Origin of the sequence: Streptomyces sp. NBC_00433 (assembly GCA_036015235.1) — a bacterium.
Classification (GTDB): domain Bacteria; phylum Actinomycetota; class Actinomycetes; order Streptomycetales; family Streptomycetaceae; genus Actinacidiphila.
On sequence record CP107926.1, the window covers coordinates 4171207 to 4228045 of the forward strand.

General features: G+C 70.1%; 52 protein-coding genes, 1 tRNA gene and 3 pseudogenes (2 of these 56 running past the window's edge). 22 read left to right on the top strand and 34 right to left on the bottom strand.

From position 1 onward, the window contains the following. Together OG900_17565 and OG900_17570 are read right to left on the bottom strand one after the other, a co-directional pair. On the bottom strand, positions 1–159 hold the 5' end (the start) of the coding sequence (locus OG900_17565) for a metallophosphoesterase family protein (GenBank protein ID WUH91740.1). 1818 nt of this gene lie to the left of the window's left edge; the window shows 159 of its 1977 coding nt (coding positions 1–159); it begins with the start codon at positions 157–159; its stop codon lies beyond the left edge, outside the window. 136 nt (positions 160–295) lie between these two features. Continuing rightward, a complete protein-coding gene (locus tag OG900_17570; protein WUH91741.1) occupies positions 296–1501 on the bottom strand; it encodes a HupE/UreJ family protein in 1206 nt (401 codons plus the stop codon). Positions 1502–1684: 183 nt separating this feature from the next. Between OG900_17570 and OG900_17575 the strand changes: the two genes are divergently transcribed. Then, positions 1685–2359 carry a hypothetical protein gene (locus OG900_17575; GenBank protein ID WUH91742.1) on the top strand — a complete coding sequence of 225 codons (675 nt, stop codon included), beginning with the start codon at positions 1685–1687 and terminating at the stop codon, positions 2357–2359. 115 nt (positions 2360–2474) lie between these two features. On the opposite strand, the gene OG900_17580 is transcribed toward OG900_17575, so the two are convergent. Further along, the gene (locus tag OG900_17580; protein WUH91743.1) at positions 2475–2828 is read right to left on the bottom strand and encodes a PRC-barrel domain-containing protein; all 354 of its coding nucleotides are present in this window, start codon (positions 2826–2828) and stop codon (positions 2475–2477) included. Between the two features lie 261 nt (positions 2829–3089). Here OG900_17580 and OG900_17585 point away from each other — a divergent pair, with 261 nt between their 5' ends. Beyond that, positions 3090–3995, top strand: coding sequence for a neutral zinc metallopeptidase (locus OG900_17585; protein ID WUH91744.1), 906 nt, complete (start codon positions 3090–3092; stop codon positions 3993–3995). A gap of 16 nt (positions 3996–4011) precedes the next feature. On the opposite strand, the gene OG900_17590 is transcribed toward OG900_17585, so the two are convergent. Next, positions 4012–4413 carry a type II toxin-antitoxin system PemK/MazF family toxin gene (locus tag OG900_17590; GenBank protein ID WUH91745.1) on the bottom strand — a complete coding sequence of 134 codons (402 nt, stop codon included), beginning with the start codon at positions 4411–4413 and terminating at the stop codon, positions 4012–4014. Positions 4414–4648: 235 nt separating this feature from the next. Here OG900_17590 and OG900_17595 point away from each other — a divergent pair, with 235 nt between their 5' ends. After that, positions 4649–5275 carry an RNA polymerase sigma factor gene (locus OG900_17595; protein WUH91746.1) on the top strand — a complete coding sequence of 209 codons (627 nt, stop codon included), beginning with the start codon at positions 4649–4651 and terminating at the stop codon, positions 5273–5275. After that, positions 5268–6344: a CU044_5270 family protein gene (locus tag OG900_17600; protein WUH91747.1), complete on the top strand. Its 1077-nt coding sequence runs from the start codon at positions 5268–5270 to the stop codon at positions 6342–6344. The genes OG900_17595 and OG900_17600 overlap by 8 nt, the downstream gene beginning before the upstream one ends. Before the next feature lie 177 nt (positions 6345–6521). Here OG900_17600 and OG900_17605 read toward each other — a convergent pair whose 3' ends face one another. After that, positions 6522–6974: an SRPBCC domain-containing protein gene (locus OG900_17605; GenBank protein ID WUH91748.1), complete on the bottom strand. Its 453-nt coding sequence runs from the start codon at positions 6972–6974 to the stop codon at positions 6522–6524. A 349-nt stretch (positions 6975–7323) separates the two neighbouring features. After that, positions 7324–8040 (bottom strand): M15 family metallopeptidase, encoded by a 717-nt coding sequence (locus tag OG900_17610; GenBank protein ID WUH91749.1) that lies wholly within the window; start codon positions 8038–8040, stop codon positions 7324–7326. Between the two features lie 249 nt (positions 8041–8289). On the opposite strand from OG900_17610, the gene OG900_17615 reads away from it, so the two are divergent. From OG900_17615 to OG900_17625, 3 genes are all read left to right on the top strand, one after another. Further along, positions 8290–8964: a response regulator transcription factor gene (locus tag OG900_17615; GenBank protein WUH91750.1), complete on the top strand. Its 675-nt coding sequence runs from the start codon at positions 8290–8292 to the stop codon at positions 8962–8964. Between the two features lie 80 nt (positions 8965–9044). Beyond that, positions 9045–10154 (top strand): HAMP domain-containing histidine kinase, encoded by a 1110-nt coding sequence (locus OG900_17620; GenBank protein WUH91751.1) that lies wholly within the window; start codon positions 9045–9047, stop codon positions 10152–10154. Positions 10155–10381: 227 nt separating this feature from the next. Beyond that, the gene (locus OG900_17625) at positions 10382–11926 is read left to right on the top strand and encodes a M1 family metallopeptidase (GenBank protein WUH91752.1); all 1545 of its coding nucleotides are present in this window, start codon (positions 10382–10384) and stop codon (positions 11924–11926) included. A gap of 182 nt (positions 11927–12108) precedes the next feature. On the opposite strand, the gene OG900_17630 is transcribed toward OG900_17625, so the two are convergent. The 6 genes from OG900_17630 to OG900_17655 all read right to left on the bottom strand — a co-directional run bounded on the left by OG900_17630 (position 12109) and on the right by OG900_17655 (position 22602). After that, positions 12109–12687 (bottom strand): Uma2 family endonuclease, encoded by a 579-nt coding sequence (locus OG900_17630; protein WUH91753.1) that lies wholly within the window; start codon positions 12685–12687, stop codon positions 12109–12111. Between the two features lie 1073 nt (positions 12688–13760). Further along, positions 13761–14885, bottom strand: a complete 1125-nt coding sequence (locus OG900_17635; protein ID WUH91754.1) for a hypothetical protein — start codon at positions 14883–14885, stop codon at positions 13761–13763. 31 nt (positions 14886–14916) lie between these two features. After that, positions 14917–15891: a hypothetical protein gene (locus OG900_17640; protein WUH91755.1), complete on the bottom strand. Its 975-nt coding sequence runs from the start codon at positions 15889–15891 to the stop codon at positions 14917–14919. 64 nt (positions 15892–15955) lie between these two features. Further along, the gene (gene fxsT / locus OG900_17645) at positions 15956–19873 is read right to left on the bottom strand and encodes an FxSxx-COOH system tetratricopeptide repeat protein (protein WUH91756.1); all 3918 of its coding nucleotides are present in this window, start codon (positions 19871–19873) and stop codon (positions 15956–15958) included. After that, positions 19870–21336 carry an FxsC protein gene (gene fsxC / locus OG900_17650; GenBank protein WUH91757.1) on the bottom strand — a complete coding sequence of 489 codons (1467 nt, stop codon included), beginning with the start codon at positions 21334–21336 and terminating at the stop codon, positions 19870–19872. Before fsxC ends, fxsT begins: the two co-directional genes overlap by 4 nt. Before the next feature lie 126 nt (positions 21337–21462). Then, positions 21463–22602: an FxsB family radical SAM/SPASM domain protein gene (locus tag OG900_17655; GenBank protein WUH91758.1), complete on the bottom strand. Its 1140-nt coding sequence runs from the start codon at positions 22600–22602 to the stop codon at positions 21463–21465. 327 nt (positions 22603–22929) lie between these two features. Here OG900_17655 and OG900_17660 point away from each other — a divergent pair, with 327 nt between their 5' ends. Both OG900_17660 and OG900_17665 read left to right on the top strand, forming a co-directional pair. Continuing rightward, positions 22930–24015, top strand: a complete 1086-nt coding sequence (locus OG900_17660; protein WUH91759.1) for a toll/interleukin-1 receptor domain-containing protein — start codon at positions 22930–22932, stop codon at positions 24013–24015. 5 nt (positions 24016–24020) lie between these two features. Then, the gene (locus OG900_17665) at positions 24021–24755 is read left to right on the top strand and encodes a hypothetical protein (GenBank protein ID WUH91760.1); all 735 of its coding nucleotides are present in this window, start codon (positions 24021–24023) and stop codon (positions 24753–24755) included. A gap of 325 nt (positions 24756–25080) precedes the next feature. On the opposite strand, the gene OG900_17670 is transcribed toward OG900_17665, so the two are convergent. Together OG900_17670 and OG900_17675 are read right to left on the bottom strand one after the other, a co-directional pair. Beyond that, positions 25081–25629: a Uma2 family endonuclease gene (locus tag OG900_17670; protein WUH91761.1), complete on the bottom strand. Its 549-nt coding sequence runs from the start codon at positions 25627–25629 to the stop codon at positions 25081–25083. A gap of 192 nt (positions 25630–25821) precedes the next feature. Then, positions 25822–25898: transfer RNA gene (locus OG900_17675), tRNA-Thr, on the bottom strand. Between the two features lie 206 nt (positions 25899–26104). Here OG900_17675 and ugpC point away from each other — a divergent pair. From ugpC to OG900_17690, 3 genes are all read left to right on the top strand, one after another. Next, positions 26105–27229, top strand: coding sequence for a sn-glycerol-3-phosphate ABC transporter ATP-binding protein UgpC (gene ugpC, locus OG900_17680; GenBank protein ID WUH91762.1), 1125 nt, complete (start codon positions 26105–26107; stop codon positions 27227–27229). 275 nt (positions 27230–27504) lie between these two features. After that, complete coding sequence (locus tag OG900_17685) at positions 27505–27933, top strand: hypothetical protein (GenBank protein ID WUH91763.1); 429 nt, start codon at positions 27505–27507, stop codon at positions 27931–27933. A 76-nt stretch (positions 27934–28009) separates the two neighbouring features. Further along, positions 28010–28750 carry a nucleotidyltransferase family protein gene (locus OG900_17690; protein WUH91764.1) on the top strand — a complete coding sequence of 247 codons (741 nt, stop codon included), beginning with the start codon at positions 28010–28012 and terminating at the stop codon, positions 28748–28750. Between the two features lie 249 nt (positions 28751–28999). Here OG900_17690 and OG900_17695 read toward each other — a convergent pair whose 3' ends face one another. The 6 genes from OG900_17695 to OG900_17720 form a co-directional block, all read right to left on the bottom strand. Continuing rightward, a complete protein-coding gene (locus OG900_17695; protein WUH91765.1) occupies positions 29000–30694 on the bottom strand; it encodes a DoxX family membrane protein in 1695 nt (564 codons plus the stop codon). Positions 30695–30826: 132 nt separating this feature from the next. After that, positions 30827–31783, bottom strand: a complete 957-nt coding sequence (gene rlmB, locus OG900_17700) for a 23S rRNA (guanosine(2251)-2'-O)-methyltransferase RlmB (protein WUH91766.1) — start codon at positions 31781–31783, stop codon at positions 30827–30829. A 101-nt stretch (positions 31784–31884) separates the two neighbouring features. Continuing rightward, positions 31885–33276, bottom strand: coding sequence for a cysteine--tRNA ligase (gene cysS / locus OG900_17705; GenBank protein ID WUH91767.1), 1392 nt, complete (start codon positions 33274–33276; stop codon positions 31885–31887). Between the two features lie 132 nt (positions 33277–33408). Continuing rightward, positions 33409–33909, bottom strand: coding sequence for a 2-C-methyl-D-erythritol 2,4-cyclodiphosphate synthase (gene ispF, locus OG900_17710; GenBank protein ID WUH91768.1), 501 nt, complete (start codon positions 33907–33909; stop codon positions 33409–33411). Next, positions 33899–34627, bottom strand: a complete 729-nt coding sequence (gene ispD / locus OG900_17715; GenBank protein WUH95809.1) for a 2-C-methyl-D-erythritol 4-phosphate cytidylyltransferase — start codon at positions 34625–34627, stop codon at positions 33899–33901. Before ispD ends, ispF begins: the two co-directional genes overlap by 11 nt. Positions 34628–35093: 466 nt before the next feature. Next, positions 35094–35576 carry a CarD family transcriptional regulator gene (locus tag OG900_17720; GenBank protein ID WUH91769.1) on the bottom strand — a complete coding sequence of 161 codons (483 nt, stop codon included), beginning with the start codon at positions 35574–35576 and terminating at the stop codon, positions 35094–35096. A gap of 632 nt (positions 35577–36208) precedes the next feature. Here OG900_17720 and OG900_17725 point away from each other — a divergent pair. After that, on the top strand, positions 36209–36820 hold the full coding sequence (locus OG900_17725; protein WUH91770.1) for a copper chaperone PCu(A)C: 612 nt from the start codon (positions 36209–36211) through the stop codon (positions 36818–36820). Between the two features lie 133 nt (positions 36821–36953). Here the strand turns inward: OG900_17725 and OG900_17730 are convergent, their stop codons facing one another. After that, positions 36954–37634: a response regulator transcription factor gene (locus OG900_17730; GenBank protein ID WUH91771.1), complete on the bottom strand. Its 681-nt coding sequence runs from the start codon at positions 37632–37634 to the stop codon at positions 36954–36956. Beyond that, positions 37631–38914, bottom strand: coding sequence for an ATP-binding protein (locus tag OG900_17735; protein WUH91772.1), 1284 nt, complete (start codon positions 38912–38914; stop codon positions 37631–37633). The genes OG900_17730 and OG900_17735 overlap by 4 nt, the downstream gene beginning before the upstream one ends. A gap of 225 nt (positions 38915–39139) precedes the next feature. Between OG900_17735 and phoU the strand changes: the two genes are divergently transcribed. After that, positions 39140–39820, top strand: a complete 681-nt coding sequence (gene phoU, locus OG900_17740) for a phosphate signaling complex protein PhoU (GenBank protein ID WUH91773.1) — start codon at positions 39140–39142, stop codon at positions 39818–39820. A gap of 118 nt (positions 39821–39938) precedes the next feature. Further along, positions 39939–40124, top strand: a complete 186-nt coding sequence (locus OG900_17745; protein ID WUH91774.1) for a hypothetical protein — start codon at positions 39939–39941, stop codon at positions 40122–40124. Positions 40125–40307: 183 nt separating this feature from the next. Here OG900_17745 and OG900_17750 read toward each other — a convergent pair whose 3' ends face one another. After that, positions 40308–40694: a nuclear transport factor 2 family protein gene (locus OG900_17750; GenBank protein ID WUH91775.1), complete on the bottom strand. Its 387-nt coding sequence runs from the start codon at positions 40692–40694 to the stop codon at positions 40308–40310. Positions 40695–40849: 155 nt separating this feature from the next. Between OG900_17750 and OG900_17755 the strand changes: the two genes are divergently transcribed. Next, the gene (locus tag OG900_17755; GenBank protein ID WUH91776.1) at positions 40850–41449 is read left to right on the top strand and encodes a hypothetical protein; all 600 of its coding nucleotides are present in this window, start codon (positions 40850–40852) and stop codon (positions 41447–41449) included. A 352-nt stretch (positions 41450–41801) separates the two neighbouring features. Here the strand turns inward: OG900_17755 and OG900_17760 are convergent, their stop codons facing one another. The 3 genes and pseudogenes from OG900_17760 to OG900_17770 form a co-directional block, all read right to left on the bottom strand. After that, positions 41802–42161 carry a hypothetical protein gene (locus OG900_17760; GenBank protein ID WUH91777.1) on the bottom strand — a complete coding sequence of 120 codons (360 nt, stop codon included), beginning with the start codon at positions 42159–42161 and terminating at the stop codon, positions 41802–41804. 577 nt (positions 42162–42738) lie between these two features. Continuing rightward, positions 42739–43068, bottom strand: a complete 330-nt coding sequence (locus tag OG900_17765; GenBank protein WUH91778.1) for a helix-turn-helix domain-containing protein — start codon at positions 43066–43068, stop codon at positions 42739–42741. Positions 43069–43088: 20 nt separating this feature from the next. After that, a pseudogene (locus OG900_17770) lies at positions 43089–43453 on the bottom strand (type II toxin-antitoxin system RelE/ParE family toxin). Between the two features lie 1239 nt (positions 43454–44692). On the opposite strand from OG900_17770, the pseudogene OG900_17775 reads away from it, so the two are divergent. Together OG900_17775 and OG900_17780 are read left to right on the top strand one after the other, a co-directional pair. Then, a pseudogene (locus OG900_17775) lies at positions 44693–44848 on the top strand (SpdD protein). Positions 44849–44883: 35 nt separating this feature from the next. Continuing rightward, positions 44884–45161, top strand: a pseudogene (locus OG900_17780) (site-specific integrase). 393 nt (positions 45162–45554) lie between these two features. Here the strand turns inward: OG900_17780 and OG900_17785 are convergent. Next, entirely contained in the window at positions 45555–46313 is a 759-nt protein-coding gene (locus OG900_17785; GenBank protein ID WUH91779.1) for a phosphoglyceromutase, read from the bottom strand. 95 nt (positions 46314–46408) lie between these two features. On the opposite strand from OG900_17785, the gene OG900_17790 reads away from it, so the two are divergent. Beyond that, on the top strand, positions 46409–47656 hold the full coding sequence (locus OG900_17790; GenBank protein ID WUH91780.1) for an MFS transporter: 1248 nt from the start codon (positions 46409–46411) through the stop codon (positions 47654–47656). 79 nt (positions 47657–47735) lie between these two features. Here OG900_17790 and OG900_17795 read toward each other — a convergent pair whose 3' ends face one another. Both OG900_17795 and mshA read right to left on the bottom strand, forming a co-directional pair. Beyond that, positions 47736–48224 (bottom strand): YbjN domain-containing protein, encoded by a 489-nt coding sequence (locus OG900_17795; GenBank protein ID WUH95810.1) that lies wholly within the window; start codon positions 48222–48224, stop codon positions 47736–47738. 85 nt (positions 48225–48309) lie between these two features. Next, positions 48310–49671 carry a D-inositol-3-phosphate glycosyltransferase gene (gene mshA / locus OG900_17800; GenBank protein WUH91781.1) on the bottom strand — a complete coding sequence of 454 codons (1362 nt, stop codon included), beginning with the start codon at positions 49669–49671 and terminating at the stop codon, positions 48310–48312. A gap of 162 nt (positions 49672–49833) precedes the next feature. Between mshA and OG900_17805 the strand changes: the two genes are divergently transcribed. Together OG900_17805 and OG900_17810 are read left to right on the top strand one after the other, a co-directional pair. Further along, positions 49834–50625 carry a class I SAM-dependent methyltransferase gene (locus OG900_17805; GenBank protein ID WUH91782.1) on the top strand — a complete coding sequence of 264 codons (792 nt, stop codon included), beginning with the start codon at positions 49834–49836 and terminating at the stop codon, positions 50623–50625. A 375-nt stretch (positions 50626–51000) separates the two neighbouring features. Next, positions 51001–52299, top strand: a complete 1299-nt coding sequence (locus OG900_17810; protein WUH91783.1) for a SpoIIE family protein phosphatase — start codon at positions 51001–51003, stop codon at positions 52297–52299. 26 nt (positions 52300–52325) lie between these two features. Here OG900_17810 and OG900_17815 read toward each other — a convergent pair whose 3' ends face one another. The 4 genes from OG900_17815 to OG900_17830 all read right to left on the bottom strand — a co-directional run bounded on the left by OG900_17815 (position 52326) and on the right by OG900_17830 (position 54716). Next, complete coding sequence (locus OG900_17815) at positions 52326–52694, bottom strand: DUF2516 family protein (protein ID WUH91784.1); 369 nt, start codon at positions 52692–52694, stop codon at positions 52326–52328. Between the two features lie 132 nt (positions 52695–52826). Beyond that, complete coding sequence (locus OG900_17820; GenBank protein WUH91785.1) at positions 52827–53366, bottom strand: hypothetical protein; 540 nt, start codon at positions 53364–53366, stop codon at positions 52827–52829. Then, complete coding sequence (locus OG900_17825) at positions 53363–53809, bottom strand: helix-turn-helix domain-containing protein (protein ID WUH91786.1); 447 nt, start codon at positions 53807–53809, stop codon at positions 53363–53365. Before OG900_17825 ends, OG900_17820 begins: the two co-directional genes overlap by 4 nt. 379 nt (positions 53810–54188) lie before the next feature. Next, complete coding sequence (locus OG900_17830; protein ID WUH91787.1) at positions 54189–54716, bottom strand: tetratricopeptide repeat protein; 528 nt, start codon at positions 54714–54716, stop codon at positions 54189–54191. A gap of 230 nt (positions 54717–54946) precedes the next feature. Here OG900_17830 and OG900_17835 point away from each other — a divergent pair, with 230 nt between their 5' ends. Beyond that, a complete protein-coding gene (locus tag OG900_17835; GenBank protein ID WUH91788.1) occupies positions 54947–55936 on the top strand; it encodes a winged helix-turn-helix domain-containing protein in 990 nt (329 codons plus the stop codon). A gap of 153 nt (positions 55937–56089) precedes the next feature. Here the strand turns inward: OG900_17835 and OG900_17840 are convergent, their stop codons facing one another. Further along, positions 56090–56839 carry the 3' portion of an aminoglycoside phosphotransferase family protein gene (locus OG900_17840; protein WUH91789.1) on the bottom strand. 165 nt of this gene lie beyond the right edge of the window, so only the last 750 of its 915 coding nucleotides appear in the window; its start codon lies beyond the right edge, outside the window — the gene reads right to left on this strand; its stop codon occupies positions 56090–56092.

The window sequence follows — 56839 nt, forward strand, 5'->3', positions numbered from 1 at the left end:
GAGGATGACGCCGGTGATCGCGGTGGGCTCCGCGGCGGCGGCGGGCGACACCAGGCCGCCGCCCAGCGCCACGGTCAGGCCCAGGAGCACCGCGGTGGTCCCGGTGGCCACCCGGCGCCGCACAAGCTCGGCGGCCTGTGTCGAGGGTCTCGATTTCATCAGTTCTCTGTTCCTTCTGCGTACAGACGTACTTGACGTGCGGACCGTCAAGCTCTCAGCGCCCGGTTAACCGACGCTAAATACAGTCTTTGCGATATCTAAACTCTTCGGTGGTCAAAAAAATACTGATAAGGAATCAGATGCCGAAGGTCCTCTGCAGGAACCACACGAGCCCCATGACGAACACGCCCGCCGAAATCACCCCGGTCGCCCGCAGCCCCATGGCGGGCGACCGGTGCCGCAGCAGCATGAGCACCGGGAAGACGAGCGCGATAAGGGCCAGTTGGACGGCCTCGATGCCGACGTTGAAAACCACCAGCGACCACAGCAGGGTCCACGAGAAGGCGCTGTCGATGCCGAGCGCCCCCGCGAAGCCCAGGCCGTGCACGAGCCCGAAGCAGAAGACCACCCCGAGCCGGGTCCAGCCGGCACGGTCCAGGCCGAAGTGTCCGTCCGACGCCTCCAGGTCCGTGGCCCGGCCGCCGTGCCGCCACAGCCGCCACAGATACCAGCCGGCGACCACCGCGATCGACAGCGCGATGACCGGCTCCACGACCGCGGACGGCACGTCGACCAGCCCGAGCGCGGCGAGCATGAGCGTCACCGAGTGCGCCAGGGTGAAGCTGGTCGCCGCGAGCACGACCTCGCGCAGCCGTCGCGACCCCGCGATGAGCGCCAGCAGGAAGAGGATGTGGTCGGTACCGGTGAGCAGGTGCTCCGTGCCCAGCCGGAAGAACTCCCAGAACCGCTCGTACCACGTCTGGTGGGTGGAGAAGGTCGGGTGCGCGGCGTCCAGCGCGGCGCTGCCCTTACGGCCGTCGACGTCGTAGGTGACGATCGTCCTGGTGCCGGTGACGTACTTCTCCGCGTCGGGGAAGAGCCCGCTGCGCACCTCGTGGTCCACGCCCTGCTCCGGACAGGTCCAGCCGAGCAGCAGGTTCGCGTACGGGACACCCTGCCTGCGGCCCAGGGTGAAGCCGCCGGACTGCTCCGGGGTGCAGGCCCGGCCCTGCGAGGTCACCGAGAAGCGGGCGCGGACGTACTCGACGGCCGCCTTCCTGTGGGCGTCGAGGGCCGCGACCTGGGCCTTGGCGTCCCCGGCGTCGAAGGCGTCGGTGCCCGCGCGGAAGAGCGCGTCGTCGTGCCCGGCGTCGGCGGCGGACACGACGTAGAGGTCGTACTCGACCTCCAGCTTCGTCCAGAGGCGGCCGTCGTCGCCACGGGTGACGTCGACGTAGACCACCGAACTGAAGCCGTGCGCGGACGCCGGCTGCGCCAGGCCCACGAAGACGGCCAGCGCGGCGAGGACCGTGACGAGGCCGAGTCGTATTCGGGGTGACACAGTGCTCCTTTTGCTGCTGCTTTGCCTGCCTGCGCACCGTGCACGTATCAGATGAACGGAATGGCTTGTCATGGCGAACGCTGGAAAAACAAGCGCGCGAAGGGCCCTCCCGGGGTGAACACGGCGGCATGCGGCATAGCAGGATGGCGCCATACCCCCCTGCCACTACTTCGGAGGACGAACGTGTTGCGCCCCTCGCTTGCGGCTGCCGTCACGCTGGCCGCGGCCGTCGCACTGGCCACCGGATGCGGTGCCGGCGACGACTGGTCGAAGCCTCATGCCAGGCCGTCCGCCGTCGGCGCCCTCGGCCCCGGCTTCATCGACCGCTCCGACCCGCCAGGCCCGGAGGCGACGGCCACACCGGAACCGGGTTCGTGGGAGGGGGTCAGCCCGTCGAAGGGCTACCGGGTGGTGCTGGTCACCTCGGGCACCGACCGCCCGACGGCCGCACTGGTGAAGGCGGTCAAGGACTGGGCGTCCGAGGAGCACGTCTCGCTCCGGACGGTGACCGCCAAGGGCGGGCTCGACCTGCTGCCCGCGGTCACCGAGGCCATGGACATGCACCCCGACCTGATCGTCAGCGCCGGCAACGACATGATCGACCCGCTGGCCACCGTCACCCCCAACCACCTGTCCCAGCAGTTCCTGGTGGTGGGCGCGGAGTTGGCCGAGCCGACGCACAACGTCACCGCCGTGGACTGGTCCGGCGCGTCCTTCCGCGGGGAGGGGCTGGGGATGTCCTCGACGTACGACGCGGCGTCCTTCACGCCGGAGCGGTGCGCGGCGTCGATACGGGCGGGGGTGGCGGCGGTGCTCAACGAGCTGACGGGCATCGTGCTGTGGCTGGACAAGGTCTGAGCCGAGCCCCGGCGGGGCGCGGCCCCGCGCGACATCGGCGCCCCCCGCAGCCGGAAGGGCCGCCCGGCGATCGGCCGGGCGGCCCTTCCGCGGTCGCGCGCGCGACTGGCGCGTCTCAGAGGCGGCCTTCCCGGGTGTAGTGCTCGCCCACCTGCTGCTGGTAAGCGGCGTCACTGAGGTGCCGGTCCTCGTCGAACTCGGGGGAGTTCTTGATCTGGTCCTTCGTCAGGTCGACGAAGACCTTCTGCTCGGCGGCGTCGATCGCCCGCACGGTCCCCGCGGGGAGCAGGACGTGCTTGCCGAAGATCCACACGCCGACGTCGACCACCAGGTAGGCGGCGTCGACCTCGTCCGAGTGCTTGTCGACCTTGCCGATGTGGCCGTCGGTCGCCTCGACCTTGTAGCCGGCGAGGTCGCCGCCCGCGCTGTAGCCGGACGTCTCCTGGTAGCCCCAGATGTTGTCGCTCATGATGCGGCTCCTTCGTCGTTCGTTGCGGACTGGTGGTGCGCGAGGGCCGTCGCGTCCGATGGCCTCAGGTGACGCGCCCTCAACGCCTCGCGTGCCCGGCGGCCGTGACCACACACCTCGCCTGCCGCAGAAGTCACTTCCGCACCGCACAGGTCCGGCCACGCCCGACCGGTGCGAGGACGGGTGCGAGCCCGCCGGTGCGGGGTAGGCGACGGCACGACGCGGGGCGGGCCGACGCGCCGCACGAGGGAGAGTCAGCGAATGGAATTCGACGACGACGCCGCCCTGGACACATCCGAGGTCCAGGACAACCGCGGTGGAGCGCTGGGCGGCATCCCGGGCGGCGGGAGGACCGTCGGCGGTGGAGTGGTCGGCCTGCTGGTCGTGATCGCCTCGGTGGTCTTCGGCGTGGACCCCGGCCTGCTCGGTTCCGACAGCGGCACCACCGCCTCGTCGGGCGCCGGCACGGGATCGGGCGCGTCCGCCGCCGACCTGGCGGCGGACTGCCGCACCGGGGCCGACGCCAACCGCAAGCAGGAGTGCCGCGTCGTGGCGGTGGTCGACAGCGTCCAGGCGTTCTGGAAGGAGACCGAGACAGCCGCCGGCAAGCCCTACGAGCAGGCCCCGACCTTCCTTTTCACCGGCAGCGTGAACACCGGCTGCGGGACCGCCACCTCCGAGGTGGGCCCCTTCTACTGCTCCGCCGACGACAAGGTCTACCTCGACCTCGGCTTCTTCGACGACCTGAGCAGCAAGTTCGGCGCCAAGGGCGGGCCCTTCGCCGAGGCGTACGTCATCGCGCACGAATACGGCCACCACATCCAGGACCTCAGCGGCACGATCTCCCGCGGCAGCGGCCAGGGCCGCACCAGCGGCTCGGTGAAGCTGGAACTCCAGGCGGACTGCTACGCCGGGGTCTGGGCCCACCACGCCACCACCACCCCCGACCCCACGAGCGGCAAGCCGCTGATCACCGAGCTGACCCAGGCCGACATCGACCTCGGCCTGGACGCCGCGGCCGCCGTCGGCGACGACCGCATCCAGCAGCGGTACGAGGGCAAGGTCACCCCCGACACCTGGACCCACGGCTCCGCGAGCCAGCGCCGGCAGTGGTTCTCGACGGGTTACACCACCGGCAGCGTCGCCCGGTGCGACACCTTCGCCTGAGCCGGCGTCTTCTTCCTCACCGCAGCCCGAGGCGCTTCATCGCCCGCGGATCGAGGCTGCCCGCGCGCCGCCGGAAGGCCGACAGCGGCACCGTGCGCAGCTCCCTGGTCTCCAGGTAGCTGCGCCGGCCCTCGGCGTCATCGACGGTCCCCGCCGGAAGCGCGACGACCCCGGGCTGCTCCCCGTGGAAGCGGGAGGTGATCTTCACGACCCTCGCCGTCCGGCGCCGTACGGACACGACCAGGCAGGGCCGGTCCTTCGACCCGACGACATCCTCGTACGGAACGTCGGCCCACCACACCTCACCCCGGCGCGGCGCAGCCCCGCGCCCCCCCGCCCGGCCCCGCCGCCACCACGCCACGGCCGCCGCCACCACAAGCACGACCCCACCGACCACGACCCACGCCTGCGCACCCATCGCCCCACCTCTCCCACCCGGCCAGGCCGCCCCCGAAGGACGGCGCTGCCTGCCCGACTTCCCGCCCTCGCGTCACATACCCGCCGGGCCGGGGCGAACCGGGGCCCGGCGGGCAAGGAGATCCGGCACCGCCGTCGGCCGGATGGAACTCGATACGGTCCACCGGCGAAGGACAGGTGAGCAACCCGAACAAGCCCAAGCCTTCAAGGCGTTCGAACGAACGAAAGGAGCCCCGATGGCCGTCGAGCCCCCGGGCGTCCGCACCCGCGAGGAGCATCGCGAGGACAGCGACGCCCGTGTGATCGCGCGGTCCCGGGATGAGCCCGAGCGGTTCGCCGCGCTCTTCGACCGGTACGCCGACGCCGTGCACCGTTACGCGGCCAGGCGGATCGGTCCCGAGGCGGCGGAGGATCTGATGGCGGAGACGTTCACGACCGCCTTCCAGCGACGCCACACCTACGACCTCACGCGTGCCGACGCCCGCCCGTGGCTGTTCGGCATCGCGACCAACCTCATGGGCCGGTACCGCAGGGCCGAAGCACGCCGTTTCAAGGCGCTCGCGAAGGTTCCTGAGCCCGTGCAGCACGAGGAGCCGGTCGCGGACCGCGCGGTCGCCAGGGCCGGCGCCACGGAGGTGCGCCGGGAGCTGGCGGCAGCGCTGGCCGAGCTGTCCGCCCGGCACCGGGACGTCGTCCTGCTCGTGGCCTGGGGCGACCTCGACTACGAGGAGGCGGCCCAAGCCCTCGGGGTGCCGGTCGGCACCGTCAGATCCCGGCTGAACCGGGCTCGCAGCAAGTTGCGCGAAGCACTGGGCGGGTCCGATCCGACAGCTTTCCGAGAGGCAGAAGACGCCCATGCGTGACATCGAAGAACTGCGAGAACTGAGGAAGTACGACGCGGGGGCTCCCCCGCTCGACGACGCCACCCGCAGACGCGTGCGGGCGCGGCTGCTCGCCGCGATGAACGCGGAGACCGGACCCGCCCCGGCCGTACGCAGCCGCCGCCCCGTCCTGCGCATCGCCCTGACCGGCACGGTCGCGGCCGCGGTCGCCGGCGGAATCCTGGTCGCCGGGCAGGGCGGCGACAGCGGGGCGGGGCCTACGGCGGCACCGCCGGCGGCCACTTCCCCGGTCATGCTGAACGTGAGCGCGCAGACCGTGCTCAACGGTGCGGCCACCTACGCCCGGCGGCACGAGCGCGCGGTCAGCCCGAGGGACGACCAGTTCATCTACACCAAGGAGATCATCAGGGAGACCGACGAGAAGACCGGCGCCACAGACAGCTTCACCGACGAGGACTGGAGGTCGGTGGACAACTCGAAGCCCTCCTGGATCATGGAGGTCGGCAAGGGCTGGTGGGCACCCCCGCTGAAAGACGGCGAGACCGAATGGCCGCCGCAGGACTGGGCGACACTGAAGAAGCTGCCGACCGACCCCAAGCAGCTGATCCTCTTCCTCGCGCCCGGCACAGGGCCCACTGACAAGCCCACCCCGGAGTCCTCCACGGAGCCCACCCCGGAGTCCTCCACGGGGCCCGGCGGAAAGGACGGCTCCCTCAGCGGGATCAGCGATATGGGCTGGTCGATGGTCCACTTCCAGCTCGCCGGACTGCTCAAACTGGTCCCGGTGATGCCCGAGGGGCTGCGCCCGGCGGCGTACGAGGCACTCGGCATGGTCCCCGGGGTGAAGCTGCTGCCGAACCAGAAAGACGCCAAGGGCCGTACCGGCGTGGCCATCACCTATACCGACCCCACGCTCCCGGCCGGGGACGCGGGCTACGGCGACTACTTCATCTTCGACCCGAAGACCTACGAATTCCTCGGCTTCCGCGACGAGAGCACCTCGATCAAGGGCAAGCACATGGTCAAGGTCACCCAGCTCTCCTACCTCGACAGCTGGGCCATCGTCGACAAGGCCAAGCAGCGGCCGTAGCCGCAAGGCAGCGGCGGTAACCCTGAGTGCGGCCGGCCCCGAAAGGCCCGGCCGCACTCAGCCCGTTCCCGGCCGACACGGTCAACGCCGTGAACCCCGCCCAGGCGGGCAAGGCACTCCCGGCGTACGCCCTGCGCCACCTCCGCTGAACGACTGCCCGTCGGCGGGTCGAGGGGGTCAGCCCTCCGTCCCTTCGGCCAGGAAGGCACCCAGGCTGTCGAGGAGCATGGTGCTGCCCTGCTCGGCCATGTCGCGCTCCTCGGCGCTGTCGCAGGTCTGGCGGAGCACGATCCGCGTGGAGTGGCCGTCCTCCTCGTCGAGTTCCATGGTCATGACCGAGGGCTCGGACTTGCCGGGTACGTCCATGCCGACCACCAGGAGGCGGTGCTCGGCGACCTCGACGTACGACCCGGTCAGCGGGAACTGGTCGCCGTCCGGCGTGACCATCGTGGCCTTCCACGCTCCACCCGGCCGTACGTCCATCTCGACGGAGCCGGCGGCGGCGTAGGCCCACTGGGCGTACTGCTCAGGGGTCGTCCACGCCCGCCACACGCTCGCCGCGGGGGCGTCCAGCGTCCGGGTCAGCGTGTAGGGGAAGCCGTCGGCGGCGGTGGTCTGCTCAGTGCTCATGTCACGTCTCCTGGTCTCAACCTCGGTGTGCTGTCACACCGGTAGACGCCCCCGCGCGCGGAAACTCATCGCTCTGCGCAGAACGTCGTCGAACGGGTCGAGGACGCGGGTGCGGCGACGAGAGGCGGGGGGCTCCCGCCCCGTCGGCGGCGACGTCTTGACCTGTCACCCGCCGCTGCACCAGACCCGAACGCGCCGAGGCCGGCTGAGTGCCGGCACACGGGAGGGGCCGCCCGGCAACTGCCCGCATCAGAGCCGAAGTGGCCAGTCATGGGTGACCGAAGGTCATCGCTCGCGACGCCGAAGGCGCTCTCCGGCACCCGGCCGGACTCCGAGGCAGAAGATCACGTCAGTCTGTGGCGTTGTTCAGCAGGGCGGGGCAGGTGCCGCCGGGTGCGGTGCGCATCTCGAAGTGCCACATCTCGTTGGCGTAGACCTGGCACAGGCCGTAGCGCGAACCGTGCTGGATGAGCCAGTCGTCGGCGTCCGTCGGGCCGATGTCGACGGCCTTCCCCTGCACATGCGTCGACTTCTCCGGGGTGTTGACGTACTGCCGCGCCGTCCGGAGGCTTCCGTACTCATGCATGGCGTCGTCCAGCAGCCGCTGCTGATGCGCCTTGCTGCGCCAGCCCGACGTGACGCGGAAGGTGATTCCTGCCCCCTTCGCGTCGTTGTCCGCCTGCTGCACCGCCTTCAACAGGTCAGGAGCGAGACGGGAGATGGCGGAATACTGCGTGTCGAAGGGCGTGACATCACGGCCGGAGGGAATTCCACCGTCGTCGGCCTGCCCTGCCGGAGCCGTCCGCTGCGACGCCGGACCGTTCACGCTCAGCTGGGCCCGTGGGGGCGTGCGAGGGGAATGCGAAACCTCGTAACCCACCACAGCCAGCACCAGGAGAGCACTGATCCCGCCGAACAGCCAGTAGCCATTCCACCGTTTTCCCCGCTCAGCGCCGGAACCGGCAGGGCCGTTTCCTCGTGCGTAAGTGCCGGCGCCGCGAGGAACGCCGGTTCCGGTGTGTGCGGAATGACGCTCCTGCGTCTCGTCGCAGGGAATGTGCCCCATGGTCGCCTCCGGGTCTGGCGTCGTCGGCGTGCGCCGATGTGTCGGAATGTGCCTCCAGGACAGGGCAGGCCGTGTTGCGAGGCCGTATCGGATTCTCGATACGCTCCCGATAGGCGCTCTGCCGTTCACTGGCCCGGCAGGGGGTGGTTCCTGATCGGCACGGCAGGGCAGGCTCCCCGGCTGCGTCACCGGGCAGGCCGTAGGCTGGAACGGCGACAGGGGGTCCGACAGCGGAGACGGAGAGGCCTGATGCGAGTACTGGTGGTCGAGGACGAGCTCTACCTCGCCGAGGCGGTACAGGCGGGCCTGCGGCTCGAAGCGATCGCCTCGGACATTGCCGGGGACGGCGATTCCGCCCTGGAAAGGCTGAGCGTCAACACCTATGACGTCGTGGTCCTCGACCGGGACATCCCAGGAACCCACGGGGACGACGTATGCCGCGTCATCGTCGAACGGGGATGGGGTTGCCGAGTACTGATGCTCACCGCTGCCAGCCGGCTACGGGAGAAGGTGACCGGCTTCGAAATGGGTGCGGACGACTACCTGACCAAGCCCTTCGAGCTGGCGGAACTCGTGGTACGCATCCGCGCGCTGGTACGCCGTCCGAAGACCGGCCGGCCGCCCGTTCTCGAATATGCCGGAATTCGGCTCGACCCCTTTCGCCGCGAAGTGTTCCGATCCGGGCACCACATATCCGTCACCCGGAAACAGTTCGCTGTTCTGGAGGTCCTCATGACCGCACAAGGCGGTGTGGTCAGCGCGGAATCGCTGCTGGAAAGCGCCTGGGACGAAAATGCGGATCCTTTCACCAACGCGGTACGCATCACCATCTCCACCCTGCGCAAACGCCTCGGCAACCCGCCGGCGATCGTCACGGTGCCCGGTGTCGGGTACCACCTGGACGAGCCGGACACCCGGCGGTGACCGACACCACAGGCCACCGCGCTCCGGCGCCTTCCTCTGCCGCGCCAGCCGCGCAGCGGGCGGCGGCAACGGCGGCAGAGGTGCCGAACTGGCGGACTCGACGGCTGACCGCGCGTGCGCGGCTCACCCTCAGCTACGCGTTCTTCGTCGTGGTGGCCGGCGCGTTCACCCTGGCGATCATCTATCTGTCGATGCGGTTCATCCCCGACTACCCGCTGACCGCCTCCAACCCTCGGGAATCGTCCGCTGTCGCCAGCCGCCAGGACATCCTGGACGCGATGCTGAAGGCCTCCGGGTACGCCGTGCTCGCCTTGCTGGCCATCGGCCTGGTGGGTGGCTGGCTGATCGCCGGCCGGGTGCTGCGGCCTTTGCGGGACATCACCCGGGCCGCGCACCGGGCCGCGGCCGGTTCCCTGGAGCACCGGATCGCGCTGCCGGGCCGACGCGACGAGTTCACCGACCTGTCCGACGCGTTCGACCACATGCTGGAGCGGCTCCAGCAGTCCTTCGAGTCCCAGCAGCGCTTCGCCGCGAACGCCTCGCACGAACTGCGCACCCCGCTCGCCATCACCCACACCATGCTCGACGTCGCCGCCGCGGACCCCGCGGGCCAGAACTATCCGCGGCTCGTCTCGCGACTCCGGGAGACGAACCAGCGGGGCATCGAGATCGTCGACGCGCTGCTCGACCTGGCCAACCTCGGCCACACCACGCCGGACACCGAACCGCTGGACCTGGCAGCCACCACGGCCGACGCCCTCGCCCTCGTCGGCGAGGAGGCAGGACGCCGTGGCGTCGCCCTCCACAGCCGCCGCGATCCGGCCCCGGTCACCGGGAACCCGGTGCTGCTGCGCCAGTTGACGGTCAACCTGCTGCACAACGCCATACGGCACAACCTGCCCGCCGATGGCTCCGTCTCCGTGACGACCGGGCCGGATCCGCACGACCGGCTCCGCTCCCTGCTTTCCGTCACCAACACCGGACGACGCCTGCCGGACACTGTCGACACGCTCACCGAGCCCTTCCTGCGGGGCGAGGGCCGGACGGCCGCGACCGGTAACGGCCACCGCGGGCACGGTCTGGGACTCTCCATCGTGGCGAGCATCGTCAGCGTGCACAGGGGCGACCTCCGGCTGACTCCCCATGCCGAGGGCGGGCTGACCGTACAGGTCTCCCTGCCCACCTGCTGACGCGGTCCGGCGGCCGACCGTACCGCTTCGCGTGGCGGCGGTGGAAACACGAGGTCCGGCCCTGAGCGCCCGGTCCGTCCGCCTGCCGCACGATACGCCGACGATACGGCCGGTACCGCATGCTCGTCGCAACGAGCGAACGCGACTTGCCCCACGCGGCTTCCGATGACGGACCCGTCCCCGAACCGCGTGTAACGCTCCCAGACGAGTGAACGGGAGAAACGCACATGCTGCGAAAAACCGGCGGAACAAAGCTGTCCGTGACGACGCTGGCCGCAGCCCTGGCGGTGTCGGGGATCTGCGTGCCCGCCCTGCTCCAGCAGCCCACCGCATGGGCCGCATCATCATCGAGCGGCAATGACTCCGCGCCCGCCAGGGGTGGTGACAAGACGCCCGCACCCGGGGCGGCAACCGCAGGGGACAGCCTTTTCGGCTACCTGGGAAACGGTGGGTACGACGTCGGGACGTACGACGTGCGGTACGACTACCGGGCAGGCCGGACCACCATGGAATCGTCCGTGGAAATCATGGCCACGGCAACGCAGGACCTGTCCGACCTCAGCCTGGACTCGGTCGGCCAGCAGATCACGTCGGTCTCCGTCCAGGGCAAGGCCGCCCGGTTCCGGACAGCCGATGAGAAGCTCCTCATTGCGCCGGCGCATTGGCTGCGGAAGGGACAGGCCTTCAGGATCGACATCGCCTTTGTCGCCGACCGGTCGGCCAATCCCCCTTCGCCGGCGGTCCTTCCCGGCCAGGAGGACATCCACGCGGATCACTGGAACAACTTCCCCGACGGTTTCGCCCTCTTCGGCCAGCCGGACCGATCCCACCTCTTCTTCCCTATGAATGACCACCCGAGCGACAAGGCCAGGGTGACCTTCCGCATCACCACCCCGAAGGCTCTGCAGGCAGTGGCCGGAGGAACCCTGAAGTCCCGCACCACCCGCGGCGACCGCACGACCTACGTGTACAGCACCAGGGACCCGATCCCCACGGACACCGTCCAAGCGGCCGTCGGCCACTTCATGACGGCAGAGGGGACAGGGCCGCACGGTCTGCCGATCCGCAGTTTCGTCGACACCAAGGACTTCGCCGATGCACAGGTCCAGTTGGGCCGCATCGCGTCCCAACTGGACTGGGTGGAGAAGAAGATCGGTGCTCCCTTCCCCTTCGAAACCTACGGTGTCCTGGGAGTGGAGTCCTACCCCGCCGCGATGGAATCCGCCACCCTCTCCACGTTCACGTCGAGCGTGGGCCTCACCGAAGGGAACGACAACGACAGCACCATGGTGCACGAACTGGTCCACCAGTACTTCGGTGACGCTGTTTCCGTGAGGACCTGGAACGACATGTGGCTGAGTGAGGGCCATGCCAGCTACTACACGTTCCGCTATTCCGCGGACCGGGGATACACCGGGTCCGGGAGCTTCGAGGACAATGTGCACCGCGCCTATACGTACGACCAGGATGCCCGCCCGCTGGACGGGCCTCCAGGGGATCTCAACGACCCGCTGAACGTGCTGGGCGGGACCAACGCCGCAGGCGTCGTACTCCTCGACGGCCTGGACCACATGGTGGGCGATGCCACCTTCCAGAAGATTGAGGGCACTTTCTTCAAGAAATTCCGGAACAAGGCCGCGACCACTCAGGATTACATCGATGTCGCCAACCAGGTGTCGGGGCGCGACGTCACGGGCTACGTCAACAGCTGGATCTACGGCAGGACGACGCCGTCGGCGGTTGGGCACCCGGACTGGTCCGGTACTCCCTGATTCGCCGTTTCCTGACGGAAGGTGAGGTCTCCGGCGTTTGGAGACTCCGGCCGGACCAGACCAGCCGGCGCCCGTACCGCAAAGCGCAGCCGCCTGAAAGGGACGCCGCCCTCACACCGTGCGAGGGCGTCGTCCCCCGCCCGTTTCACACCGGGCTCCTGCCCTGTCGGCCGATCACCGCGTCAGCGCACCCAGTCCTTCAGCGGCTCGGTGTCCAGGGTGATCCCCACCGGAGCGGGCAAGGAGATCGTCTTTCCGAAGGGGCGCCGCGTGATCATGCTGTACGTGCCGTCGTCGGGCTCGCTGTACACCAGCGTTTCGCACGTGTCCCGGTCGATCAGCAAGTACACCGGGATGCCGGTCTCCGCATAGGCGCGCGGCTTGTCCTCGCGATCCCGCTTGTCGGTATCGGTGTCGTACGACGTCACCTCGACCACCATCACCACCCGGTCGGCGGCCGCCCACTCCCCATGGCCGGCGAAGCTGCCCTTGGGCGCCAAGGCCCCGTCCGGCTTCGCGTGACCGCTGCGGCAGGTCTCCACCCTGAGGCCGCGTTCCGGATAGAGCCACAGGTCCGAGCGCTGCTGCATGCAGTGCTCCATGACCCAACGGACGATCTCGTCATGATCCCCGTCCGGCACCGCTTTGACTCCCAGCTTCCCGTGGACGAACTCCAACCGGACGCCCTCGCGCTCGGCAGCGGCAGCGATACGTTCGAACTCCTCCGCCTGCATCTGCGGCCGATCCTCAGTGACAGTCATCGCGCGCCTCGCTCCTCCACGCCCGCTCCTGAAAACACCGGCACACCCACAGTCCAGGGATTCTGCCTCCGGCACGACGGATCGACGGCGGGTGGTCGTCGACGCCAGTCCCCTGACGTCGGCCTCCGCCGGGCAGCGCCTGTTCCGCGAGGTGTGCTGAATGCGTGCCGGGCGCCCCGGCCCCGCCGACCGGGACCGGGCGAAGGCGCCCTGGCCAGGGCAAGAAAAAGAGCCCCCTGTCGGGTTCGAACCGACGACCTACGCTTTACAAGTTCCCTCGGGGAGGGGCGCTGACCTGGGACGATCCCAGGTTCGGCCAGCTGACCAGCCAAAAGACCACTTACTGGTTGCCGTCAGTTCGGGTCGCTTTCCACGGCCATGTGTGCTGAATCCGTGCTGCCAGGAGCAAGCCGCCGAACGTCCAGGCCTGCTCACCGGACTGCCCACCGGCCGCTCGGTACACGGCAACTCGCTGAGCCTCCTGCAGGCCGATGTGGCAGAACTGTCGGAGCTCTGTGCCTCTGGCGACTTGGTAGAGGCAAACAAGGCGGCCAGCCGCCTCCTGGCGGACATGGACCTCCCCTTACAGAGGTACACCGAAGCCCTGCGTTTCGACCACATCCGGCTGCCCTTCTGATCGCCGGCACCTACCGAAGGGGGAAGGCCTGGCGCCACAAAGGGTGTCAGGCCCAGCTACGTCTTCGTTTCCCTCAGCTGCCCCGCGCTTCCACCGCAGACGCCGAGGTGAAGTCGCAGGGCGATCCGTCAAGTGCTGGTCTTGGGATACAGGACCGCCCCACCGACGCCTGATATCGCGATATCACCATGGCCATGATGATGTTGGCGTTCCTGCCGCGATGGCCCGGACCCCGCAAAAGGGGGCTCTTCGGACCGGGGCGGTGACCAAGGGCCGCGAACGCGGCGGCTCGCGGCCCTGACTGTCGCCGAGGTCCGGCGGCTGGTCAACCTGATCGGCTTGACTCGCATCGCCATCGACCAGGGACTTCGCTGGTCGATCTGGCGGCGCGCTCATCAGGCGGAGGCACGCACGACGGCAGCATTTCCGAAGGCGGCTACAGCTCCAGATGATGCAGATCCAGCCCTGTAGTACCAGAGCGCGGCATCGCCGTGGGGTGGGTGACGAGATTGTTGGACGCCAGGTGCAGCAGGTTCACCACGAGGATCGCAGGCGCGATGACGGCGACAGCCTTCGGCAGTTGGGGTTCGAGGAACAGGGCCAGAATGATCGCGGTGATTCCGTTCTGCTGGCTGAGGCAGAGCGAGATCCGGTCACGACGGGGGAAGCCCCAGGTGAGCGCGGAGCCGACGAGGATCTGGGCCGCGAAGGTGGCGCAGCCGAGTACCGCGCCTATGCGGAAGTCCGCGCCCCCGGCGAGTAGTACTCCCAACAGGAAGGTGGCCGCGAACAGAGCCGCGTTGGTCAGCCGCCCGATCCATGGGCCCAGCGGCGGTCGGAAGAAGAGGGCGGACAGGGCGAGGCCCAGCATGAGGAACTGCCAGGTCGCGACGGCGGCCAGCCCGAGCAGGGCGACGATCTGGATCAGTCCGCGCCCGGTGCTGACCGGCGTGCCGACCGGGCCGCGCTTGCGGATCACCGCCCATACGCCCGCCGCCGCGACCAGCAGCAGCAGATTCCAACTGAGGGTCCGCGCATAGCCCGCGGCACCGGCCAGGGCGCTGTCTGCGCCGGGAAGGGCCATGGAGCTGATGACGACGACGAGGACAGTGGTGACCGGATCGTCGAAGGACGCCCAGGCGGCGAGCAGTGACTTTGCCCGCGGTGACATGTCGCCAGCTTCGAGCATCGCGGAAACCGACAGCGGATCGATCTGGGCCATGGCGACGGCGAGCACCAGGTATTCGGGCTTCCGGCGCAAGAAGACGGTGAGCACGAGCGCGATGAAGGCCGCCTTGACGACCACGCCGACCGTGATGGCGAAAACGATCCGGTAGACATCGCCTCGCACTTCGGGACGCGAGATCCCCTGAGCACTTCCGTACAGCCCGACGGCGAGCAGACCGTAGGTCAGATAGGCGTATGCCCCCCCGTCGCCCTGGATGTCCACAGTCAGCCACTGGCCCGCCAGGCTTCCGACGCCGGCGATCAGTACGGGCAGCAGCAGCGGGCGGAAGACGGCCCGGAGGAAGGCGCGCGGAGAGCCGCTGCGAGGCCTCACGCCCGGAGGGGCGTAGTACTCCGCTCGTCGCTCAATCAAGTCTCCCCAGCTCCCGGCCCAGTTGACCCAGCCGCCGGTCCGCTGCGGCGACCCTCGTCTGGTCGAGGGTGACGCCCACCAGATGCCCGCCGCCGGACAGCGCGTGGAAATACAGTGCGCCCTGCTCCACGTCGAGGACCACCTGCTGAAGCCTTCCCCGCATAATCCCGCGCAGGGATACGTTCATGCGCCGGATCACGCCCGGCAGCAAGTGCCCCATTCTGCCGTATTTATCGCGCCGCTGCTCCGGCGTCTGGCCCCGGAAGAATTTCTCCATCCCAGGGCGCTCGAAGATGTCCACGGTGCAAGTCGGAATCAAACTGTCAGCATCGTAATAAGCGACATAGTGCAGTCCGGTCACATCCATGACCTCTTCGATGGCGCTACGCTTTGGGTCGGAAATGGTCACCCCGGGCGCATCATGGCGGTATATTATATCGGAATTACCAATGGTCGCCGCGCCTCCGCCGACGACACTCGTATCCGCCCCCTGACTGCTGAGCCATGAGCCATAATCCAATTCACTGTAATGCACTTCCGACCGGATCTCGTTCACGCATTCGGCCATTTTGGCATCCAGCGAATCCAGATCCTCCAGAGCCGATGTGGCTCCGTAGAGATGGAATCCCGGCTCAACCATGAAGTAGAGGACCGCACCCGTCGGCACGCGCAGGATCGTGCGGATCAGCATCCCGGTGCGCAGATCCGCAAAATCGGGCTCAAGATCTTCGAGTACGTAGTAGAGCTGCCGCCCCGCCCTCTCATGCAACGCTGACGTTCCACCTGCAGGTGCGCTGCCAACGTCTTCGGCGGCGGCGGCGTCGTGGTCGGGGTCGGGGTCGGGGTCGTCAGCATCGGCATCGGCATAAAGAACGACCTTCGACACGTCACGGTCGAAGAACACAATGTGCGCCAGCCCATTCGGCTTCAGTAATCTCTCTCTGAGGCGTCTGGCGATGTCCCTCATCGGCGAACTTTCTCCGTCAGGAAAGCGCACCATATTGTCCGCCTCTCTCTCACTCCTCGCGGACTCAGACACCCCACACCTCCAGGTCAGCTCCGATTTTGCGGTAGGGATCCGCGAGGAGGGCGGTGGCGAGTCGGTGGCCGTCGATGAAGGTCACGGGCACATGGCGCGCCAGAGTGTCCCGCAAATCCTCAGCGCGCTGTTCGTTTGAGGCGGCGGAATTGGCCATCGCCGTCAGCGTGATCGGGTGCTGCGATCCCCATCCCTGGATCTGGCCGCAGCCTTCCAAGATCACCTCGTCCTCCGTGGTGCGCTCGTATTCGAGACCCTGTTCCAGTTCCGTGGCGCAATTGTTGCGATTCATCCTCGCGACCAGGGTGTAGCGGTGGTCGGCACCGAAGACTTCCTTCAGCTGGTGAACGGCCTTGTTCGCCTGCTTGATCGCCTCATCCGGCCGGCCGCTGTCGAGCAGGTAGAGCGCGAGGTTGCTTCGGCAGATGGCGGTGAAGGGGTGGTCGCGGCCGAACACCGCCTCATAGTGGCCGAGCGCCCCTTGCGCGTAATCGGCCGCGTCGCCGGGCCGCTCCAAGGCGTGCAGACCCGCGGCGACGGCAAGGCGACATGACATGGTGCGCGGCTGTCGGTCCCCCCACTGCCGTTTGAACGCGATGTGCGTGTCCTGGAGCAACTCCAGGCCGCTCGTCGCCTCGCCCGTCCGGACCATGGTCATTCCCAGGCTCTGCAGCGTCCACAGCGTCAAGTGGGAGTCGGCGCCCAGGAGTCTGCGCAGGTGGTTCCTGGCCAGTTCCAGGTGCTCGCGGGAGCTGTCGAGCTTCCCCGCTTCCCGGTAGTAGGTGCCGATTCTGGCGTACGACCGCCAGGTCTGCGCGTTGTCCACCCCCAGCAGTTGCCGGCGGATGTTGAAGGTGGACTGATCCTGGCGCACGGCGCTCTCGGCCGACTCCATGTAGAACTTCGAGAGCGCGAGGTTGCCGGACGCACTGAGCGTCTCGTTGTTCTCCTTGGTGATGGCGCGGCTCAAGCCGGAATAGGACCGCTGGTCCTCCTCGAACGCCTCCTGAAACTTGCCGACCGCGCGTAGGTCCGCCGCGTAGCCGCGCCCGTCCAGCAGGGCGTACGTGTCCCTTTTGTCGCGCTGCCGCTGCACCATCGTGGCGTGCCTGCTGAGCGTGAGCGCTTGCTGGTACTCGCCGAGCATCCTGTGGGCCGCGCCCAGTTGCGACTCCATGCGCAGCACCGACGTGTGATCCTCGTCGAGGGTCTCGCGCCACTTCGTCAGAACGCCGGTGCCCAGCTCGCACGCCTCCCTCCACCGCCCTGTGAACCAGCGATAGCGGACCTGGCTCACCAGCCAGTCCCGTACCTTCGGATCCTCGCTCTCCGGCGCCTGGGACACAAGCACGTGCTTGTCGAGCTCGTCGAAGGTGTCCCAGTGGGTCCGCTCGTCGCGTTCGAGGTCGGTGGGCACCATCGAGGCCAGGACGCCGAGGGCCTCGGCGCGAGTCCTCTCCCGCTCCTCCTGCGTCATCCAGGCGCGCACCAGGTCCTGCACCACCCGGTGGATCTTCAGCATCTTGCCCGTCGGGTCCAGGACGGCGAGGGCCGGCAACGTCAGTTCCTTCAGTACGGCCCGCAGCCGGATGGCGTCGTGCAGGGCGGGTTCCTGCTCGGCGAGCAGAGCCAGCATTCCCGGCGACTGGACGACCTTCATGCCCACGCCGTCCTGGGACATGAAGGAGCAGAGGTCCAGCAGCTTCGCCGCCGCGGGTGACCGTTCCCGCAGAGTGCGGTACGGCCCCCCATAGACATCGCTGAACACCTGGTATTCGGGTGGCAGTCCGTTGACAGGCAACGCTGTGCCGCTGCCCAGATCGCGAAGGTAGTCCTCCATGGGCTGGGGCAGCGCGTTGAGGGCTGCCGCGGCTGCCTCCTCGAAGAGCGGGAGGTGGCCCGCACGAGTGGCGAGGAGGCACAGATCCGTGTCGCTGTAGGAGGGCAACAACTGGCTGAGCAGGTCGAGGCTCTCCTCGGGTGTGAACACATCGACCACGTGCGTGTTGTCGTACTGCGACCAACTGGGACTGCTGCGCGAGGTGATCAGGACATGGCCGGTGCCGCCGGTGGGGATGAAGGGATCGACGGCTTCCGGGCTTTCTGCCCCATCGAACACGAGCAGCCAGCGGGGGCAGTGCCGGCCCAGCCGCAGGTCCTCCAGCAACGTCTCCCGGTCCTCACCGGTTCTGGAGCCCGGGGACCGCTTGTTGGCCTCCGCGTTGACCGCCTTCGCCAGTGCGGTGAGCGATGCCGTGATGGTGCTCGGCTCCGAGGCGGGGATCCACCACACCAGGTCGTACTCGGAGGCGAAGCGGTACGCGTACTCCAGTGCGATCCTCTGCTTGCCCACGCCCATGGGTCCGGTGAGCACCTGCGGAATCGACCGATTCGCCGCTCCGGAATGGAATCCCTGTCGCAGCGCCCTCATGATCGGCACACGCGGGGTGAACACGGTGCCGGGATGGGGTACCTGCCAGACGTCGGGCCGTCGGGCGGGGAAGCGCGGACCGTCCAAGGAGAACGGCTGCGCCTCACTCGCGTCGCGCAGTCCGAAGCGCTTCAGCAATGCGCTGCGGGCTCCCGACTCGCTCAGGTTGGTGAGGTTCGCGGGGTTCGGCAGGTCGTCGTCCTGTGACGGCAGCGGGGCCTCGCTCACCCGCAGGGCGATGATCTGCGGCGTCTCGACGTTGCCGACTCGCGCCCCCGCTATGATGCGCTCGACCTCCTGGCCCACCGGGCTGCTGTGGAGCTGTGGCGAAAGCAGGAGGAGCAGGTAGTCGCTGTCGGGGAGGTCCTCGTTCACCTGCGGATAAACGATCTTGAAGCCCGCCGGGGTGAGTTGGGCGCTGATCCAGGCGGCCCACAACTGATCGTCCGGGGCATGCAGCATGGTGACGGTCTGCGGATTGGTGGACCTGACAGCAAGATACTTGCGGCTGTACAGCTTGCGCTCAGCGGCGGAGACCGGCTTGAAGCCGCCGACCTCACCGCCGGTGATACGGCTGGCGAAGCGTACGTACTGTTCGAGAACGGTGTGCGCGTGCCGCGGATTCTCCTCCATCACGGCGAGTTCCTCACCGTAGGCGAAGTAGGCACGGTAGGGGATCTGTACCTCGCCCCAGTAGGCGTCGAGTTCGTCCTCGTCGTCGATGCCGAGGAACGGGTCGAGGACGCGCCGGGCCTCCCCCATAGCGCGGTCGAGCCGTTCCTTCTCCGCCGCGTCGATCCGCATGGGCAGCGTGTGAAGCTCGATCGGCCTGGAGTGGCGCGTGATGAGCTGGGCGATCCTGCCCGAGCCTTCGATGGCCTGCCGGTTCATGGCCAGACCGACGACCACCGTGTCGGGAAGCACGAGAGTGCAGATCCCTGCCCCGTCGGAGAAGCCGGTACGACTGTCGATCAGGATGTAGTCGTAGTCGCTGTCCCGCATGCGGGCACGGAGCGCTTCGAGGAACTCCAGCCCTTCTTCGCTGGTCTGGAACCGGCCCCAGTCGAAGTCGTGCAGCCTGTTCGCGTAACCCTCGTCCAACCGGCCGGGGCCGATGTAGTCCAGTCGCCCGCACTCCGGGAAGGAGTAGTTGATCCCCACCCGATAGCGCTCGAAGTTGGTGTGCTCCGCGTGCAGTTCACGCAGGTCCTCCGGGGCGTTCTCGCTGTCGTTGGCCGCCTCGGCGAAGGCCGAGAACATGTCGAGGATTCCAACTCCGTACCGGAGGTCGGGAGTCGGGAGGAACTCCTGGTAGTACAGATGGAGTCCGGGCGCCTCCAGATCCCAGTCGACGACCAGCACGGACTTCCCGGCACTGGCCATGATCCAGGCGGTGTTGGCCAGCGCCATGGTCCGGCCTGAGCCGCCTTTGAAGGAATAGAAAGTGATGATCTTCGCCTGATGACTCGACGTGCTCATCCCCCGCCCCACAGTCCTCCGGAAACCCCGCTCAGCAGGGGAGGCCACGGGCCGTCGCCTCGCTTGATCCAGCTGGCCCGCTCCTGACGCCGGCGGGTGAGCTGCTCGGAAGGGCTCTCCCGGAAATGCTCTCCCGGGGGCGGCCACGCGCCCAGCCGCGACTGCCCGTCCGCGACGGTATCGGCCAGTACCCCGGCCACGGTGTGTGCGAGTGACTGGGCTGTGCCTGCCTCGTGCTTCGGCACGCCCAGGGCCCATACTGGGGTGCGCGACAGGCTTTCACGCAGCCGGCCGGCATTCAACCAGGTCTCCTCGTCCTGGCGGGACAGCACCACGACGACGGCGAGGACGCAGGGCGCCGATTGCGCCAACCGGTCCCACAACGCGGGGACCGTGGCCGAACTCGCCGTCCACGGATCGATCAGGACCAGCAGGCCGCGACGCTCGTCGGCGCCGGGACATCCGCCCGTCACCCCTTCGTCGGGTGATACGACGGCCCCCGGTTCAATGTCGTAGTACCGCAGCACCCGGTTCACGACCGAGACCGCGGTCTCGTCCGTCTCGGGTAAGAAGGGACGCCACTGCGCGGGCGTGGACCCGTAGGTCGCCACAGACGAGCGCACCGGTTCCATCGTGGTCCGATCACCAGCGACCACTATGACGACGACCTCGCGAGCGGGCTGCGCCGCGAGTACGGGGCGACCGGGTGCCGTGCGGGGTGGAGGCGATCGGTCAGGGGCGACGGACACCCGCTCATGCGGAACCGGCCGGCCGGGGCCGAACCGGAGGGGCACCGTACGGCTCGCGGACTCGCTCATCGGTACCAGCGGTTCGGCCGCCGCCCGGATCAGACTCCGCGCCACCTGGCGGACGAGCGCGCGGTATACGTCTGCGGCCTGCGGATCCCGCTGGAGTTCGAGCGCTCCGGGCCCCTGATAACCGTATCGCGAGTCATCGTTGATGATCACTCCGGTATTGGCGACCACTTGGGGCAGTGCCAGGCCCTCCGGCCGCCAGAGGACTCCGACCAGCGACGGGGGTGCCTCCCCGGTCTGCCGCTCCCGACGGTCCATTCGCTCCCGGAACACCGACCACTCCGAGGCGCATTGGGCGTCCGTCAGGTAGTCCGGCGAGTAGAGCACCAGCATGGATCGGCAGTTCAGCACGTCGGCATCGGGCACAGCGGCAGGCTCCGCGTACTTGAGCCGGCCATCGGCGGCCGAACCCGAGCCCGCCAGGCTGTAGATCTCGTTCTGCACGTCGAAGTGGAACCGTTGGACCGGGCCTCTGTCTCCGGTCGAACTGGCATAGCTGGTGTAGAATAATGGCCTCACCACACCCCCAAGGGCCTCCCCGAACCGCTCACTACCGGTCTGTTCTGTCGACCCATCGCGGCGGCACCACCAGCACGGCCTGCGAAGATCACACGCCGAAGCAACGGCCGGTTTCCCCGGCGCTGCCACGTTTCAAGTCTAATGTGATATCCCCCAAGCGCGCCTTGAAAACACGTCATTTGACTGTGGCTCATCCGAATGAGCGATCCGCAGCCGCTGACCACCGGGTCCGGTGCCGCCGCCTCGCACTATCGATCAATTGCCCAGCCTGGCACGGATGTGCCCGATCAGTGTGAAGAGATCACGACAGTAGACCGAGGGGTTGGCGAAGCCTCGCCCTCGACCATGGCGGTGAGCGCGCGTTCCACCTCCGCAGATGCCCACCACCGGGCACTGGCGGCACGCGTCACACAGGGTCTGAGGTCCGTATTCCGGTGCTTCCGGAAGCGCGAGCACCGCATCGAAGGAATGGCCGAATACGTCGCTGTGAGAGTCGGCCGCGCCGTCGGCGACCGCCTTCAACGAGTCCGTCCACCCGATCGTGCCGTCCGACTCGACCACCACGGCTGCGGCCGGCAGCGCGCCCACGGACTCGCTGCCACCGCTCGCACCGCCCGTAAGGCACAGCGCGATGATCGCGTCGAAGAGTCTCACGCGCACCGGCCGGCCATCCAGCCGCCACCGGTCAAAGACCGCTGCGAGCCAGTCGCCGTACGGGGCGTCCGTACCGCCGCCGCCTGGCGCGGGGTGATCCCAGGTGGCCTGTGGCAGCAGGAAATCGATTGCGGGCGGGCGGTGGGCGACGAGGGCATCGTAGGTGCGCACCGGATCGTTCGCCGTGTCCACGGTGCACAGCAGGCCGTCGAACAGCGTTCTGTAGCGCGGGAGTTCGAGCAACGTCAGGGCTTGCCGAGTGCCGGTCCAACTACTGGTACGAGCGGTTGCGGGGGCGTCCGGACGCCGCCGGCGGTGCCGGTGCCGGTCCTGCGCCTCACGGTCGCCGTCAAGGCTGACGCCCACGTGGATGTCGTGCCGAAGCAGGACGTCCAGCAGGGCCTCGTCGACGAGGAGCCCGTTGCTCTGCATGACCAACTGGACCCGCCCGCCGGCTTCGCCGACCGCACACCGCACGGACCGCGCGAAACCGGCGATGACGTCCGCGCCGGCGAGCAGCGGCTCACCCCCGTGCAGGATGACGCGCGCTACGGGCAGCCGGTGACGGCTCACGTGCTCGGCGATCCTGACGATCAGTTGCTCTCTGACGGCCGCCGGCATGGTCTGCGGACGGCCGCGCCAGCCTGTGTCCCGTAATTCGTAGATGTAGCAATAGTCGCAAGCAAGATTGCACCGGCTGTGCAGCTTGACGACGAATTGGTCAAAGGCGCCGAGCGTCACCCCGCCGACCGAGCCGGGTAATACCCGTGGCATCGGCCACGATCCGGCGGGAGGAGTGCACATCTCAAAGGTCGGCCCCAACTCTCGATGGCGTACCCCCGTATGCGACGCCCCGCCGACCAGCGTGCTGACGGCGGCAGATGCCATGGCAAACGCCGGTAACGGATGCTTGCGCGACCGCTCCACCGATCCCCCCCAGAGTTGTCTCCCACAATCTAGAGAGGTCCGTTCGTTTCGAGTGAGGTGTCAACTGGCCAAATTACGGGGACTTTCGGTTACGGCTCCAGGAGGATGGCACAGTGGACGGGAACGCAGGGGGACGGCAGCATGGCCTACGACTTCATCACGAGCTTCGCCGCCAGGGAGAACGAGGCCTATGCCGCCCGGTTCCACGAGGACTTGGTGGGGAAGCTCCGGGCCCTCACCGGGACGACGGTCCGCGCCGCCATGTGTCCGGGTCGTCCGCAAGACCGCCCGGACGCGTCACCGGCGGCCGAGGCGGCGGTGATGGTCTCGCTCTGCTCCAAGCTGTACTACGACGACTGCGACTGCGGTCGTGACTGGTCCACCTTCGAACAGCGGCTCAGCCGAACGCCTGACGAGCGGCGGACGGACGCGAATGCCGCGCGCGTTCTCGTCCGCTGGCAACCGCCTTTCGACCCGCCTACGGGTCTGCCCAGGGCCTCCGTGGGCGACAAGGGGCTCACCTCGCTCTACGCCCTCAAGGGTCTGCGCGGCATCATGGATGTATCGGGCTGGGAATCCGCGGACTACCGCGCGGCGCTGGACGAGATCGCCGCGTGCGTTCTCGCCGGGCGCGCGACGGGGCCGGCCCCACTGCCGCCGGGTGAGCAGTTCTTACCGCTGGTCGCCTTCCCCCAGCCACGCCCCGCAGTCCGCCCGTCGTCCATCCCGCCGCAGGCCCGGAGCGGCGACCAAGTCGCCCGCGAACCGCGCATCTTCATCTCCTACGCGCACGAGGACGACGGCGTCCACGCCGAACAGGTCAGTGTCTTCTGGCAGATGCTGCGCGCCGAGGGCATCGACGCGCGGCTGGACCAGCCCGCCGCGCGGGCGCCACAGGACTGGCCCCAGTGGATGCAGAACGAGTACCGGAAGGCGGACTTCATCGTGGTGGTCGCCTCTCCCGCCTACAAACGCCGGGCCGAGGGCACCGAGACAGAGGGGGTGGGCAGGGGGGTGGCCTGGGAGGCGCGTCTTCTGCGGAGGGAGATATACGAGCACCCCACGACCTGGTATCTACGGATACTCCGGGTGATCCTGCCCGGTACCCGCGTCGAGGATCTGCCGGACTTCCTGGGCGGTCACGACGTCACGCACTACGCCATCGATCCGGCGATACCCACCGACGCTGAGTTACTACTGGACTACCTCAAGTCACGAAAGGGCTAACGGCTGTGACCAGGATGTGGTGGAGCAGGCGGTGGTTCCGCATCGCCGTCTTCACAGTCGTCGGCGGCGGAGCGGGCGCGGCGCTCTACGGGCTCAACAGGATCGACAGCGGTTACGCCCTGACGGCCGTCGGCGCGGCACTGGGCGCGATCGCCGCGGTCGGGGCCGACTTCTACCGCAGAACCGCACGCCTGACCGAGGTTCGGATCAGCGTGCCGCAGTTCAGCGAGCTGACCTTCGTGGTGAACGACGAGACCGAGCAGGTCTCGTGGCAGCTGTTCATAGAGTCGGCCACCCGGACAGCTACCCAAAAGCTCGATGACGGAGAGGGGTTGATACGTGAGGCGCTCAACTCGCTCTATAGTCTCTTCGCCACCACGCGGGAGATTCTCCGAAATACCCGGCCCTCCCGGCACACTGAGGGCCTGACCGTCGAGTACCTGGCGGTGAGCCTGCTCAACCGTGAGCTGCGGCCCTTCCTGTCCAAGTGGCATCCGCGGCTGGCGGAGTTCGAGAGCGCGCACCCCGAACTCCCCGAAACCGCATGGCCCCTGGCGCAGGACTGCCGCGCCGAACTGGACCACCTGCGCACCGCCACCCGTCAGTACGTGCTGGGGTTCGCCCAATTGGCGGGCGTGCAGAACCCGGAGCTGATGATCGGCGGCCTCGACGTCGTCGGGCTGCAGGCGCCTGCGCCGGATGCGGAAACCGACGCGGCAGCGGAGGCGCGCAGGGGCTAGCGGAGGAGTCTGCCAGGCAGCGCACTGCCTGCGACGGGTCCCGGTCGTCAAGGACGAAGAGCCGAACCCGCCGTCAATCTCCCAGGCCACCGTCTTCCAGGTCGGGCAAACGACGGACAGACCCCTGACCAGGCAAAAAGAAGAGCCTCCTGTCGGATTCGAACCGACGACCTTCGCTTTACAAGATCCCTCAGGGCAGGCGGCTGACCTGCGGTGATGCGGCCGATGTGCCGCTGACCAGCGGAAATGGCGCTCACCTCTTGCCACTGGTTCGCACGGGCTTCCGCACCCATGGGTGCTGCATCCGTGCTGGACAAGCAAGCACTCAGGCGTACGGCAGCAGCGTCGCAGTGTCAAGGTCGAAGCCGAATGGCGTGGGAATGTGGAGGCTTTCACCGAACTCAGCGTCCTCGCGACGGTGGTACTTGCGGCCGTCGGGGAGGCTGAAGAGCGTGACGGTCTTCAGCCTGGCGTCCACCACGAGATACAGGGGAATTCCCATCACCGGGTAGTCCCTGACCTTGCCCACCCAGTCGTTCTCGGGGTTCGACGGCGAGACCAACTCGACGGCGATGGCCGCGGTCTCCGCAGGGACCTGGTTGTCGGTGGTCTCCAGGACGGCGGCCGGCAGATAGGTCAGGTCGGGATTGCGGCTCTTGCCCACGCTGGGGGACACAAGGTCCGTGTTCTCGCTCGGCACCAGATCACTCGGGCTGTGCGCGTCGAACTGGCGCCTGACCACCAGGAGATTGCGCTGGTGGATGCCGGAGGGGCCGACCATCATGACGATGGTGTCGCCCGAGATCTCGGCCTTGAACCCTTCCGGCAGACTCCTGCGGGCCTCGTCGAGGAGTGCAAAGTGCTGCGGGTCCATGCTGCAGTGCCTCCCAGGAGCGAGCCGCCTCGTCTCCAAGACTATCGGGCACCTACCGCCCAGGAGGACTGACAGCGTCCGCTGAGACCAGAACTGAGACCGCCGACACCAAAGCGGCCCGCTCCCGCCAGCGCCGCCACGTCCGCTGAACGCAAAACCCCAGCTCAGAAGACATCTGGGCTGGGGTTTAGGTGGAGCCCCCTGTCGGGTTCGAACCGACGACCTACGCTTTACAAGAGCGTCGCTCTGGCCAACTGAGCTAAGGAGGCGCGAAGAGCAGTGTAGCGGGCGGGGTCGGGGGAGGGTGGGGAAAAAGTGGGTGGGGGGCTGGTGACAAGAAGGGGAACGTGCAGGTAGCGTCACCGGGAGTCCGTGGGATGCGGACTGGAGACCACTGAAGCGGCACCAAGAGAACTGCTTCCTTTACTCGGATCGTCCGGCACGTTCCTGCCGGTGAAGGGACTGCGTAACAGTCATGGCTACAGTCACGTTCGACAAGGCGACCCGGATCTACCCGGGTGGCGACAAGCCCGCGGTGGACGGGCTCGACATCGAGGTCGGGGACGGCGAGTTCCTCGTGCTGGTCGGGCCTTCGGGTTGCGGCAAGTCGACCTCGCTCCGGATGCTCGCGGGGCTCGAGGACGTCAACGCCGGATCGATCCGGATCGGTGAGCGGGATGTCACGCACCTGCCGCCGAAGGACCGCGACATCGCGATGGTGTTCCAGAACTACGCGCTGTACCCGCACATGACGGTCGCCGACAACATGGGCTTCGCGCTCAAGATCGCCGGCGTCAACAAGGCGGAGATCCGCAAGCGGGTCGAGGAAGCCGCGAAGATCCTGGACCTGACCGAGTACCTGGCGCGTAAGCCGAAGGCGCTCTCCGGTGGTCAGCGGCAGCGTGTCGCGATGGGCCGCGCGATCGTCCGGGAGCCGCAGGTCTTCCTGATGGACGAGCCGCTGTCGAACCTCGACGCGAAGCTGCGTGTGCAGACCCGTACGCAGATCGCCAGCCTGCAGCGCCGGCTGGGCGTCACCACCGTCTACGTCACCCACGACCAGGTCGAGGCCATGACGATGGGCGACCGCGTGGCGGTGCTCAAGGACGGTCTGCTCCAGCAGGTCGACAGCCCGCGCAACATGTACGACCGGCCGGCCAACCTCTTCGTGGCGGGCTTCATCGGCTCCCCCGCGATGAACCTCATCGAGGTCCCGATCGTCGACGGCGGCGTGAAGTTCGGCAACGCGCTGGTCAACGTCGAGCGTGACGCGGTGCAGGCGGCGGCCGACAAGGGCGACCGTACGGTCACCGTCGGCGTGCGTCCCGAGCACTTCGACATCGTCACCGGCGAGGGCGACACCAAGTCGCTGTCCAAGGACGCCCCGGCCGGCCTGGCCGTGACCGTCAACGTCGTCGAGGAGCTGGGCGCGGACGGCTACGTCTACGGCTCGGCGAAGGTCGGCGACGAGGACAAGGACGTCGTCATCCGCGTCGGCGGCCGCGCGATCCCCGAGAAGGGCTCCGTGCTGCACGTGGTGCCGCGCGGCGGCGAGACCCACGTCTTCGCCACCTCCTCCGGCGAGCGCCTCAGCGACTGACGCCGCGAAGCGATACGGCCGGGCGGTACGTGGCTTGCCACGTACCGCCCGGCCTTTTCACGTGGCCGCGCGGTGGCCCCCCGCGCCGTGGCAGCGCCGTGGTCCCGCCCAGGCCGGCTCGCGGCCTTCCGCACCGGTCGCACCGGTCGCATACATACGCATAACCGGCCTTTCGGGTCCGTTCGTCAACACCGAACACCCCCGCAGGCGATTTCACTCCCTCGGGAGAGTGACTAAATGTCGCCAAATCATCACCAGTCGCTACGATCCGATGCGTGAACCAGGTAGCTCGCCGTCTCGGCAAGACATTCGCGCTCGTTCTCCCGGTCGTTCTCGTGCTGTCGGGAACGCTCGCCGTCACCCGCGTCCCGTGGGCCGTCTCCTCCTCCGACGCGCAGGTGCTCACCGCCTCCGCCAAGAGCAGGCAGGAAGTGGCCGCGGAGACCGCCGCCAAGGCGCCGCAGGAGGCGCTGCGTACGCGGCTGCTGGCCGAACTCCAGCAGAAGGACCCGGGGGTGGCACTGACCGACCTCCAGATCGCCATGGCCCGCCAACCGTCGCTCGCCAAATACTGCGCGTCCATCGCGCGTTCGCTGGGCCGCGCCGCCGTCGCCAAGTACGACGGCGCCACGCAGCGCGCCCAGTCGTGGTCGCGGCCGGTGTGCGACACCGCCTTCGCCACGGGCATCGCCTCGGTCGGCTGACCCCGGCCGGAGGAGGAGGCGGGGTGCGGGCCGCGCCCCGCCTTCCGCGTCGGCGGGCGTCGCATAAGGTCGCCGCATGACGCACGACACCATTGCGCACGAGGTCAACCCGGTCACGCAGGCCGTCATCCTGGCGGGAGGCCAGGGTTCGCGGCTGCGCCCGTACACCGACGACCGGCCCAAGCCGATGGTCGAGATCCCGGGCACGGGCACGCCGATCATCGGCCACCAGCTCGCGTGGCTCGCCGCGGAGGGCGTCACCGACGCCGTCGTCTCGTGCGGGCACCTCGCGGAGGTCCTCCAGGACTGGCTGGACAGCACGCCGCTGCCGATGAAGGTGACCACCGTCGTCGAGCACGAGCCGCTGGGCCGCGGCGGCGGCCTCAAGTACGCCGCCGCGTCGCTGCCGCGCCCCGAGGAGCCGTGGTACGCCACCAACGGCGACATCTGGACCCGCTTCTCGCTGCGCGACATGGCCGCCTTCCACGAGGAGCGCGACGCCGTCGCGACGCTCGCCCTCGCCAGGCCGCGGATTCCCTGGGGCGCCGTCGAGACCAACGAATTCGGGCAGGTCCTGGACTTCATCGAGTCCCCGCCGTCGCCCTTCCTCATCAACGCCGGCGTCTACGTCTTCGCGCCCGGCTTCACGGCGATGCTGCCGGACCTGGGCGACCACGAACGCACCACCTTCCCCCGCTTGGCGCGGGAGCGCCGGCTGGCCGGCTACCCGATCCCGCAGGGCGCGTACTGGCGGGCCATCGACACGGCCAAGGACCTCCGCGAGGCGGCCAGGGAACTGGGCGCCGCGCCCGTCTAGTGTGATGCGCCCCGCGTCCGCGTCAGCGCCTGGCGGCGGACCGCCCCTCGCGGCTGCCCCTCGCGGCCGGACCTCGTGCCTTGCCGTGCGCCGGGGCTCGGCGCGCAGTTCCCCGCGCCCCGGAAGGCCGCCCCTCGCCGGCCGGTTCACAGGGCAGTACGACCAGGCCCCGCACCGACGCGAATCCCCGCGCCTTCGCAAGGCGCGGGGACAAGGCGCGGGGACGCGGGGATTGCCGGGGCGGGACGGTCAGGCCGTCGGCGCCGGGGATGTCGGCGGAGGGCCGAGCAGAGGGGCGCCGAGGAGGCCGCCGATGGCGCCCTGCGGGGGCTTGGCGGGCGGCGGCGGAGGCGGCGGGGCCGCCTGGGTCGGGGGGGCCGGGGGCGGGGACGGCGGGGGCACCGAGTGGTGTCCGGGGGTGCCGGAGGAGTGGCTGGCGCCGGACGTGGACGTGTTGCCGGGTGTGTGCCTGGGCCCGGGGGCCGTGGTCGGCGCCTGGGTCGGCGCCACCGCGTCCGGCTGCTTCTTCTTGGCCTTCGCCGACGTCGTCGGCGACGGTGCGGTCGGCGTGGAGTCGCTCCCGGATGCCTCGGGCAGCGGCAGGCCGGGCAGGTTGTTGACGGGCGGGGCCGTCGGGCCCGCGGGGCGCTGCTCCGGGGCGGTGGTGGCCCTCACCGCGGCGCCCAGCACGGAGCCGAGCAGCAGGGTGCAGCCGACGATGACCGTACCGAGCACCGTGCCGCGGCGCAGGACGTAGCGGCGCAGGTCCCACAGGCCGACCCGCGGGCCGAGGCGGCGCCAGGCGTCGCCGGCGAGCTTGCCGTCGATGGAGTAGACGGGGGCGCCGGCGATGATCAGCGGGCTCCAGGCGGCCAGGTAGATGAAGTCGGGGGCGTCGTAGACCGGGACGGTGCGCCAGCTCACGGTGACGAGCAGCGCGACGGACAGGGCGGCGCCGAAGGCCGCGGCGACCCGCTGCCACAGGCCGCAGACGGTCAGGACGCCGACCACGACCTGGAGGAAGGCGATGCTCAGGCCCGCGCCCACCGGGTGGTTGAGCGCGGCGTCGCGCAGCGGTTCGGCCGCCGCCCAGGGGTGCAGGGAGGCGAGCCAGGTGACCATGGAGCCGCGCTCGCCGCCGTCGAAGTAGACGCGGTCGCACAGCTTGCCCATGCCGGCGTAGATCGACACGAAGCCGAGGAAGATGCGCAGCGGCAGCAGCACGATGCCGAGGTTCATCCGGCGGTGCGGATACCAGGCGTGCTTGACGAAGTCGCCGTTGCTCTTGCGCGGCCTGCGCTCGGCTTCGGCGTCGCCATATGCGCCGCCCTCGCCATATGCGCCGCCCTCGCCATATGCGCCGCCCTCGCCGTACGCGCCGCCGTCTTCGAAGGCGCCGCCATGTACGTTGCCGCGACCGCGTACGCCGCCGCGCCTGTGCGCGTCGCCGTGGTAGCCGACCGCCGGCTCGTCGTCGTACGCGCCGCGCGCCGGGCGTACGCCGCGGAGCAGGCCGGTGGGGGCCTGGCCGTTGCGCGGCCCGACGACGGTCGGCTTGACCGGCGGCAGCACCGTGGTGTCGTCGATACGCGGCAGCACCTGGGTCGCGCCGCCGTCGGCGGTTCCGGCCCGCCTCACCGCTTGCAGGAGCTCGCCGGCCAGCTGGTCGTCGGGCTCGGTGCGGCCGGACCACACGACCGGCGCGAGCTTGCGGCGGCCGGGGGCTCCAGGGGCGCCCGCGTGATGCGGGGCCGCGATGCGGCTGGTGTCGCCGAGGCCGAGGGAACGGGCCGAGGTCCGTCCCAGCTGCACGCGGAAACTCGCATGGGTGACGATGACCTGGGCGGGATCGCTCGGCACCCGTGTCATCGTCATGACCGACTCGTCGAATCCGGGCGTCCCTCCCCCCGTGGAGGGGTGGGGTGTTCTGGTGTCCACACTCATCTAACCGAGTGACGGACGTTTAGGACACTGCCTGACATGGGCCTCGATGTCCGAGACGCGTCAATCGAGCCGAGCCCGTATGATGCGCTCCCGCAGGTCCTGACGGCCGGCTCGCACCGGCCGCCGAGCAGCTCAGGCCCGGCGCCGGGCCGCCTCGTAGAGCACGACGCCCGCCGCCACGCCGGCGTTCAGCGACTCGGCGGCGCCGCCCGGCATCGGGATGCGGACCAGCAGGTCGCAGGTCTCGCCGACCAGCCGGGACAGGCCCTTGCCCTCGCTGCCCGCGACGATGACGACGGGGCCGGTGAGCGCTTCGAGGTCGTACAGCTCGACGTCGCCGTCCGCGGCCAGGCCGATGACGGTCAGGCCCGCCTTGCGGTAGGCCTCCAGGGTGCGGGTCAGGTTGGTGGCGCGGGCCACCGGGACGCGGGCGGCGGTGCCTGCCGAGGTCTTCCAGGCGCCCGCGGTCATACCGGCGGCACGCCGCTCGGGCACCACGACACCGTGGCCGCCGAAGGCCGCGACCGAGCGGACGACGGCGCCGAGGTTGCGCGGGTCGGTGACACCGTCGAGGGCCACGATCAGCGCGTCGTCGCCCTGGTCGGACGCCTCGGCGAGCAGGTCCTCGGGGTGGGCATACTCGTACGGCGGGATCTGCAGCACCAGGCCCTGGTGGTTCAGGCCCGCGGTGATGCGGTCCAGCTCGGGCCTGGGCGCTTCGAGCAGCGGCACCCCGCGGTCGGTGGCCAGCCGCAGCGCCTCGCGGACCCGGTCGTCGTTTTCGATGAACTGCTGGACGTAGACGGCCGTCGCCGGGATGTCGGCGCGCAGCGCCTCGACCACCGGGTTGCGGCCGACGACCATCTCCGACGTCGACTTGGCGCCGCGCCCGGACGGGCGGCGGGACTGGCCCGACACCCGCCGGGCCTGCGCGGCGGCGACGCGGTTCTTCTTGTGGCCCTTGCGCGCCTCGGCCGGCGGCGTCGGGCCCTTGCCCTCAAGGCCCTTGCGGCGCTGCCCGCCGCTGCCGACCGTGGCGCCCTTCTTGTTGGACGTACGGCGGTTCCTGCGCTGGCTGTTGCCGGCCATGGGGCACTCTCACTTCTTGTCTGCGTCTCGACGTTGCTACGTCTCCACGTCGTCGCGTCGCCGCGTCGAATGTCGTTGTACGTGGGGCGGCGGCGGGGCGGTCAGCCCCGCAGTGTCCACCGCGAACCGGTCGGCGTGTCCTCGATCTCCAGGCCCGCCTGGACGAGCTGGTCGCGGATCGCGTCCGCCGTCCCGTAGTCCTTGCGGGACCGCGCCGACTGCCGCTGCTCGAGCACCAGCTGCACCAGGGAGTCCACGACGCCGTGCAGGTCGTCCCCGCGGTCGGCGCCCGTCCAGTGCGGGTCCAGCGGGTCGAGGCCCAGCACTCCGAGCATCGCACGGACCTCGGCCAGCCGCGCTACCGCCGTCTCCTTGTCGTCGGCGGTGAGCGCGCTGTTGCCCTGCCGGACGGTGGTGTGCACGACGGCCAGCGCCTGCGGGACGCCCAAGTCGTCGTCCATCGCCTCGGCGAAGGCCGGCGGCACCTCTGCCGCGGCTTCCACATGCCCGGCCTTCTCCACGACCCGCTGCACGAAACCCTCGATCCGGGCGAAGCCGGACTCGGCCTCGCGCAGGGCCTCCTCGCTGTACTCGATCATCGACCGGTAGTGCGGGGTGCCCAGGTAGTAGCGCAGCACGATCGGGCGCCAGCGCTGCACCATCTCGGAGACCAGCACGGAATTGCCGAGCGACTTGCTCATCTTCTCGCCGCTCATGGTGACCCACGCGTTGTGCACCCAGTAGTTGGCGAAGTCGTCGCCGTACGCCTTGGACTGGGCGATCTCGTTCTCGTGGTGCGGGAAGATCAGGTCCATGCCGCCGCCGTGGATGTCGAAGGCGCCGCCGAGGTATTTGTGCGCCATCGCCGAGCACTCCAGGTGCCAGCCGGGCCGCCCGCGGCCCCACGGCGTCTCCCAGGACGGCTCGCCCGGCTTGACGGCCTTCCACATGGCGAAGTCGCGGCGGTCGCGCTTGCCGGTGTCGACCTCGCCCTCGGCCGCCCGCAGATTGTCCAGCTCCTGGTTGGACAGCTCCAGGTAGCCGGGGAAGGAGCGCACGTCGAAGTAGACGTTGCCCTCGGCGACATAGGCGTGGCCGGACTCGATGAGGCCGCGCATCATCTCGATCATCTCCGGCACATGGCCGGTGGCCCGCGGCTCGTACGTGGGCGGCATGCAGCCCAGCACGTCGTAGCCGCTGCTGAAGGCCCGCTCGTTCTCGTACCCGATGGACCACCAGGGGCGCCCCTGGTCGGCGGCCTTGCGCAGGATCTTGTCGTCGATGTCGGTCACATTGCGGATGAAGGTCACGTCGTAGCCGCGGTGCCGGAACCACCGCTGCATGATGTCGAAGTTCAGCCCCGACCTGATGTGCCCGATGTGCGGTGCCGCCTGCACGGTGGCGCCACACAGGTAGATCGAGACACAGCCCGGCGTGAGCGGGACGAAGTCACGTACCTGGCGCGCGTCGGTGTCGTACAGGCGAATAGTCACGCCATCCAGGGTAGTGGGCGTCAGCCCGTGCCCAGTCCGCTGTGACACGGCGGAACCGGACATCCGCAATTTCGGCGGCGCCGCACTTGCGGAACAGTGGCCGCCGCGCCCTTGCGGCGGCCCTTCCCTGGGTCAGCGGAGCGGTGCGACCAGTGCCGTGGCGATCGCCGCGAGACCGTCGCCGCGGCCGGTGAGTCCGAGGCCGTCGGTCGTGGTGCCGGAGACGGAGACCGGCGCGCCCACGGCGGCGGCGAGAGCGGCCTGCGCCTCGGCCCGGCGCGAGCCGATCTTCGGCCGTACTCCGATGACCTGGATGGCCACATTGCCGATGCCGAAGCCGGCTGCCCGGACGATCCTGGCCGCCTCCGTGAGCAGGGCCACCCCGGAGGCGCCCGCCCACTCGGGGCGGTCGGTGCCGAAGTGCGCGCCGAGGTCGCCGAGCCCGGCCGCGGAGAACAGCGCGTCGCAGGCCGCGTGCGCGGCCACGTCGCCGTCGGAGTGGCCGGCGAGGCCGGCCGCCGCGCCCTCCCAGTGCAGGCCGGCGCACCACAGCTCGCGCCCGGCCTCGAAGGCGTGCACGTCGGTGCCCACGCCGACCAGCGGCAGGGCGCCCGCGGGGAAATCAGTGGCCATTGGCCCTCCTCCTGGCGAGTACGGCCTCGGCGAGGACGAGGTCCAGCGGCCTGGTGACCTTGAAGGCCTCCTCGTGTCCCGGCACGACCAGGACGGGGACGCCGAGCTGCTCGACCATGCCGGCGTCGTCCGTGACGTCCCCGGTGACCATGGCGTGGGCCTTGGCCAGTATCGCGCGGTCGAAGCCCTGCGGGGTCTGTACGGCCCGCAGCAGGGCCCGCTGCGGGGTCCCGGTGACCTCGCCGGTCTCGGGGTCGACGCTCTTGACGGTGTCGGCGAGCGGCAGCCCCGGTACGACGGCGGGGGCGCCGCCCCTGACCGCGTCCACGACGGCCTCGACCGTCTCGACGGGCACCAGCGGGCGGGCCGCGTCGTGGACGAGGACGACGTCGACGTCGTCGGGCAGCGCGGCAAGGCCGAGCCTTACGGAGTCCTGGCGGGCGTCACCGCCGGGCACCACCCTTATCTCGGTGGATTCGGGCAGCCCGTTCGCGTCGAGCAGCGCGCGGACCTCGGCGGCGCCTTCCGGCGGCGCGACGACCACGATGACGGTGACGGCCCTGGCACGGGCCATCGCGCGGACGGCGTGGACCAGGATCGGGACCCCGGCGAGGGTGCGCAGCGCCTTGGGCGCCCCGGGGCCGAGCCGGACACCACGTCCGGCGGCGGGAATGACGGCTGCGGTACGCAGGTTTGTGTCCTTGGATGAGATGGGTATCGCTTGGAGGTGCCCCCGGGCCGAACGGCCGGGCGGCGCCCCCGGGCGAAGTCAGGGGGTGGGATCACCGGGCGAGGCCCGGGGAGCCAGGGCACGGTATTCCGGAGGACCCCTTCCGTGAAGTCCTCCGGGAAGACCGTAGCGCCCGGCGCGAGCGTAGGCGTTGCGTATGGCGCGACGAGGCGTGTGCGTGACGAGCGGGCGTTCGGGACCGCGTACGCGGTGACGGTGTGTCGTGGCGGGTGTGCCGTGACGAGGGCGCACGGCACCGCGCGGCACAGCATGCCCGTCGCCCGCGCTCGCGGTCGTCGCATGCCTCAGCACCCGGCCGTCGTGCTGAGCCGGGTGCCGCGGCAAGGTCCCTCGGGGGTCGTCCGAGGGCTGCGTCTGCGTTAGTCAGTACGTCACGGCAGCGTGGGTGGGCGCTGGAGGGACGCGACACGAGAACGTCCGGAAAGGGACGGTCTTACGACGCGAGGACTTCGTCGAGCAGGGCCTCGGCCTTGTCCTCGTTGGTGTTCTCGGCCAGTGCGAGTTCGCTGACCAGGATCTGCCGTGCCTTGGCGAGCATGCGCTTCTCGCCGGCCGACAGGCCGCGCTCGCGCTCGCGGCGCCACAGGTCACGGACGACTTCCGCAACCTTGATGACATCGCCGGAAGCGAGCTTCTCCAGATTTGCCTTGTATCGGCGGGACCAGTTGGTCGGCTCTTCGGTGTACGGCGCGCGCAGCACCTCGAAGACCCGATCCAGACCCTCCTGACCGACCACGTCGCGTACGCCGACGAACTCCGCATTGTCCGCGGGTACGCGCACCGTCAAGTCGCCCTGAGCGACCTTGAGCACCAAGTAGGTCTTGTCCACGCCTTTGATCTGGCGAATTTCGATAGCCTCGATCAGCGCGGCCCCGTGATGGGGATAGACCACGGTGTCGCCAACCTTGAACGTCATGTGACAGGTACCCCTTCCGTGGCTATCCAGGGTAACACGGGAACGCCCTCATCTGAATGGCGTTTTCGCAGGTCAGGGCATATCTCGGGGCTTGACAAGCGCCCCTGGAACGTGCTGGAGGGTGCCACGGGCACGCGGTATCCGCAGGTCGGAGCGGGTATACGGCAAGGCGGAAACACACTCACCACACTCCGGGAAGCCACTGAACAGCGGTCGATACGTCCGTGTTTGTCACTCCCGCACGAGTGGATCTTCGCTACTCCGTTCGGGTTCCCGGCCGTCGAAGATCCAATTTTGCACGTTCATGGAAATCCCCCGAGCGCCCTCCCGTGTCGATCCGCCGGTAATCGCACCGTGGTAATGCCGGAATACATTGCGGGCATGTTGCCTGCGTGCCACCTGGGGCGGCGCCCGGCGCTCCCGGCCTGCTCAGCGGCGTACGGCCGGCAAAGCACCGGTCGAACGCCGGTCGAACAGCGCGCGTCCTGCCGGGCGGCCGGCGGGCCGGCGCAGGACCGGTCGGGTGAGGGCGCGTCACGGAGGGACCACCCGGTGTGTGGGCGCGCGAGCGGCTCGGTAATCTAAGGGCCGCTGGAAGATCGTCAGAATCTGCCCAAGGAGATGCCGCCGCCGTGGTCCGCAGCTTCCGACGCGGCGCCCTCGCCGCAGTCGTCGTCGCGCTCTCGCTCGCCCCGCTCGCCGCCTGTGCGGCCGGGAACGGCGCACAGACCCTGAAAGTCGAACCGGACAGCCAGTCGGCGACCGTCGGCGACATCCAGGTGCAGAACGCCTTCGTGCTCACCCAGCCCGGCGGCCCCGCCACCGTCTCCGCCCGCCTGTTCAACAACGGCTCGGCCGACCAGACGCTGCAGGCCGTCCAGGTCGCGGGCGCGCTGTCCGCGCAGCTGTCCGCCGCGGACGGCGGCGGCACGATCACCGTCCCCGCGCACGGCACCGTGCTGCTCGGCGGCCAGGGCAACCCGGCCGCGACCATCAACACCGGCGTCGAGGCGCTGCGTGACGGCGACGTGCAGAGCGCGGTCTTCAACTTCAGCTCCACCGGCGCGGTCAAGCTGCCGATCAACGTGACGCCCGCGTCCGGCTTTTTCGAGCCGTACGGCCCCAGCTCGCTGCCGTCCACCGCGGCACCCGCTCCGACGGACACCGCCACGGCGACGCCGGGCGACACCGCGACCCCGGGCGACACGGCGACGCCGACGGGCACCGCCACGCCGACGTCCTAAAGCGCCGCCCCGTACGCCGGGAAACGCCGGTAAGGGTCCGACGCCATGCGCCGGACCCTTACCCGTACGGCCCTTGCGGGTGCGGTCCCTTTCGGGTGCGGTCCCTTTCGGGTGCGGTTCACCCTCTTCGGGTTTACGGCTCGAACTTGTAGCCGAGGCCGCGGACCGTCACCAGGTAGCGCGGAGCCCCCGGGTCGGGCTCGATCTTGGCGCGCAGCCGCTTGACGTGGACGTCGAGGGTCTTGGTGTCACCGACGTAGTCGGCGCCCCACACCCGGTCGATCAGCTGCATGCGGGTCAGCACGCGGCCGGCGTTCCGCAGCAGCATCTCCAGGAGGTCGAACTCCTTGAGCGGCAGGTCCACCTTGCCGCCGCCGACCGTGACGACGTGCCGGTCCACGTCCATGCGGACCGGGCCTGCCTCCAGGGCGGCGGGGGAAATCTCCTCGGGCTCACCGCGGCGGCGCAGGACCGCGCGGATGCGGGCGACCAGCTCCCGCGAGGAGAAGGGCTTGGTCACATAGTCGTCCGCGCCTATCTCCAGGCCGACGACCTTGTCGATCTCGCTGTCCTTGGCGGTGACCATGATCACCGGGACATTGGACTTGAGCCGCAGTTGGCGGCAGACCTCGGTGCCGGGCAGCCCCGGCAGCATGAGGTCGAGCAATACCAGGTCGGCGCCGTTTCGTTCGAACTCGTCCAGCGCGTCGGGCCCGGTCGCGGAAATGGCGACCTCGAAGCCCTCCTTGCGGAGCATGTACGACAGCGCGTCGCTGAAGGACTCTTCGTCCTCGACGACGAGTACGCGTGTCACGGAAGGACCTCCGGGGCGGGGATGTGTTCGGGGAGAGTCTGAAAGAGCTGGTCGTCCGACGGCTCGTCGGCCGGTTCAGCGTCCGCTTCGGCATCCGGGTCGGTGCCGGGCGGAAGCGCGCGGTCGCGGGCGATCCCGGCCTCGGGAAGCCGCAGTGTGAAGGTGGAGCCCTGGCCTTCCGCGCTCCACACGGTGACCTCGCCGCCGTGGGTGGCGGCGACGTGCTTGACGATGGACAGGCCGAGCCCGGTGCCGCCGGTCGCCCGCGAGCGCGCCGGGTCGACCCGGTAGAAGCGCTCGAAGACCCGGTCGCGGTCCTTCTCGGAAATGCCGATGCCCTGGTCGGTGACGGATATCTCAATGAGATCGCCCCCGGTCGCGGCGATCCGGCGTCCTGCGATACCGACCCGTGTGCGGGCCGGGCTGTAGTTGACGGCGTTCTCGACGAGATTGCCGAGCGCTGCCGCGAGCTGGCCCCGGTTGCCCCATATGAACAGGTCAGGGGTGGTTCCGGTGGCCATGGTGATCTGCTTGGTGTTGGCCTGGTGACGGCAGCGGTCGACGGCTTCGGCGACCAGGTCGTCCACCGCCACCGGCTCCGCGTCGTCCAGCAGGTCGTCGTCCTGCACTCGGGACAGGTCGATGATCTCCTGCACCAGGCTGGTCAGCCGGGTGGCCTCGATCTGCATCCGGCCGGCGAAGCGGAGGACCGCCTCGGGGTCGTCCGAGGCGTCCATGACGGCCTCGGACAGCAGCGAGAGGGCGCCGACCGGCGTTTTCAGCTCATGGCTGACATTGGCCACGAAGTCCCGCCGTACCGCCTCGATCCGCCGAGCCTCGGTGAGGTCCTCGACCAGCAGCAGCACCAGCCGGGAGCCCAGCGGTGCCACCCGGGCGGAGACCGCGAGGCCTTCGCCGCGACCCGCGCCGCGGCGCGGGAGATCGAGTTCCACCTGGCGTATCTCGCCGTCCCGCCGGGTTTCGCGGGCCATCTGCAACATCTGGTCGACGGCCAGCCGGCCGCCGCGTACCAGTCCCAGGGCATATGCCGCCGAGCTGGCCTTGACCACGGTGTCGCCCTCGTCCAGGACGACCGCCGACGAGCGCAGTACGGACAGCACGGTGTCCACTCCCGGCGGGAGCACGGCGTCCGTGTGCAGCGCGGTACGGGTCGGGCGGGCTTGCTCCCGCTCGCTCCAGCGGAACGCGAGCACGGCGATCACGCCGGTCAGGAGACCGGCTATCGCACTGGCTGCGGCGACTGCCGCGTTCACGTCCATGGCCCCAGGGTAGGTGGCCTGCACAAGCGCTCGACAACCCTGAGAGCTACCTCTCGGATGTACGTTGCCAAGAGTTCACCTTCACGTAGGGGCTGATTTACTCAGGGTGCGCGACGGGTACGCCCGAGCCCACCAGCGTGGCAGCGTGGAGGACAAGCCTCGTACACGCCTCTGTACAGGTCTGAGTACAGCCTGAGTACATTCTGCACATATGGAAGGATCGCGATGCGGGACGCATACCATGAGGAGCTCGACTCCATCGGCGACGGGCTCGTCGAAATGGCCAGGCTGGTCGGCTCGGCGATAGGCCGCGCCACCACCGCGCTGCTCGACGCGGACCTCAATGTCGCGGAAAGCGTGATAGCCGCCGACGAGAAGGTCGACGACCTCCAGCGCGAGCTGGAGTCGCGGGCGATCAACCTGCTGGCCCGCCAGCAGCCGGTCGCCACCGACCTGCGCATCGTCGTCACCAGCCTGCGGATGAGCGCCGACCTGGAGCGGTCCGGCGACCTGGCCCGCCACGTCGCCAAGCTCGCCCGGCTGCGCTTCCCGGTCTCCGCCGTGCCCCACGACCTGCACAGCACCATCCTGGAGATGGGCCAGCTCGCCCAGCGGCTGATGGCCAAGGCCGCCGAGGTGATCATCACCAAGGACGTCGACGACGCGCTGCAGCTCGAAGCGGACGACGACCGCATGGACGAACTGCACCGCGCCCTCTTCCAGCACCTGCTGGACGACCGCTGGAAGCACGGCATAGAGACCGCCGTCGACGTCACCCTGGTCGGCCGCTACTACGAGCGCTTCGCCGACCACGCCGTCTCGGTCGCCAAGCGCGTCGTCTACCTGGTGACCGGCGAGCACGTCGGCGCCATGACCCCGGCCCCGACCGAGGTGGAGGGCGCGTAGCCCGCACGGGGGGCGTGCGCGTGGTGCACCGGTGGGCGATATGCCCTTGTGCGCCCTTGATGCGCGGCTGTGCGTGGGAGTTCACTGGTGAGCAGCTAAGCCTGAGGAGGGCGCACTGATGCCGGAGACCCCCACGCCCAAGCCCGTACGCCTACGCGTTCCCGTAGGAGACCGTCCGACGCCCGATGCCGCGGCCGCGCTGCGGACCCCGCTCCCCCTGCTCGGCGCCTGCGGCTGCGGTTCCGGCTGCGGCTGCGGCTGCCAGTCCGGCGGGCCGTGCCAATGCGGGGGCTGCACGAGCTGAGCCCCGCTCCTTTCGTCGCGCTTCCGCTGCGTTTTCTTCGCGTTTTCGTCGCGCGCACACGTGCCCCCGGCCCGCGGACCGACCGCGGCCCGGGGGCACGTATGCAGCGAAGGTTACTTCGTGCCGGGAGCGCCGCCGGCGGCGGCACGGCCGCCGATCGCTTTGACGGCGCCGGGGCGCCGGCTAGTCGAGGACCGCGCCGGCCTGGGCGGCCAGGACGCGCCAGGTGCCGTCCGCGTGGACCCAGGTCCGCGTATAGAGGAGGCGGGCGGCGAAGGACTGCCCCGCTGCGACGCCCTGGAGGGTGACCAGCACGCGGGTGATCCCGGTCGTTCCGGCGACCGTCACCTGCAGGTCCTCCTGGTCGAAGACCTCCACGACCAGGCTCCGCGAACGGTGGGCCTCCAGGTCCTCCTCCTTGGTCACGGAATGGCCGTCAGGACCTGTGTAGACGACACGGTCGTCCAGCAGAAGGTCCAGCGCGTCGACATCGCCCGAGAGGACGGCGGCCTGCAACCGACGCTCGGCGTCGAGAAGATCCGCCTCAAGCCCTGCCTGATCGTTCGTCATCCCCCGATCCCCTCACGCGAACGGCGCATGGCGCAAGCCCTGTTGAGCGGACCCGGCCGCCTTTCGCGCGGGCCGTCGCGGCGGGCGGGCAGACCTTTCCCGTGCCCTCGAATAACCGAGTGACGACGGTTCGCAGTCGGCGCTACCGTGCGGCGGTGACGAGCGAGGGAACGGCCCTGGGTGCGGAGGCCGCACGCCGTCTCGTGCGGACGGGACGCTACGCGTTCGAGCCGGGCCTGACGGACGCCGAGTTCAGCCGCATCGAGCGCGAGTACGGCTTCGAGTTCGCGGACGACCACCGGGCGTTCCTGGCGGCGGGCCTCCCCGTCAACGTGGCCCCCGAGGCGGGGCAGACCTGGTCCAGGCCGTGGCCCGAATGGCGCGGCGGCGACCTGCACAGCCTGCGCCGACAGCTCGACTGGCCCGTCGAGGGCGTCCTGCTCGACGTCGAGCACAACGGATTCTGGTACGAGGGCTGGGGCGAGCGCCCGGCCGCCGGACCGGCGGCCCTGGACGCGGCGCGACACCACCTGGCGAAGGTCCCGGTGCTGGTGCCCGTGTACGCCCACCGCTACGTGCCCGCCGGCCGCGGCACCTTCGGTCACCCGGTGCTCTCGCTGTGGCAGACCGACATCATCTACTACGGCCTGGACCTGCCCGACTACATCCACCGGGAGTTCGACGCGGCACGCGGAGACGTGGACGAGACCTGGAACCCGGAGGCCTCGACCCCCTTCTGGCGCGACCTCCTCTGACGCGTCGACATGTCGACGCCCCTGCCCGGGTACCTCGGCTGGGTCGAAAAGTCCGAGGCAGCGGCGCGCCGCAAGTCCTAGAAGGGTGGGGGTGATCCCGCCAGACACCTACGGCGACGCCAGCGCAGTTGGCGGACGAGCGCCCCGACCAGCACATTGCGACGAAGGCCCCACCCATCTCAGGGACTGCCCGGTGATAGCCACCGAGCACTTGCGACAGCAGCAGTAACAGCGCGGGCATCCCTGGCGGCACGAAGTGCCTCCGCAGCCCCCAACGCGAATCTCCAAAGGCCCCGTATCCAAGCCGCCCATCCGCGATGCGGGATCGCAGGCAGAAGCAGGGGTTCGCTGTTTACCACACGACGATTCCACCGGCCTCGGCCTTGGCTCGCACCGCGGCTGCGACGATGTTGTTGAAGCGCTCGGTGACGTAGTCGAAGTCGTAACCGCCCTGCTGGGCAAGGCCGTCCAGGTGAGGGCGGAGTGCCGCGCACTCGGCGAGGAAGTCCTCGATGTCGCCGCGCTCGACGTAGAGGTCGCCGTCAGACAATCGCGGAAAGAATCGGGAGCCCAGGGAGCGAATCGCCTCGCCGCCCCACAAGCGGGCCCGGGTGCTCTCGAAGCCGGCCAAGGTCTCGCCGTACTCGGGGTCCTCCAAGAAGTCGCGGCCGCCGTCGGCGTCGTAGACGAATGTGTGCACGAGGAGACTCATGGGCCGATCCTCCAAGATCAGCCGCACCCATGTCGAACGCATTGCGACCCGGACGATTGCAGGCGTCGCTCGCCCGCTCCACCGTTCCGAAGCGCCGCGGCCCGGTCGATCAGCTCACGGCCCCGGACGGCCGCTGCCGAGCACCCTCGCACGGCCCAGAGACGGCCCAGAGTTGATCAGCAAAGGTTCACACCGAGGTGGCCAGCCTGAGCCTCAACCAACGACATGGTTGACCGCGCTGAACCGCCTTGCGTGGTGCGGAAGCGGTGCGGAACGTACGCACGCAGGTCGCACGTTTCACATCAGGTACGAGGAGCAGTCTGCAGCCGTCGGAGTTGGGGGCCTGGACACCTGGCCCGACCTGCAACCCCCTCCGAGAACCTGGGGAAGGTCGGCCGGATGAGACGGTTACCGTCCGAGACTGCCATTTTGCGAATGTCGAGACGGGCCCCGTGTGGGGGGCAGGCCCCTGCTCTCCTCCTACGGATGACAGGCGCCCGCGTTGCGGATTTGTGCTCCCAGGGCGGGTCGGTGTGGCGCCCCCACTGACTGCTGGCTCACCGGTCGGTGATCAGGGTCATCCAACGCGTAGTTGACGGTCGCCGAAGTCGGCTACCAGCCGGAGCTTGCCACCCAGTGCTTCGACGTAGGCAGCGATGGTTGCCAGCTCGGAATGCCCTAGCTCGCCTCGCTCGAACCGGGAGACGTTGGACTGAGTGGTACCCATTGCCTTCGCGACTTCGGTCTGGGTAAGGGCCTGCTCTTCGCGGATCTCGGCGAGGCGGTAGGCGCGGATCCGGGACTCCATCTCCTCGCGGATCTCTGTCCTGCGCTCGTCGCTGATCCGGGTACCGTTCGCCTCGTGGATGGCGGCGGCCTGAGCCTTGGTGTCCTTCCAGTCGGGCATGGTCAATCCTCTCAAGTGGTCTACGATTTTTTACCCGGGCGTCGTTCATCAAGATCGTGAAGATGTCTGTCGTAGCGGTCGTCCGCGATCAGGATGTTGCGGTCATACCAGCTGTTCCAAGACCCATTCTTGTCCCCGGCGACGAGAAGTAGAGCTTGCCGCTCGGGATCGAACGCGAAGAGTAGTCGGATCTCGGTGGCGCCGACCGAGCCGGGACGTAACTCCTTCATGTTGTGGTGCCTGGACCGGTTGACCCTGTCAGCGAGCGGCCGGCCGAGTGTTGGGCCCGACTCCGCCAGAAGATCGATAGCTTCTCCGACGAGGTGGGCCGACTCCGGGTCCTTCTCCGCAAGATCGAGATACCGTCGTGGACTTCTTGGTGCAGGATGACTTCCCAGCTCACAGAGCCAGTATGCGCTAGGCGAGCTATATCCTGCAAGTAATATCGAGTTGATCTTGTCGGGCAGGGTTTCGTGCTACGAGGCTCGCCCCTCGGTGATGGCACAGGTTGGGTCCGCTCCTCGCCCCGCGGGGATGGACCCATGTTGGCCGGAACGGCCCGCCAGCTGCCCTGCTGCTCCTCGCACCCGCGGGAATCGGGCCGACACCTGCTCCTTCGCAACGGTGGGCGATACCTGCTCGACAGCAGTTTCGATGGCATCTTGCGTGTTAATGGCGCGCCAAGCTCGAATCGGTCCAGAGAAAGAAAAGCCCCAGGTGTTCGACCTGGGCTCTGCAATGGAGCGGATGACGGGAATCGAACCCGCGCTCTGAGCTTGGGAATCATGGGGTTCGGGCGCCCAGAAACGCATGCTGATCAGGACGTACTGTGGCTCCGCGGGGGCGTGGAGGGTATGGCGGGTGACCGCGTCTATCCTTGGTTCACCGCTCCATCGGGCACGGTGCGAGAGGTCAACGTGAGCACAGCGCTGAGTGCCGGCGCGAGACCGAGCCTCGCAGGCCCTTCCTGGCTAAGGGCTGTCCCGCATGACAGAGAGCCCCGGTCTCGGCGCGAGGCTGGCCTGGTTGTTGGAGCATAGAAGGGTCGGTGCGGAAGAACTGGCCGACCGCGCCGGAGCGAACGTGGACCAGGTCCGAACGGTACTCATGGGGGAGACCCCGGGTGACGAGATGCTGAGGCAACTGGCGGCGCCGTTGGGGCTCCATGCGGTTGATCTGTTCATTCTCGCGGATAGCGCAGTTCCGGAGGACTCGGCGCCGTTGGACAGCGCGGCCGGGCAATGGGTGCGGCACATCGGCTCCCACGTCCGGTGTGATCGGGTCCGGCCGGAAAGAGCTGACGCCCCGCTTGGCGGTGGACTTCGCGGCTCTGCTGGGTATCGACGCCCCTCGAACTGGCCGCCTTCACAGGCGTAGTGCTCCCTGAGGTGCCGCGGACTCCGGCTCCGGAAGCCGTGGATGCCGCCGCGATGCGGTGGGAGGCACGACGCCTGTCCGCCGAACAGGCACGTGGCGTATCTGAACTGGCACGCTCCATGCGCGACTCCGGCAACGGGTACGTGATCAACCTGCCTGGATCCTGACCAGGCCCGCGACGCGGAAGCTCGCGCACGGTCCGCCGCCTCAGGCTTCGGCGCCTTCTCCGGAACCGACTACTACCGAGCTGGCCCCCGCACCGCCCGCCCCCGCCCTCGGCGTCGTCGCCGGGCCAGTCGCCGCCGTCGTCACGGTCGGCATCGTCCTGACCGCGCTCCTGGTCGCCGTCACCGTCACGGCCGTTTCGGTCACCGTCGTCGCCGTGGTTCTGCGTTGGCTCCTCGCGCCCCTGCGTCAGCGCTGTGACCGCTTCCACCGATCTACCTGGGCCGCGAGATCGCCAAGCGGACCGGGCTCAGCCAACGGGCCTTCCGGCAGCGCGCCCGCGGCCCGTTCGCCAAGGTGGCCGAGTACCAGCGGCGCGGGGCCGTCCACTTCCACGCCGTCATCCGCCTCGACGGCCGGGCAAGAACGTCAAGGCCCTGGCCGAGTACCTGGGCCACTCCGACGCCGGCCTGACGCTGAGGGTGTACGCCCACCTCATGCCGAGCAGCCGCGAGCGCACCCGAAAAGGCGTATACGCTCCCGCTCGCTGAGGTAGGGAGCGGGATGTCCGACGAAGAGTCCACCGAGTACTACACGCTGCTCTGCGACGACCCGTCCCACGAGGTGGTGCTCGTCGAATGCGGGCCCCGCGAGATGGATGCGATCCGAGCAGCGCGCAAGGTGACCGGGCTGAGCTTGTGGCACAGCCGGGTTCTGGCGCGCCGAGCTCCCGTCATTCTTCTTGGGGGTCTATCTGCGTACAGGGCCCAGTCCGCTGCCGCTCTGCTCCGAAGTGCCGGCGACAGAGCGGAGTGGAGACAGGAACCAGAGCCCGGGGAGAGCACCGTCCCATTGCCTTGACGGCCCACAGCCGGCCCCGAACACCAGGACGCCCCCTACCCGCGGGAGAAGCCGCAGGTCGGGGGCGCTTCGGCGGAGAAGTGCTACTTCTTGCCCTGGTTCTTGACCGCCTCGATCGCCGCCGCCGCCGCCTCGGGGTCGAGGTATTGACCGCCCGGGGTGAGGGGGCGGAAGGCGGGGTCGAGGTCGTAGACGAGGGGGATGCCGGTGGGGATGTTGAGGGAGGCGATGGCCTCGTCGGAGATGTTGTCGAGGTGCTTGACCAGGGCGCGCAGGGAGTTGCCGTGGGCGGCGACGAGGACGGTGCGGCCGGTCAGGAGGTCGGGGACGATGCCGTCGTACCAGTAGGGCAGCATCCGGACGACGACGTCCTTGAGGCACTCGGTGCGGGGGCGCAGCTCCGGGGGGATCGTCGCGTAGCGCGGGTCGTCGCTCTGGGAGTATTCGGCGCCGTCCTCAAGGGGCGGCGGCGGGGTGTCGTAGGAGCGGCGCCAGAGCATGAACTGCTCCTCGCCGAACTCGGCGAGGGTCTGCGCCTTGTCCTTGCCCTGGAGGGCGCCGTAGTGGCGCTCGTTGAGGCGCCAGGTGCGGTGGACCGGGATCCAGTGGCGGTCGGCGGCCTCGAGTGCGAGCTGCGCGGTGCGGATCGCGCGCTTCTGCAGTGAGGTGTGGACCACGTCGGGGAGCAGTCCGGCATCCTTGAGCAGCTCGCCGCCGCGGACCGCCTCCTTCTCGCCCTTGTCGTTGAGGTTCACGTCCACCCAGCCGGTGAACAGGTTCTTCGCGTTCCACTCGCTCTCGCCGTGGCGGAGCAGGATCAGCTTGTACGCAGCAGCAGCCATGTGTCCGAGCCTAATCGAAATGCCGTGGCACCTCACGACCGCCCTCGGTAATATGCGCTGAGCATCAGCGCCTGTTACATAACCTGGGAGAGCACGTGGCGGCCATCAGCCGAGCGGTACGCGAGACGACCGGCGGCCTGCCCCGGCAGTTCTGGTGGCTGTGGACAAGCACCCTGGTCAACCGGCTGGGCGGCTTCGTCGTCACCTTCCTGGCGCTCTACCTCACCGTCCAGCGCGGCTACTCCGCCGCCTACGCGGGCCTGGTCGCCGCCCTCTTCGGGCTCGGCGGGGCCGCGGGCGCGGTGCTCGGCGGGGTGCTGGCCGACCGGGTCGGCCGGCGGGGGACGCTGCTGGCCGCGCAGCTCGGCGCGGCGGTGACCACCGCCGTACTCGGCTTCGTCACCGGGCCCGTCGCGATCGCCGCCGTCGCCACCCTGGTCGGCCTGACGGGCAACGCCTCGCGGCCCGCGCTGTCCGCGATGATCGCCGACCTGGTGCCGGCCGCCGACCGGGTGCGGGCCTTCTCCCTCAACTACTGGGCTGTCAACATCGGTTTCGGCGTCTCGGCGGCCGCCGCCGGCTTCATCGCGGCCGAGGGCTACATCTGGCTCTTCCTCGGGGACGCCTTCACCACCGCGCTGTGCGCGCTGCTGGTCTACGTCAAGGCGGCCGAGACGATGCCGGCCGCGCCCGCCGCCAAGGACGGGCCCAGGGTGAACGTCACCCTGGTCGACGTCATGCGCGACCGGCGCTTCATGGCCCTGGCCGGGCTGACCTTCCTGTTCGCCGCGGTGATGCAGCAGGCCAGCTCCACGCTCGCGGTCGACATGGGGCAGCACGGGCTCAGCGCCCGGCAGTTCGGCCTGGTCGCCGCCGTCAACGGGGTGGTGATCGTGGTGCTCCAGATGCCGGTCACCCGGGCCCTGCGCGGCCGCAGCAGCGCCGTGCTGCTCGCCGCCGGGTCGCTCGTGCTGGCCTGGGGCATCGGTCTGACGGTCTTCGCCACCTCGGTCGCCGTCTACGCGCTGACCGTCGTGATCTGGACGCTGGGCGAGATCGTGCACGCCCCCGCCTCGATGTCGGTGGTCGCCGACCTCGCCCCGGCGCACGCGCGCGGCCGCTACCAGGGGATGTTCACCCTCGCCTGGTCCGCCGCCGCCTTCGCGGGACCGCTGGCCGGCGGCCTGACCCTCCAATACCTCGGGCGCAACACCGTCTGGCTCGGCTGCGCCGTCCTCGGCACGGTGGCCGGCGCCGGCTACTACCTGCTGCTGCGGCCGCGCACCGCCCCGCTCCAGCCGGCCGTCACGCTGGACGCCGGGCACGACCTGCCGGTCGGCTAGGGCCTCTGCCCCTACGGCAGCAGCCTGCGCCGCGCCTCGCAGAGGTGGGACGCCGGGCCGGCCGGGGCAAAAGGTCCCGTCAGTCGTCCTCGCCGGTCAGATGGGTGAACGCGGCCAGATTCCGGGTGGATTCGCCGCGCGACATGCGCCAGGCGTACTCCCTGCGGATCGAGGACGCGAAGCCCAGCTCCAGCAGGACGTTGAAGGCCCCGTCGGAATTCTCCAGGACCGAGCCGAGCAGCCGGTCGACCTCGTCCGCGGTGACCGCGGCCAGCGGCAGGCGGCCGCTGAGGTAGACGTCGCCGAGGTGGTCGATGGCATAGGTGACGCCGTAGAGGCGCAGGTTGCGCTCCAGCAGCCAGCGGTAGAAGGCCTCGTGGTTCTCGTCGGGGCGGCGCACGACGAAGGCGTTCACGGAGAGGGTGTGGCGGCCGACGATCAGCTGGCAGGTGGTGGACAGCTTGTTGGTGCCGGGCAGCTGGGTGACGTACGTGCCGGGGCGCGGCGACTCGCACGGCAGGTCCGACTCGCGCAGCACCTGCTCGACCACGCGGCCCGCGGCCGCCATGCCGGGGTCCGCGAGGCCGCCGTCCGGGTCCGTGTCCTGGTTCGGGTCCCGGTTCGGGTTCGCCGCCCGCGCGGGGCCTGCGTGCTCAGCCATGCGCCGATCGTAGGTGACGGCGGTGCTCGAACTGCGCTGCCGCGTACACGTCGGCGGTGTCCGCCGCCGACGCGTCCCAGCCGAAGGCCCGCGCGTGCACGGCCGCCGCGTCGCCCAGCGTGGCGCCGAGCCCCGGGTGGTCCACGAAGCGCCGCAGCACCTGGGCGTAGTCGCGCGGGTCGTGCCCGGGGACGAGGAAGCCGGTGCGCCCGTCGCACACCGCGACCGGCAGCCCGCCGACCGCCGCCGCCACGACCGGCGTGCCGCAGGCCTGCGCCTCGATCGCTACCAGGCCGAAGGACTCGCTGTACGACGGCGTCACCAGCACGGTGGCCGCCCGATACCAGTCGGCCAGCCGCTCCTGGTCCACCGGCGGCTGGAACCTCACGACGTCGGAGATGCCGAGCCTGGCCGCCAGCTTGTGCAGCGCCTCCGGCTTGGCCAGGCCGGTGCCGCTCGGGCCGCCCACCACCGGCACGACCAGCCGGTCGCGCAGCGCCGGGTCGTCGTCCAGCAGGACGGCGACGGCCCGCAGCAGCACGTCGGGGGCCTTGAGCGGCTGGATCCGGCCGGCGAAGAGCGGGATCAGCGCGTCCTGCGGCAGGCCGAGCCGGGCGCGGGCGTCGGCGCGGCCCGCGCCGGGGCGGAAGCGCTGGAGGTTGACGCCCGGGTGGACGACGGCGACCTTGCCGGGGGCGGCGGCGTAGTGGCGTACCAGCTCGCCGGCCTCCTCGTCGGTGTTGGCGATCAGCCGGTCGGCGGCGGCGACCACCTGGGTCTCGCCGATGACGCGGGCGAGCGGCTCGGGGGCGTCGTTCTCGGCGAGGGAGGCGTTCTTGACCTTGGCCATGGTGTGCATGGCGTGCACCAGGGGCACGCCCCAGCGCTCGGCGGCCAGCCAGCCGACGTGGCCGGACAGCCAGTAGTGGGAATGGACCAGGTCGTAGTGCCCGGGGCGCTGCCCGGCCCAGGCCCGCATCAGCCCGTGGGTGAAGGCGCACAGCTGGGCCGGCAGCTCCTCCTTGGCCAGGCCCTCGTACGGCCCGGCGTCCACGTGCCGTACGAGCACGCCGGGCGCCAGCTCGACGCAGGGCTGCCGGGCGCCGGTGGTGGACCGGGTGAATATCTCGACCTCGATGTCGCGCTCGGCCAGCCGTTTGGCAAGCTCCACGATGTACACGTTCATGCCGCCGGCGTCGCCGGTGCCTGGCTGGTGCAGCGGCGAGGTGTGGACGCTCAGCATGGCGACCCTGCGCACCGGCCGCCCGCCCCGCCGGCGGTGCGGGCGATACGCGGCGGCCGCCGCACCGGCTGCGTCGCGCAGCCCGCCGAACCGCGACGTGTACTGGGTCACCTTCGTTCCTTCCGGCAGCCGGACCCCCGCGCTCAACCAGTGCGAACACCGGAGGATGGGCTTCCATTTCCGGCTTTGCCGAAGCGTGATGAAATCGCTTGACAGTGCGGCGCCCGGGGCCGCGCGCGGAAGCCGGGAACCGGGTCCGGTTACCCTCGCCATATGGGCGGTGAGCGGGCGGTCGGGGTCGTGACCAGGGGCACGACCAACCCGAACCGGCTGCGCCGGATGGACCGCTGGATCGCCGCCGCGCACGGCCGCCACCTGCTGCGGACCGACGACCCCCTCGCGGTCGACCTCGGCTACGGCGCCGCGCCCTGGACCGCGGTCGAGCTGCTCGCGCGGCTGCGCCGGGTCCGCGCCGACGCGGAGGTGGTCGGCGTCGAGATCGACCAGGACCGGGTGACCGCAGCCCTCCCCTATACCCGCGACGGGCTGCGCTTCGTACGCGGCGGCTTCGAGGTGCCGCTGCCGGGCGGGCGGCGGCCCGCACTGATCAGGGCGGCGAACGTGCTGCGGCAATACCCCGAGGACGAGGTCCCCGCGGTGTGGCGGCGGCTCACCGCCAGGCTCGCGCCCGACGGGCTGCTGGTCGAGGGGACCTGCGACGAGATCGGGCGGCGGCACGTATGGGTCGCACTCGGCCCGGAAGGCCCCCGTACGGTCACCTTCGCGACCCGGCTCGGCTCCCTGCACCGGCCCTCCGACCTGGCGGAACGGCTGCCGAAGGCGCTGATCCACCGCAATGTGCCGGGTGAAGGGGTGCACACCTTCCTCACCGCCTTCGACCGGGCGTGGGCCGCGGCGGCGCCGCTGTCGGCGCTGGGGGCGCGGCAGCGCTGGATCGCGGCGGTACGCGCGCTGGGGGCGGACGGCTGGCCGGTGGTGGACGGTCCCGCGCGGTGGCGGCAGGGGGAGGTCACGGTGGCGTGGGAGGCGCTGGCGCCGCGCTGAGTCCCGGCCCGCTTCCGGATCGCGCGGGCGACGGCTCCTGCCGGCTTGATCGGACGCCGGCTCCCGGCCCGCTTTCGGCTCGCCCGGACGCCGGCTCCCGGCTCGTCCGGACGCCGGCTCCGACCCCGCGCCCGGTTCCGCAAAAGGGTAGGAAACCCCGCACGGTTGCAGTGCGGGAGCGTGATGTGCGTCATGTGCGGATCACCACATCGAGGGCGAAATCCCGCCCTGGCCACCGCATATGACTCTGACGGTTTCAATGCGGCCCTCCCGTCACATCGGGTCCAGCCACTAGGGTCTGCTCAGACCAGGGGTGGCACAGCAAGGCAAAGGAACGACCTCGAAACGTTCAGGGGACCGGAAAGGAGTCGCTTGATGTCCGCTGCCAAGCGCGGCACCGAACGGCCCTCGGCCACCGATCCCGGTGCGGAGGGTTCCGCTGCCCCCGCAGCGCCCGAGACCGCGGGCGCCCCGGCGCTGAGCCTCCCGCGCCAGCGCCAGGACACCGCCGACGGACCGCCCGCCCTCACCCTGCTGGTCGTCGGCGACGACCCGACGGGCGCCTTCACCGCCCCCTGGTTCCAGGACGGCGGCGGCCCCCGTATCCGCATCCTGCGGGCCGGCAATCTCACCGCCGCCGGGCGGCTGCTCACCGACGACGTGCACTGCATCCTGTTGGACCTGCCCGACGTCCTCGAAGGCGTACGGCATGTGCTGCGGGTCGCCCCCTACACCGCGGTGCTGGTGCTGACCGACGGCGCCGACGACGGCAGCGCGGCCGAGGCCGTACGCGTCGGCGCCCAGGACCACCTGGCCCGCGGCGAGGTCGACGCCGCCGCCGTCACCCGGGCGGTGCGCTACGCCGTCGAGCGCAAGCGCGCCGACCTCGCGCTGCGCAAACTCACCGAGACCCGCCTGCTCGCCCAGGAGAACCGCCGGCTCGAACGCGGCCTGCTCCCCACCCCGCTGCTGGAAGGCGCGGGCCTGCGGTTCGCCGCCCACTACCGCCCCGGCCGCAGCCGCGCCCTGCTCGGCGGCGACTTCTACGACACCGTCCGCACCTCCGACGGCGTCGTGCACGCCATGATCGGCGACGTCTGCGGCCACGGCCCGGACGCGGCCGCCCTCGGCGTGGAGCTGCGGATCGCCTGGCGGGCGCTGACCTTCGCCGGGCTCGGCGGCGACGCGCTGCTGCGTACGCTCCAGCAGGTGCTGGTGAACGAGCGGGCCGACGACGAGATCTTCGCGACGCTCTGCGCGCTGGACATCGCGCCCGACGGCCACAGCGCCGCCCTCTACCTGGCCGGCCACCCCGCACCCCTGCTGGCGCGGCCCGGCCGGGTGCCGCAGCTGCTGCCGCACGAGGACGGCGGCCCGGCGCTCGGCCTGCTGCCCGACACGCTCGCCGAATGGCAGCGGGTGCCGGTCGCGCTCGACGGCGAGTGGCGGCTGATGCTCTACACGGACGGCCTGATCGAGGGCCGGATCGGCGTGGGCACGCGGCGCCTCGAACAGGACGGCATGGTCCGGCTGGTCTCCCGGCTGCTGGCCGCGGGCCTGCACGGCGACGCGCTGCTGGACGCCGCCGTCACCGAGGTGCGCGAGCTGAACGGCGGCGAGCTGACCGACGACGTGGCCGTCGTGCTGCTGGAGCGGACCGACCTCCAGCCGTAGCCCTCAGGCCCTGCCCGACACCCGTCTTACCGGCGGCCGTTGTACGGGCCGTAGGGCCCGTCGCTGCTGCTGCCGCTGCGGCCGCGCCCGCGCAGCCTGCGCGCCGCGCCGCCGCCGCGGCCGCCGCTGACCTCGCGGACCGCGGGCCGTACGTCCACCATGTAGACGATCACGGCGACCAGGCCGATCAGCGGCAGGAACGACAGGATCGGGAACAGCTTCATGATCACGGCGGAGATGCCGAGGATGATCAGCCAGAAGCTCTTCTTGTTCTTGCTCGCCGCGCGATACGCGTCCTCGCGGTGCACCGCCGCGTCGACGAACGCGAAGACCGCGAAGAGGAAGAGCGCCCAGGAGATCAGGGCGACCACTCCGAAGAACTGTGTGACCAGCACGCCGTCCACCCGCCTTTGTCGTCCGCTTTGCCGTCCGCCGGATGTCCGCTGACGTCCGCTGCCACCGTACCGGTCGTACGCGTACAACGGGCCGGGCGCGCGATGCGTGCCCGGCCCCGATGTGTCGTACGACTACTCGGCCGGCTTGTCGGCCTTCTTCGCGGCGGGCTTGCGGGCCGGCGCCTTGCGGGCGGCGGCGGACTTGTCCCCACCCGCGCCGATCTCGCCGGGCTTGGCGCCGCTCTGCGCGCCGTCCTCGCCGCGCCAGCTCGCGAAGGCGCCCTTGCCCCGCACGGCCAGCTCGTCGTAGGTCTCGCGGGCCTTCACCGCGTAGCCGGTGGCCCGGCCGACGCTCTGCAGAGCCAGGTCCTGCACGGACTCGCCCAGCTTCTTGAGGTCGGGCATCTCCTTGAAGGCCTTCAGGTCGATGTCGCGGTAGGTCTCGGTCAGCTTCGCCTGCGCGTCCTTGGCGCCCGCGGTGACCCTGCCCTGCACGACCTTGGGGTCGGTCGTCCTGATCCGCTCGAAGTGCTCGGGCGCCTGCTCCCTGAGCTTCCCGAACAGCGCCGGGACCTCGCGCAGCTTCTCGGCGGCCAGGTCCGCGGTCCCGGCGACCGCGTACAGCGGGGTCGGGTTGCGCAGGCTCTTCACGATGTCGTCGGTGATCGTCATTTTCCGGTTTCCTCCCGTAGGGCGGCGGACGCCTCCGGGACGCCCGCCTCCGTTGCTTCTTCCTCTGCCACGTCCTCAGCCGCCCGCGACTCCCCCGCGGCGGCGTTCTCCTTGCGGAACGACTCGTAGATCTGGATCAGCACCTGCTTCTGCCGCTCGTTGATCGACGGGTCCGTCAAAATCGCCGCCGGCACCTCCAGCTCGTCCCGCTCGCGCGCGTCGAGCATCCCCGCCTGCACGTACAACGTCTCCGCGGAGATCCGCAGCGCCTTCGCGAGCTGCTGCAGAATCTCGGCACTAGGCTTCCGCAGCCCGCGCTCGATCTGGCTCAGATACGGATTCGACACACCGGCCGCCTCCGCCAGTTGCCGCAGACTCAGCTGCGCGCTCCGCCGCTGCTCGCGCAGATATTCGCCGACGTTGCCGACTTTCAGTGACGCCATAGGTACGAGCGTGCACCACCGCGCTAACTTTTGCAAGCACCGCGCTTGCTCGTGGCAAACTCCGGCGAGTCCGCGGCGGGAGTGGGGATGGTGCGGGCGGCGCGGCGGTGGGCGCTGGTGGTCCCGGTCCCGGACGAGGACGGCCAGGGCGAGGCAGGAGGAGGCGAGGAACCACTCGCCCCGGGGTCCTCGGGACCCCGGGGCACGGCGCGCTCCCGCTGTCCTGCACCGCGGCCGCCGGGCACGCCGCGGGCCTGAGCCCAGGCCTCGCGGGCCCGATCGCCGCCTGGTCGCTCACCGGCACGCTCCTCACCGCCGGGGGCCGGGTCTCCGGCGGGCGACGAGCCCTCGACGCCGGCCGTGGTGCTTACGGCGACGGCTACGGCTTCCGGTCCGACTCGCCGATCAGGCGGGCGTAGTTGGCCATCGACCGCTGGTAGCGCGGCAGATGCGGGGCCAGCGCCCCCACCGCGAGCGACACGGCCTCCCGGGCGCGGCCGAGGTCGGTGAGGGCGAGGGCCAGCACGGCGACCACGGCGTCGTCCAAGTGGTCGTGGCCCCGGTCCCGTTCGGCGGTCAGCAGGGCCACGCTCTCCTCGGGTCGGCCGAGGTTGCGCAGCGAACTGGCCATCTGGACGACCGCGCGGCGCCGGCGCTCGCCGGGCAGGCCCGCGTCGAGAGCCGCGCGGTAGAGCGGGACCGCGCGGTCGGAATGGCCGGTGGAGTCCCAGGCGGCGGCCCGCTCGAAAAGGGCGGTGCCGTCGCCCTCCGGCAACTCGTCCGCCTGGGCGTCGATCGCCGCGCGGAAATCCTCCTCGGTGAAGTCGTCGACGGCCGCCCACAGAGCGACGTTGCGGCGCTCCCAGTCCGCCCCGGGGGCGGCCTCGGTCCTCGGTGCTGCGGTCATGGCGTCCACACTCCTGGCTGTGCTCGTCCGATGCCCGCCGGTCCTCCGGCGGCGCCCGCCATCCTGCGAGGGCGCCCGCGGACCGCACCACTGATTCGCTCCTCGCCGAATCAGTACGTTGTACGGTGAAGCCGCCGCGCCCGTCCGCGCCACCGCCCCTGCCGCCCGCCGCCACGCCAGAACCGCCACCCCGCCCGACCCGGCCGCCCCCTCCCAGGAGGCCCCCCGCTGTGACCACCCTCCGCTTCGGGCCCGCCGACCTGCTGCGATGCCGCTTCGCCTACTCCCCGGCCTTCGAGACGCTCGCCGCCGTACGCGTCGCGACCGGCCCGCAGCCGCCCGGCCACCACCGGCGCTGGCTCGCCGACGTGGGCGAGGCCCTACGCGGGCTCGACCTGCGGCCGCTCACCCTGCTCCAGCCCCGCCGCGGCTACACCCCCGACTTCCTGTCACCACCGCCCGACCGGCCGGTCGACGCCTTCCCCGACGACCTCGCACGCATCGCCGCGACCCCGCCCGCGCAGGCGCGCACCGAGATCGCCCGCGCCCTCGCGGAGACCCCGGGCGCCGCCCGCACCGCCACCGGCAGGATGCTGCTCGACGGCGATCCCGCGGACGCCGTACGGCTGCTCGCCGACCTGGTCGCCGCCGCGTGGGAAGCGCTGGTCGAGCCGTACTGGGCGCGGACCAGGGCGCTGCTCGAAGCGGACATCGCCTTCCAGGCGCGGCGGTCGGCCGACGGCGGCCTCGACCGGCTCTTCGCCGAACTGCACCCGTCGGTGCGCTGGCACGACGGGGTCCTCACCCGGGAGCACGGAGGCGCGGACCACCGCGACCTGTCCGGGGAGGGGCTGGTGCTCATGCCGAGCGCCTTCAAGTGGGACCAGGTGGTGATCGTGCTCGACCCGCCCTGGCAGCCGACGCTGATCTATCCCGCGCGGGGCATCGGCAATCTGTGGCAGGCGGGCGCGGGCGGTGACGCCGGGACGCCGGCGCTGGCCCGGCTCATCGGGCGCACCCGGGCCCGGCTGCTGACCGGGCTCACCGAACCCGCTGCCACCGGGTGGCTCGCCCACCGGTACGGGCTCGCGCCGGCGACGGTGTCGCAGCATCTGGGGGTGCTGCGGGACACGGGGCTCGTCGCGGCGAGCCGGCACGGCTACGAAGTGCGCTACCGGCGCACGGAGTTGGGGGATGTTCTGGCCCTCACCGGGGGGTGACGCCCGGGGGTGCCGCTTGCTGTGGCGGTGCGTCCTTCGCGGCGTCGTGGCTTGGCGCTCCGTTCTCCCCCAGAGCTTCGCCTGGGGGTACCCCCACGCGCCCCTGGGGGGTCGCCGCTTGGCGTGCGGTGCTCGGCTGCGGGCGCTGGGGCCCTAGGAGTACGCGTCTGTCAGGACTTCGGTGATCACATGGGCATGCTGGGCTGCCAACCGTGGCTTCACGGTGCGGAATTGGGCGAGGCTGATCAAGGCCTTCCAGAGGGCCCAGCCGCGGGCTCTCGTCCATGTGGACGGGGGCTGGGCGACCGTGTCGCGGAAAGCGGTGCGGCTGTCGGCGGAGAAGAGGGTCCAGGCGATGACGAGGTCGCAGGCGGGGTCGCCGGTGCCGGAGGTGCCGAAGTCGAGGACCGCGGACAGGCGGCCGTCGACGACCAGGAGGTTGCCGCCGGCCAGGTCGCCGTGGAACCAGACCGGGGGGCCGGGGAAGTCGGCGGCGAGGGCCGCCTCCCAGACCGCCGCGGCGCGACCCGTGTCGACCACGTCGCCGAGTGCGGCCAGGGCGGCGCGGGTCTCGGCGTCGTAGTAGCCGGGGGGCGTGCCGCGGTGGAAGCTGTGGGCGCCGGCTCCGGGGCCGCCCGTGGGGTCGACGGCCTGGAGGGCCAGGACGAAGCGGCCGACGTCGACCGCGAAAGCGCTGAGGTCGGCGATGCGGTCGGGCGTCAGCGCGGTCTGCCCGTCGAGCCAGCCGCGTATCGACCAGGGGTGGGGGTAGCCCTCGCCCGGCCTGCCCAGGCCCAGCACCGGCGGCACGGGGACCGGGAGGTGCGGGGCGAGCCGCGGCAGCCAGGTGTTCTCCTTCTCGACCGCGGGCACGTAGCCGGCCGCGGTGGGCAGCCGTACGGT

Bases quoted from the DNA above. Each gene is read 5' to 3' on its own strand.
- OG900_17795 (WUH95810.1), bottom strand. From the start codon at position 48,224: ATGGCGGCCGCGGGCCGCGTGGTCGAGCAGGTGCTGCGCGAGTCGGAC.
- OG900_17785 (WUH91779.1), bottom strand. From the start codon at position 46,313: ATGGCTGCTGCTGCGTACAAGCTGATCCTGCTCCGCCACGGCGAGAGC.
- OG900_17660 (WUH91759.1), top strand. From the start codon at position 22,930: ATGGCCTACGACTTCATCACGAGCTTCGCCGCCAGGGAGAACGAGGCC.
- rlmB (WUH91766.1), bottom strand. From the start codon at position 31,783: ATGGCCGGCAACAGCCAGCGCAGGAACCGCCGTACGTCCAACAAGAAG.
- phoU (WUH91773.1), top strand. From the start codon at position 39,140: ATGCGGGACGCATACCATGAGGAGCTCGACTCCATCGGCGACGGGCTC.
- OG900_17605 (WUH91748.1), bottom strand. From the start codon at position 6,974: ATGAGCACTGAGCAGACCACCGCCGCCGACGGCTTCCCCTACACGCTG.
- OG900_17765 (WUH91778.1), bottom strand. From the start codon at position 43,068: ATGCCCGACTGGAAGGACACCAAGGCTCAGGCCGCCGCCATCCACGAG.
- ispF (WUH91768.1), bottom strand. From the start codon at position 33,909: ATGGCCACTGATTTCCCCGCGGGCGCCCTGCCGCTGGTCGGCGTGGGC.
- ugpC (WUH91762.1), top strand. From the start codon at position 26,105: ATGGCTACAGTCACGTTCGACAAGGCGACCCGGATCTACCCGGGTGGC.
- OG900_17830 (WUH91787.1), bottom strand. From the start codon at position 54,716: ATGACCGCAGCACCGAGGACCGAGGCCGCCCCCGGGGCGGACTGGGAG.
- OG900_17820 (WUH91785.1), bottom strand. From the start codon at position 53,366: ATGACGATCACCGACGACATCGTGAAGAGCCTGCGCAACCCGACCCCG.
- OG900_17585 (WUH91744.1), top strand. From the start codon at position 3,090: ATGGAATTCGACGACGACGCCGCCCTGGACACATCCGAGGTCCAGGAC.
- OG900_17610 (WUH91749.1), bottom strand. From the start codon at position 8,040: ATGGGGCACATTCCCTGCGACGAGACGCAGGAGCGTCATTCCGCACAC.
- OG900_17690 (WUH91764.1), top strand. From the start codon at position 28,010: ATGACGCACGACACCATTGCGCACGAGGTCAACCCGGTCACGCAGGCC.
- OG900_17595 (WUH91746.1), top strand. From the start codon at position 4,649: ATGGCCGTCGAGCCCCCGGGCGTCCGCACCCGCGAGGAGCATCGCGAG.
- OG900_17640 (WUH91755.1), bottom strand. From the start codon at position 15,891: ATGAGGGACATCGCCAGACGCCTCAGAGAGAGATTACTGAAGCCGAAT.
- OG900_17630 (WUH91753.1), bottom strand. From the start codon at position 12,687: ATGACTGTCACTGAGGATCGGCCGCAGATGCAGGCGGAGGAGTTCGAA.
- OG900_17670 (WUH91761.1), bottom strand. From the start codon at position 25,629: ATGGACCCGCAGCACTTTGCACTCCTCGACGAGGCCCGCAGGAGTCTG.
- fxsT (WUH91756.1), bottom strand. From the start codon at position 19,873: ATGAGCACGTCGAGTCATCAGGCGAAGATCATCACTTTCTATTCCTTC.
- OG900_17805 (WUH91782.1), top strand. From the start codon at position 49,834: ATGGGCGGTGAGCGGGCGGTCGGGGTCGTGACCAGGGGCACGACCAAC.
- OG900_17750 (WUH91775.1), bottom strand. From the start codon at position 40,694: ATGACGAACGATCAGGCAGGGCTTGAGGCGGATCTTCTCGACGCCGAG.
- OG900_17615 (WUH91750.1), top strand. From the start codon at position 8,290: ATGCGAGTACTGGTGGTCGAGGACGAGCTCTACCTCGCCGAGGCGGTA.
- OG900_17580 (WUH91743.1), bottom strand. From the start codon at position 2,828: ATGAGCGACAACATCTGGGGCTACCAGGAGACGTCCGGCTACAGCGCG.
- OG900_17590 (WUH91745.1), bottom strand. From the start codon at position 4,413: ATGGGTGCGCAGGCGTGGGTCGTGGTCGGTGGGGTCGTGCTTGTGGTG.
- OG900_17625 (WUH91752.1), top strand. From the start codon at position 10,382: ATGCTGCGAAAAACCGGCGGAACAAAGCTGTCCGTGACGACGCTGGCC.
- OG900_17810 (WUH91783.1), top strand. From the start codon at position 51,001: ATGTCCGCTGCCAAGCGCGGCACCGAACGGCCCTCGGCCACCGATCCC.
- OG900_17600 (WUH91747.1), top strand. From the start codon at position 5,268: ATGCGTGACATCGAAGAACTGCGAGAACTGAGGAAGTACGACGCGGGG.
- OG900_17720 (WUH91769.1), bottom strand. From the start codon at position 35,576: ATGACGTTCAAGGTTGGCGACACCGTGGTCTATCCCCATCACGGGGCC.
- OG900_17825 (WUH91786.1), bottom strand. From the start codon at position 53,809: ATGGCGTCACTGAAAGTCGGCAACGTCGGCGAATATCTGCGCGAGCAG.
- OG900_17735 (WUH91772.1), bottom strand. From the start codon at position 38,914: ATGGACGTGAACGCGGCAGTCGCCGCAGCCAGTGCGATAGCCGGTCTC.
- OG900_17760 (WUH91777.1), bottom strand. From the start codon at position 42,161: ATGAGTCTCCTCGTGCACACATTCGTCTACGACGCCGACGGCGGCCGC.
- OG900_17745 (WUH91774.1), top strand. From the start codon at position 39,939: ATGCCGGAGACCCCCACGCCCAAGCCCGTACGCCTACGCGTTCCCGTA.
- OG900_17695 (WUH91765.1), bottom strand. From the start codon at position 30,694: ATGAGTGTGGACACCAGAACACCCCACCCCTCCACGGGGGGAGGGACG.